This window comes from Actinomadura soli (assembly GCF_005889715.1).
GTDB classification, from domain to species: domain Bacteria; phylum Actinomycetota; class Actinomycetes; order Streptosporangiales; family Streptosporangiaceae; genus Spirillospora; species Spirillospora soli.
In genome coordinates this window covers 1-56,740 of record NZ_VCKW01000015.1, presented here as the reverse complement: position 1 = coordinate 56,740, position 56,740 = coordinate 1, and the positions used below count along the sequence as shown (strand labels likewise).

The 56,740-nt window shown below is 70.8% G+C and carries 53 protein-coding genes and 1 pseudogene (1 of these 54 cut by a window edge); 19 read left to right on the top strand and 35 right to left on the bottom strand.

Going from position 1 to position 56,740, the window contains the following annotated elements:
• The 3 genes from ETD83_RS04880 to ETD83_RS04870 all read right to left on the bottom strand — a co-directional run.
• A protein-coding gene (locus tag ETD83_RS04880) for an adenosine deaminase (protein WP_138643824.1) crosses the window boundary here: on the bottom strand, positions 1-415 show its 5' end (the start). Its footprint begins 677 nt before the window's first position; only the first 415 of its 1,092 coding nucleotides appear in the window; it begins with the start codon at positions 413-415; the stop codon falls past the left edge of the window.
• A 198-nt stretch (positions 416-613) separates the two neighbouring features.
• Positions 614-1,444 (bottom strand): ABC transporter permease, encoded by an 831-nt coding sequence (locus ETD83_RS04875; RefSeq protein ID WP_205717496.1) that lies wholly within the window; start codon positions 1,442-1,444, stop codon positions 614-616.
• Positions 1,441-2,424: an ATP-binding cassette domain-containing protein gene (locus tag ETD83_RS04870; RefSeq protein WP_138643823.1), complete on the bottom strand. Its 984-nt coding sequence runs from the start codon at positions 2,422-2,424 to the stop codon at positions 1,441-1,443. Before ETD83_RS04870 ends, ETD83_RS04875 begins: the two co-directional genes overlap by 4 nt.
• A gap of 133 nt (positions 2,425-2,557) precedes the next feature.
• Here ETD83_RS04870 and ETD83_RS04865 point away from each other — a divergent pair, with 133 nt between their 5' ends.
• Positions 2,558-3,334, top strand: coding sequence for a TetR/AcrR family transcriptional regulator (locus ETD83_RS04865; RefSeq protein ID WP_138643822.1), 777 nt, complete (start codon positions 2,558-2,560; stop codon positions 3,332-3,334).
• Positions 3,335-3,342: 8 nt separating this feature from the next.
• On the opposite strand, the gene ETD83_RS04860 is transcribed toward ETD83_RS04865, so the two are convergent.
• From ETD83_RS04860 to ETD83_RS04850, 3 genes are all read right to left on the bottom strand, one after another.
• Positions 3,343-4,821, bottom strand: a complete 1,479-nt coding sequence (locus tag ETD83_RS04860) for a M28 family metallopeptidase (protein WP_205717495.1) — start codon at positions 4,819-4,821, stop codon at positions 3,343-3,345.
• 85 nt (positions 4,822-4,906) lie between these two features.
• Positions 4,907-9,265: a trypsin-like peptidase domain-containing protein gene (locus ETD83_RS04855; protein WP_138643820.1), complete on the bottom strand. Its 4,359-nt coding sequence runs from the start codon at positions 9,263-9,265 to the stop codon at positions 4,907-4,909.
• Between the two features lie 85 nt (positions 9,266-9,350).
• Complete coding sequence (locus ETD83_RS04850; protein WP_138643819.1) at positions 9,351-9,665, bottom strand: trypco2 family protein; 315 nt, start codon at positions 9,663-9,665, stop codon at positions 9,351-9,353.
• Positions 9,666-9,770: 105 nt separating this feature from the next.
• On the opposite strand from ETD83_RS04850, the gene ETD83_RS04845 reads away from it, so the two are divergent.
• Positions 9,771-10,436 (top strand): maltokinase N-terminal cap-like domain-containing protein, encoded by a 666-nt coding sequence (locus ETD83_RS04845; protein WP_138643818.1) that lies wholly within the window; start codon positions 9,771-9,773, stop codon positions 10,434-10,436.
• 21 nt (positions 10,437-10,457) lie between these two features.
• Here ETD83_RS04845 and ETD83_RS04840 read toward each other — a convergent pair whose 3' ends face one another.
• Positions 10,458-10,820, bottom strand: coding sequence for a cupin domain-containing protein (locus ETD83_RS04840; RefSeq protein WP_138643817.1), 363 nt, complete (start codon positions 10,818-10,820; stop codon positions 10,458-10,460).
• 148 nt (positions 10,821-10,968) lie between these two features.
• Between ETD83_RS04840 and ETD83_RS04835 the strand changes: the two genes are divergently transcribed.
• From ETD83_RS04835 to ETD83_RS04810, 6 genes are all read left to right on the top strand, one after another.
• The gene (locus tag ETD83_RS04835) at positions 10,969-11,202 is read left to right on the top strand and encodes a hypothetical protein (protein WP_138643816.1); all 234 of its coding nucleotides are present in this window, start codon (positions 10,969-10,971) and stop codon (positions 11,200-11,202) included.
• Positions 11,202-11,693, top strand: a complete 492-nt coding sequence (locus ETD83_RS04830; RefSeq protein ID WP_138643815.1) for a Clp protease N-terminal domain-containing protein — start codon at positions 11,202-11,204, stop codon at positions 11,691-11,693. Before ETD83_RS04835 ends, ETD83_RS04830 begins: the two co-directional genes overlap by 1 nt.
• A gap of 32 nt (positions 11,694-11,725) precedes the next feature.
• Entirely contained in the window at positions 11,726-12,607 is an 882-nt protein-coding gene (locus tag ETD83_RS04825) for an ABC transporter ATP-binding protein (protein WP_407921470.1), read from the top strand.
• Entirely contained in the window at positions 12,604-13,449 is an 846-nt protein-coding gene (locus tag ETD83_RS04820; RefSeq protein WP_138643813.1) for an ABC transporter permease, read from the top strand. Before ETD83_RS04825 ends, ETD83_RS04820 begins: the two co-directional genes overlap by 4 nt.
• Positions 13,450-13,534: 85 nt before the next feature.
• On the top strand, positions 13,535-14,149 hold the full coding sequence (locus tag ETD83_RS04815) for a YciI family protein (protein WP_138643812.1): 615 nt from the start codon (positions 13,535-13,537) through the stop codon (positions 14,147-14,149).
• A 61-nt stretch (positions 14,150-14,210) separates the two neighbouring features.
• Positions 14,211-14,852: an MOSC domain-containing protein gene (locus tag ETD83_RS04810; protein ID WP_205717500.1), complete on the top strand. Its 642-nt coding sequence runs from the start codon at positions 14,211-14,213 to the stop codon at positions 14,850-14,852.
• 84 nt (positions 14,853-14,936) lie between these two features.
• On the opposite strand, the gene ETD83_RS04805 is transcribed toward ETD83_RS04810, so the two are convergent.
• On the bottom strand, positions 14,937-15,422 hold the full coding sequence (locus ETD83_RS04805; protein ID WP_138643810.1) for a carboxymuconolactone decarboxylase family protein: 486 nt from the start codon (positions 15,420-15,422) through the stop codon (positions 14,937-14,939).
• A 197-nt stretch (positions 15,423-15,619) separates the two neighbouring features.
• On the opposite strand from ETD83_RS04805, the gene ETD83_RS04800 reads away from it, so the two are divergent.
• A complete protein-coding gene (locus ETD83_RS04800) occupies positions 15,620-16,567 on the top strand; it encodes an RNA polymerase sigma-70 factor (RefSeq protein WP_230420681.1) in 948 nt (315 codons plus the stop codon).
• A gap of 100 nt (positions 16,568-16,667) precedes the next feature.
• Here the strand turns inward: ETD83_RS04800 and ETD83_RS04795 are convergent, their stop codons facing one another.
• Positions 16,668-17,078, bottom strand: a complete 411-nt coding sequence (locus ETD83_RS04795; protein ID WP_138643809.1) for a BP74-related protein — start codon at positions 17,076-17,078, stop codon at positions 16,668-16,670.
• Between the two features lie 424 nt (positions 17,079-17,502).
• On the bottom strand, positions 17,503-17,976 hold the full coding sequence (locus ETD83_RS04790; RefSeq protein ID WP_230420680.1) for a BP74-related protein: 474 nt from the start codon (positions 17,974-17,976) through the stop codon (positions 17,503-17,505).
• A gap of 177 nt (positions 17,977-18,153) precedes the next feature.
• Between ETD83_RS04790 and ETD83_RS04785 the strand changes: the two genes are divergently transcribed.
• From ETD83_RS04785 to ETD83_RS04775, 3 genes are all read left to right on the top strand, one after another.
• Positions 18,154-18,501, top strand: coding sequence for a VOC family protein (locus tag ETD83_RS04785; RefSeq protein WP_138643808.1), 348 nt, complete (start codon positions 18,154-18,156; stop codon positions 18,499-18,501).
• On the top strand, positions 18,498-19,136 hold the full coding sequence (locus tag ETD83_RS04780) for a DUF4360 domain-containing protein (protein ID WP_138643807.1): 639 nt from the start codon (positions 18,498-18,500) through the stop codon (positions 19,134-19,136). The genes ETD83_RS04785 and ETD83_RS04780 overlap by 4 nt, the downstream gene beginning before the upstream one ends.
• 149 nt (positions 19,137-19,285) lie before the next feature.
• On the top strand, positions 19,286-19,927 hold the full coding sequence (locus ETD83_RS04775) for a DUF4360 domain-containing protein (RefSeq protein ID WP_138643806.1): 642 nt from the start codon (positions 19,286-19,288) through the stop codon (positions 19,925-19,927).
• Here ETD83_RS04775 and ETD83_RS44205 read toward each other — a convergent pair.
• A complete protein-coding gene (locus ETD83_RS44205; protein WP_230420679.1) occupies positions 19,891-20,232 on the bottom strand; it encodes a hypothetical protein in 342 nt (113 codons plus the stop codon). The two genes, ETD83_RS04775 and ETD83_RS44205, sit on opposite strands and share 37 nt — an antisense overlap.
• On the opposite strand from ETD83_RS44205, the pseudogene ETD83_RS45850 reads away from it, so the two are divergent.
• Positions 20,114-20,583 (top strand): annotated as a pseudogene (locus ETD83_RS45850) (DUF4360 domain-containing protein). The gene ETD83_RS44205 and the pseudogene ETD83_RS45850 sit on opposite strands and share 119 nt — an antisense overlap.
• Here the strand turns inward: ETD83_RS45850 and ETD83_RS04765 are convergent.
• From ETD83_RS04765 to ETD83_RS04750, 3 genes are all read right to left on the bottom strand, one after another.
• Entirely contained in the window at positions 20,580-21,119 is a 540-nt protein-coding gene (locus ETD83_RS04765) for a DUF1062 domain-containing protein (RefSeq protein WP_171064018.1), read from the bottom strand. The pseudogene ETD83_RS45850 and the gene ETD83_RS04765 overlap by 4 nt on opposite strands.
• Positions 21,120-21,410: 291 nt before the next feature.
• Positions 21,411-23,174, bottom strand: a complete 1,764-nt coding sequence (locus tag ETD83_RS04760; protein WP_171064017.1) for a WD40 repeat domain-containing serine/threonine protein kinase — start codon at positions 23,172-23,174, stop codon at positions 21,411-21,413.
• Positions 23,175-23,612: 438 nt separating this feature from the next.
• Complete coding sequence (locus ETD83_RS04750; RefSeq protein WP_138643801.1) at positions 23,613-23,804, bottom strand: hypothetical protein; 192 nt, start codon at positions 23,802-23,804, stop codon at positions 23,613-23,615.
• 1 nt (position 23,805) lies between these two features.
• Here ETD83_RS04750 and ETD83_RS04745 point away from each other — a divergent pair, with 1 nt between their 5' ends.
• Positions 23,806-24,099 (top strand): hypothetical protein, encoded by a 294-nt coding sequence (locus ETD83_RS04745; protein WP_138643800.1) that lies wholly within the window; start codon positions 23,806-23,808, stop codon positions 24,097-24,099.
• Positions 24,100-24,158: 59 nt separating this feature from the next.
• Here the strand turns inward: ETD83_RS04745 and ETD83_RS04740 are convergent, their stop codons facing one another.
• Together ETD83_RS04740 and ETD83_RS04735 are read right to left on the bottom strand one after the other, a co-directional pair.
• Complete coding sequence (locus ETD83_RS04740; protein ID WP_230420678.1) at positions 24,159-26,015, bottom strand: Xaa-Pro dipeptidyl-peptidase; 1,857 nt, start codon at positions 26,013-26,015, stop codon at positions 24,159-24,161.
• 90 nt (positions 26,016-26,105) lie between these two features.
• A complete protein-coding gene (locus tag ETD83_RS04735) occupies positions 26,106-26,822 on the bottom strand; it encodes a TetR/AcrR family transcriptional regulator (protein WP_138643799.1) in 717 nt (238 codons plus the stop codon).
• Between the two features lie 93 nt (positions 26,823-26,915).
• Between ETD83_RS04735 and ETD83_RS04730 the strand changes: the two genes are divergently transcribed.
• Positions 26,916-27,659, top strand: a complete 744-nt coding sequence (locus tag ETD83_RS04730; protein ID WP_138643798.1) for a siderophore-interacting protein — start codon at positions 26,916-26,918, stop codon at positions 27,657-27,659.
• A gap of 4 nt (positions 27,660-27,663) precedes the next feature.
• Here the strand turns inward: ETD83_RS04730 and ETD83_RS04725 are convergent, their stop codons facing one another.
• The 8 genes from ETD83_RS04725 to ETD83_RS04690 all read right to left on the bottom strand — a co-directional run bounded on the left by ETD83_RS04725 (position 27,664) and on the right by ETD83_RS04690 (position 37,867).
• The gene (locus ETD83_RS04725) at positions 27,664-28,938 is read right to left on the bottom strand and encodes a thymidine phosphorylase (RefSeq protein WP_138643797.1); all 1,275 of its coding nucleotides are present in this window, start codon (positions 28,936-28,938) and stop codon (positions 27,664-27,666) included.
• A gap of 4 nt (positions 28,939-28,942) precedes the next feature.
• Entirely contained in the window at positions 28,943-29,365 is a 423-nt protein-coding gene (locus tag ETD83_RS04720; protein ID WP_138643796.1) for a cytidine deaminase, read from the bottom strand.
• Positions 29,366-29,369: 4 nt separating this feature from the next.
• A complete protein-coding gene (locus tag ETD83_RS04715) occupies positions 29,370-30,725 on the bottom strand; it encodes an ABC transporter permease (protein ID WP_138643795.1) in 1,356 nt (451 codons plus the stop codon).
• Entirely contained in the window at positions 30,722-31,963 is a 1,242-nt protein-coding gene (locus ETD83_RS04710; protein ID WP_205717494.1) for an ABC transporter permease, read from the bottom strand. The genes ETD83_RS04715 and ETD83_RS04710 overlap by 4 nt, the downstream gene beginning before the upstream one ends.
• The gene (locus ETD83_RS04705) at positions 31,960-33,567 is read right to left on the bottom strand and encodes an ABC transporter ATP-binding protein (RefSeq protein ID WP_138643794.1); all 1,608 of its coding nucleotides are present in this window, start codon (positions 33,565-33,567) and stop codon (positions 31,960-31,962) included. The genes ETD83_RS04710 and ETD83_RS04705 overlap by 4 nt, the downstream gene beginning before the upstream one ends.
• 147 nt (positions 33,568-33,714) lie before the next feature.
• Positions 33,715-34,773 carry a BMP family lipoprotein gene (locus tag ETD83_RS04700; RefSeq protein WP_138643793.1) on the bottom strand — a complete coding sequence of 353 codons (1,059 nt, stop codon included), beginning with the start codon at positions 34,771-34,773 and terminating at the stop codon, positions 33,715-33,717.
• A gap of 189 nt (positions 34,774-34,962) precedes the next feature.
• Entirely contained in the window at positions 34,963-36,255 is a 1,293-nt protein-coding gene (locus ETD83_RS04695; protein WP_138643831.1) for a M20 family metallopeptidase, read from the bottom strand.
• Between the two features lie 445 nt (positions 36,256-36,700).
• Positions 36,701-37,867: a glutamate--cysteine ligase gene (locus tag ETD83_RS04690; RefSeq protein WP_138643792.1), complete on the bottom strand. Its 1,167-nt coding sequence runs from the start codon at positions 37,865-37,867 to the stop codon at positions 36,701-36,703.
• Positions 37,868-38,367: 500 nt separating this feature from the next.
• Between ETD83_RS04690 and ETD83_RS04685 the strand changes: the two genes are divergently transcribed.
• Positions 38,368-39,606 (top strand): D-alanyl-D-alanine carboxypeptidase family protein, encoded by a 1,239-nt coding sequence (locus tag ETD83_RS04685; RefSeq protein WP_230420677.1) that lies wholly within the window; start codon positions 38,368-38,370, stop codon positions 39,604-39,606.
• Between the two features lie 48 nt (positions 39,607-39,654).
• Here the strand turns inward: ETD83_RS04685 and ETD83_RS45245 are convergent, their stop codons facing one another.
• Positions 39,655-39,783, bottom strand: coding sequence for a hypothetical protein (locus ETD83_RS45245; protein ID WP_268920413.1), 129 nt, complete (start codon positions 39,781-39,783; stop codon positions 39,655-39,657).
• Here ETD83_RS45245 and ETD83_RS04680 point away from each other — a divergent pair.
• Positions 39,773-40,225, top strand: a complete 453-nt coding sequence (locus tag ETD83_RS04680) for a nuclear transport factor 2 family protein (protein ID WP_138643791.1) — start codon at positions 39,773-39,775, stop codon at positions 40,223-40,225. The genes ETD83_RS45245 and ETD83_RS04680 overlap by 11 nt on opposite strands.
• On the opposite strand, the gene ETD83_RS04675 is transcribed toward ETD83_RS04680, so the two are convergent.
• Genes ETD83_RS04675 through ETD83_RS04660 form a run of 4 tightly spaced genes read right to left on the bottom strand, consistent with a single transcriptional unit; the run spans position 40,195 to position 44,134 of the window.
• Entirely contained in the window at positions 40,195-41,271 is a 1,077-nt protein-coding gene (locus tag ETD83_RS04675) for a YihY/virulence factor BrkB family protein (protein ID WP_230420676.1), read from the bottom strand. The genes ETD83_RS04680 and ETD83_RS04675 overlap by 31 nt on opposite strands.
• Before the next feature lie 42 nt (positions 41,272-41,313).
• Entirely contained in the window at positions 41,314-41,922 is a 609-nt protein-coding gene (locus ETD83_RS04670) for a 2'-5' RNA ligase family protein (RefSeq protein ID WP_230420675.1), read from the bottom strand.
• Positions 41,912-43,033 (bottom strand): tryptophan--tRNA ligase, encoded by a 1,122-nt coding sequence (trpS, locus tag ETD83_RS04665; RefSeq protein WP_138643827.1) that lies wholly within the window; start codon positions 43,031-43,033, stop codon positions 41,912-41,914. The genes ETD83_RS04670 and trpS overlap by 11 nt, the downstream gene beginning before the upstream one ends.
• Positions 43,034-43,051: 18 nt before the next feature.
• The gene (locus ETD83_RS04660; protein WP_205717493.1) at positions 43,052-44,134 is read right to left on the bottom strand and encodes a hemolysin family protein; all 1,083 of its coding nucleotides are present in this window, start codon (positions 44,132-44,134) and stop codon (positions 43,052-43,054) included.
• An 82-nt stretch (positions 44,135-44,216) separates the two neighbouring features.
• Here ETD83_RS04660 and galE point away from each other — a divergent pair, with 82 nt between their 5' ends.
• Together galE and galK are read left to right on the top strand one after the other, a co-directional pair.
• Positions 44,217-45,170 carry a UDP-glucose 4-epimerase GalE gene (galE, locus tag ETD83_RS04655; RefSeq protein WP_138643790.1) on the top strand — a complete coding sequence of 318 codons (954 nt, stop codon included), beginning with the start codon at positions 44,217-44,219 and terminating at the stop codon, positions 45,168-45,170.
• A complete protein-coding gene (gene galK, locus ETD83_RS04650) occupies positions 45,146-46,336 on the top strand; it encodes a galactokinase (RefSeq protein WP_230420674.1) in 1,191 nt (396 codons plus the stop codon). Before galE ends, galK begins: the two co-directional genes overlap by 25 nt.
• Here the strand turns inward: galK and ETD83_RS04645 are convergent.
• The 6 genes from ETD83_RS04645 to ETD83_RS04620 form a co-directional block, all read right to left on the bottom strand.
• Positions 46,323-49,004 carry a hypothetical protein gene (locus ETD83_RS04645; protein ID WP_138643789.1) on the bottom strand — a complete coding sequence of 894 codons (2,682 nt, stop codon included), beginning with the start codon at positions 49,002-49,004 and terminating at the stop codon, positions 46,323-46,325. The two genes, galK and ETD83_RS04645, sit on opposite strands and share 14 nt — an antisense overlap.
• A complete protein-coding gene (locus ETD83_RS04640; RefSeq protein WP_138643788.1) occupies positions 48,991-50,829 on the bottom strand; it encodes an HSP90 family protein in 1,839 nt (612 codons plus the stop codon). The genes ETD83_RS04645 and ETD83_RS04640 overlap by 14 nt, the downstream gene beginning before the upstream one ends.
• Before the next feature lie 119 nt (positions 50,830-50,948).
• Complete coding sequence (locus ETD83_RS04635) at positions 50,949-53,627, bottom strand: tetratricopeptide repeat protein (RefSeq protein WP_138643787.1); 2,679 nt, start codon at positions 53,625-53,627, stop codon at positions 50,949-50,951.
• Positions 53,605-53,907 (bottom strand): trypco2 family protein, encoded by a 303-nt coding sequence (locus tag ETD83_RS04630; RefSeq protein ID WP_138643786.1) that lies wholly within the window; start codon positions 53,905-53,907, stop codon positions 53,605-53,607. The genes ETD83_RS04635 and ETD83_RS04630 overlap by 23 nt, the downstream gene beginning before the upstream one ends.
• Positions 53,908-54,113: 206 nt before the next feature.
• Positions 54,114-55,103, bottom strand: a complete 990-nt coding sequence (locus ETD83_RS04625) for a malate dehydrogenase (protein ID WP_138643785.1) — start codon at positions 55,101-55,103, stop codon at positions 54,114-54,116.
• A gap of 210 nt (positions 55,104-55,313) precedes the next feature.
• Positions 55,314-56,531: an NADP-dependent isocitrate dehydrogenase gene (locus tag ETD83_RS04620; protein WP_138643784.1), complete on the bottom strand. Its 1,218-nt coding sequence runs from the start codon at positions 56,529-56,531 to the stop codon at positions 55,314-55,316.
• Positions 56,532-56,740 lie beyond the last annotated feature (209 nt).

Below are 56,740 nucleotides of genomic sequence, written 5' to 3'. Positions count from 1 at the left end.
TCCCGTGCTCGCGCCCGCCCCGCGCGAACCCGTCCAGGACGGCCTCGACGACCTGCTCCAGCGACAGCCCGTCCCGCAGATGCTGCTCGGGCGCGTACCGGACCTCCGCGTAGACGACGCCGTCCTTCGCCAGATCCTCCGCGCACTCGTACGCGACCCGCGTCAGCGCCTCGACGGACTGCATCACCCCGACGGTGTGCGAGAACGTCTCCAGGTACCGCTCCAGCGACCCCGAGTTCGCCGACTCCTCGAACCACGCGCGCAGGTTGCCGGCGTCCGTGGTCGGCAGGTCCCCGTATCCGGACTCCCGCGCCAGGTCCACGACGGTCCCGGGCCGCACGCCACCGTCCAGATGGTCGTGCAGCAACACCTTCGGCGCCCGCCGAACATCCTCAAGCCCCGGCCGAACATTCATCCCCCGAACTTACCCCCACCGGTCTTCGGACGAGCGCGAGAAACCGCTCCGTCGTCTCCACCGCGGCGGCGACAGCCCCGTGCAATGGACATCCATGGCCGAGCCTGAATCCTCGATGCTGGGCCGAGCGTCCACGCCGGCCCCCTCCCCCGCCCCACTACATCACCGACGAGCAGGGGGCGGGGAAGGTTCACGGGGTCAGCGGCTCAGGCGTTGGTAGCGGCGGACGGCGAGGGGCAGGAAGATCGCCGTGAGGACGACCGGCCAGACGACCGACATCAGCAGGGCGTGCTGCTCGATCCAGGTGTCGCCGACGGCGGCCGGGTTGCCGAACAGCTCGCGGGACGCCGTCACCGTGGCCGAGACCGGGTTCCACATCGCGATCGTGCCCAGCCAGTCCGGCATCAGGGACGGCGCCACGAACGCGCTGGAGATCATCGCGAAGGGGAACGCGACCGCGAACAGGCTTCCGGCCGCCTCCTCGTTGGGGACCAGGAGGCCCAGCAGGACGCCGATCCAGATCAGCGCGAAGCGCAGCAGGAGGAGGAGCCCGAAGGCGGTGAGGGTGTCGAGCACGCCGCCGCTGGAGCGCCAGCCGATCGCGAGCGCCGTCAGCCCCAGGACGACGAGGTCGAGGGACGCGCCGATCAGGTCGCCGACGCCGCGGCCGGTGACGACGGCGGACGGGGACATCGGCATCGACCGGAACCGGTCGGTGACGCCGCGGGAGCTGTCGTACACGACGACGTACGCGGTGTTCATGAAGCCCATCGCCATCGTCATGCCGAACATGCCCGGCATCAGGAACTCGCGGTAGTCGCCGCCGCCGGGGACGGACATCGCGCTGCCGAACACGTACCCGAACAGCAGGACGGACACGAGCGGGAACCCGAGCTGCCAGGCGATGTTGCTCGGCTGCCGGACGTAGTGGGTCAGGCCGCGCAGGACGATCGTCCAGCAGTCGGCCGCCGCCCAGTAGAGCCGCGCGCCGAGCGCGTCGTCATCGGCGGTCTTGGCCTGCACGTTCACGCTTTCACCTTCTCCTTCTCCGGGGCCTCGCCGGCGCTCTCGGCGCGGTGGCCGGTGAGGCGCAGGAACACCTCGTCCAGGGTGGGGCGGCGCAGGGCGATGTCCTCGACGCCGATGCCGTCGTCCTGGAGGGTGCGGGCGACCTCGGTCAGCGCGGCCACCCGCTCGGTGACGGGCGCGTGCACCCGCCCTGCCGTGGTGTCGACCTCCGGTTCGGCGGACGCGACGCGGGCGACGATCGCCGCCGCGGCGGACAGGTTCGCCGGGTCGGTGACGACGACCTCGATCCGGTCGCCGCCGATCAGGCGTTTCAGCGACTCGGGCGGGCCGTCGGCGATGACCTTGCCCCGGTCGAGGACGGCGATCCGCCCGGCGAGCTGGTCGGCCTCGTCCAGGTACTGCGTGGTCAGCAGGACGGTCGTGCCCTGCGCGACGAGCGACCGGACGGAGTCCCAGACCTCGTTGCGGCCGCGCGGATCCAGGCCGGTGGTCGGCTCGTCCAGGAACAGGACGTCCGGCGCGAGGATCATGCTGGCCGCGAGGTCGAGGCGGCGGCGCATCCCGCCGCTGTACTCCTTGAGGCCCTTGTCTGCGGCGTCCAGCAGGTCGAAGCGTTCCAGCAGCTCTTCGGCGCGTTCGGCGGCGCGTTTCTTGCCCAGGTGGAACAGGCGGCCGAACATGCGCAGGTTCTGCCGTCCGGTCAGGACCTCGTCCACGGCCGCGTGCTGCCCCGCCAGGCCGATCCGGCGGCGCACCTGCCGGGGGCGGGTGGCGACGTCCAGCCCGGCGACCTCGGCGCGGCCGCCGTCCAGCCGGACGAGCGTGGTCAGGATGCGGACGGCGGTGGTCTTGCCCGCCCCGTTCGGGCCGAGCAGGCCGTAGACCATGCCGCTCGGCACGGCGAGGTCGAAGCCGTCCAGTGCCCTTTTCTCTCCGTAGTTCTTGCGGATCCCCTCGGCGAGGATCGCGTGCTCCGGCATGCCGCCTCCTATTTCGCGTATGCCCTACGCAAATTAGCGTACACTATACTCGAAGTCGCGGCGGACCTTCGCGATAGCGTCGTGTCCCGGACGCCGGCGGGCGGCGCCGCACAGGGGAAGAGCAGGACGGACGATGGCAACGGAGCACGGCGACGACCGCGACCTCGGACGCAGCCTGAAGCTGCTGTGGGGTGACCGGACCCGGCCGCCGCGCGGCCGTCCGCCCGGGCTCACCCTCGACCGGATCGTCGCGGCGGCCGTCGAGGTCGCCGACGACCTCGCCCTCGCCGAGGGGCTCGAAGCGCTGTCGATGCGCCGCGTCGCGACGCATCTGGGCGTCGGCACGATGTCGCTGTACCGCTACGTCCCGGGCAAGAGCGAGCTGCTCGACCTCATGCTCGACCGCGTCATCGAGGGCCCCGCCGACCAGGAGCCGGAGCGGTGCGCGGACGAGGGGCACGGCTGGCGCCAGATCCTGGCCGCCGACGCCCGCGGCCACTACCGGCTCTGCCTGGACCATCCCTGGTACCCGTTCGTGGACCAGAGCCGCCCGCTCCTCGGCCCGAACTCCCTGCGCGGCCTGGACCGGCTGCTCGGCCGGATGCGCCGCTTCGGGTCCGACGACCGGACGCTGATGATGCTGATCGGCGTCCAGTACGACTACGTGAACGGCGTCGCGCGCAGCCACATCAACGAGCTCCGCGCCGTGGCGCGGACGGGCGTCACCAACGAGGAGTTCTGGGCTGAGCAGGGGCCGACGCTGGAGAGGGCCCTGAGCAGCGGCGACTTCCCGGTCATGGCCAGCCTCGACGAGAAGACCTTCGACTTCTCTCACGAGCAGCTCTTCGAGTTCGGCCTGGACCGCCTCCACGACGGTTTCGCGTCCCTCCTGGACACCCCCGCACGCTGAGGGCCGGGTCAGCCCGGGACGGGGAACGCGACGGGGCTGCGGTGGCCGTCGCGGTCGACGGCGCGGACGCCGAAGAACGCGTTGTCCTTGGACAGGTCGATCCGGACCCCGGTGACGTTCCCGACGGGGATGACGTGCGTCCAGTCGGGGCTGGTCGTCTCCCGCCACACGACCTCGTACCCGGCGAGGTCCGGCTCGGTGCCGCGGTCCCAGACCAGGTCGGTGTCGTTGGTGAGCTCGCTCGTGCGGACGCGGGCGTTCTTCGGCGTCCCGGGCGCCTGGGCGAGCGACCACAGCGCGGCGGCGTTCACCCTGGCGACACGGGCGATGTACGCGAAGTCGCAGAACTCGGGCAGGTCGCCGTACTGCTTGCCGTCCTCCACGCGGACGTCCTGGTGCTGGTGGGCGTAGTCCTCGTGGGGCTCGGTGAAGCGGGCGGCGGGGTAGTCCTGCTCCAGGTAGCCGATGTGGTCGCCGCCGCGCAGGTAGCGGTCGCGGCGGTAGATCGTCCGGACGTGCATGCCGGTCGCGTCGTTGTCGGCGACGGACGAGACGAACCGGGCGAGCTGCCGGGACGGGGAGTCGTTCTCGCCGCCGACCGCGCGCCGCACGTCGCCCTCGCTCGGGGACTCCGCGGTCGGCACGCCCTCGGCGAACAGCCGCAGCGAGCGGGGGTCGCGGGTCCCGTCGTCGGCGGTGCTGCTGCCCACGATGTCGTTGGTGAACATCCCCTGCACGTCCGCGCCGGCCGTCTTGTACTGCTTCGCCTGGTACCTGGCCCCGTACAGGCCCTGCTCCTCACCGGCCACGGCGGTGAAGACGATCGTGGCCTCCGGGCGGCGCTTCGCCATCACCCGGGCCAGCTCCATGACGACCGCGACGCCGGACGCGTCGTCGTCGGCCCCGGGCGCGTCCGACGTGGCGTCCATGACGTCGGTGACCCGCGAGTCGTAGTGGCCGGACACCACGTAGATCCGGTCGGGGCTCGCCGAGCCGCGCAGCGTCGCGACCACGTTGGTGATGCGGGTCGCGGCCGGGATGCGCGGCCCCGGCTCCTGGACGTAGGACTGCGGCTCGGCGGTCATCCGCCCGCCGGACGCGGCGGCGTACCGCTTCATCTCCGCGAGGATCCAGTCGCGGGCGGCGCCGATGCCGCGCGCCGGATCGTCCTGGACCGACAGGGTGTGCCGGGTGCCGAAGCTGACCAGCTTGCGGACGTTCGCCTCGACGCGGTCCTGGTCGATCTCGCGCAGCAGCGCGCGCAGCTCGGCGTCCGGGCGCTGGTCGGTGACGGGCCTGCCGGGGCCGTCCGGCCAGCCCGGCTCCTTCGCCGCCGCGGGGGCGGCGGTCAGCGCGACACCGGCGCCGGTGGTCGCGGTGACGGCGGCGGCCGCCGTCGACAGGGACAGGAACGTCCGGCGGCTGGCCGTGGTGGACGGCGGCCCGGCGGGAGATGAATGGTCGGCGGGGGATGCGTTGGTAGCCACCCATCGATCTTTCTCCGAATCCGGGCGGTGTCCAGGCCCAGACGCGACAGTCATCACCGGGCCCAGGTGTGAACAATTACGACGTTCAGCGAGACCGGCCGAATCGGCGGCGGATCCAGGAAGCCTCTTCGTGGCGTCCGCTCCGCTCCAGCGCTGTGATCAGGAGGTCGGCCGCCGCGCGGAGGCGCGGGACGAATTCGTCCGGCATCCGGTCGGCCAGCGCCTGGTAGTGCTGGACCGCGGATTGCGCACGGGCCAGGCACGCATCCAATTGCCCCGTGTGAAGGTGCAGCTTGGCCAGCTCGTAATCCACTCGGACCATTTCGGAGTGGAATTCGCCTTCGCGGGTCTGGCCGCGGTAGATGTCGGCGGCCTCGCGGAGTGCGGCCAGCGCGTCTTTGGCCTGTCCCGCCGCGACATAGCGATCCGCGGTCTCGGTGAGGGTGAGGGCCAGCGGGAAGTGGTATCCGTCCTCAGCCGATGCCAGTTTCCGATAGTTGGCGATGGCCTCCTCGGACGCCACGACGGCCTCCTCGATCCGGCCGAGGTCCGAATAGCACGCGGAGAGCGTGATGAGCGCCGGAGCCAGCAGCGATTCGCGGGGCGGGGGCTTTTCGGGGAGCGGGTGAGTCGCTTCGATCTCACGGCTCTGCACGCCGACGATATTCACCTCCTCGCGAGGCGATTCGCCGGGTGCACGGCCGGGGACCTGGCGGAACACGTCGACCGACTCCTGGGCGGCGGCCAATGCCTTCGATGGTGAGCCCAGGTGGGTGTGCTGAACGGCGAGTCCGCGCAGCAGGTCACCTAGCAATTTGCCGTGGGCGCCCAGGTCACGGTCGGCGAGAGGGCGGCAGATCGCGATGGATTCCTGGCAGGCCGCCAGCGCCTCCGTATGGCGGCGGAGCCTGCTGCAGAGGGCGGCGAATCTGCCGAGTGCCTCGGCCATTGACGGCGCCCACGTGTCGGCGGGCAGGCGGCGGTAGCAGGTCACGGCCTCGTCCATGGCCGCGAGTGCCGCCTCAAGGTCACCGGCCGCGGCAAAACTCTCCGCGAGATCCTCCAGCCTCTCCATCAGTGGCGGGGCGGGCGGAAGAGCCCGAAGGACCGCAACGGACTCCCTCTGCTGTTGCAGCGAAAGCGCGGCGTCACCTAGCCGGGAGCACGCGGTGGCGGAATTCCATAGCGCATCCGCCAAGAGCGGCCCGGACTCCTCCTCGTTGGATTCCTGGAGAAGACGTCCCAGCGACTCGGCCTCAGCGGCGGCCTCGCGCATCCGGGGCCAGTGGCCCACCTCGCCGTAGCGGCTCGCGAGAACATTCACCGCGGAAACGAGGCGCGGCAATACGGCACCGTCGCCCTGGGATATGCACTCGCGATAGCGGGCGACCGCGCGCTCGGCCTCCGCGACCGCGTCATCGCGCATCCCGATTTCGCCCAGCAGTTCCGCCAGCCGGACGTGCGACTCGGCGAGCTCGGACGGCTCGGCACGATCCCGCTCGGCCTCGATCCGGGCCCTGAGGGCATCGGCCTCGTCACGCCTGCCCTGAAGCCTCTCCATCCAATAGGTCAGGTCGACCGAACCGGCGCTACGTTTCAGTTCGTCACTGACCTGGTCCCTTTCGGACTGGAGCGCGAGGGCCGTCACGCGGTCGCCGGCGAGCGCGGCGCAGAGGAGCAGTGTGTTGAGGCGTGCGACGAGCATGTCGAGATGGGCGGCGCGATTGCGCTCCACGATTTTCCGGTGTTCGCGCAGCGCTTCGCGGGCCGCGCTCAGCGCCTCCTCTCGACGTCCGGCCACCCGGTGGCAGTGCGCGCTGAGGTCCAGCGCGCTTGACAGCAGATTCGTGTAGGAGTCCGGACGAAGGCGGGCCAAGGGACGAATGCCCGCGATCACCTCGTCCGCCAGTTCGGCCGCCTCTTCGGTCCGCCCGAACTGGAAGTAGATGGACGCCAGGTTGAACATCGGCGTGGCGCGCCGGGCGATACGTGACTCAGGGTCGGAGATGGGGAGCCGGCGGTGGATCTCCACCGCCTCCTCGGCGGCGGCGAGCGCGTCGGACGGGTTGCCGTCGTCCTCCATGTTGGCGATGGCGATTTCCGCCACGGCGGAGTACAACATTTCGAGGTGTGACGCCGAATCGTCGGCCCCGCTCCGCAGGAGGTCGCGTGCCTGGACGGCGAGTTCGACCGCCTCCGCCGCACGATTACGCGTCCGGTAGCTGACCGAGAGATTGGTCAGGGCATTCGCGAGCAGCGGCCCGAAAGTGTCCGGATCCTTTCGCGCGAGGTGGCGGTAGAGGGAAACGGACTCCTCCGCGGCGGCCAGGTCGGACAGCTTGCGGCCCGCTTCCCGCAGCGTGATGGCGTGCCTGCCCAGGGTCTCGGCGAGCTTGGGCTCGTACTGATCGGGATAGGTCGCCGCGGCCTCCCGGTAAGCCGCGGTGAGGTCCGTTGTGAGGCGCACCGCCAGCCCGGTCAGGAACTCCGACGGTCTCGGCATCGCCGTGAGCAGGCCCTCCAGGACCGCCGGAGGGTTCTCGATCTCATCGAGCAGCCCCTCGACCCGCCGCAGCACCTCCGCGGCCCTCGCGTCCCGGCCCGCGTTGGCCTCGCCCACCACGGCCCTGGCGAGGACGGTCAGGGCCTGCCCGCGCCGCCCCGGCGAAGCCGCGCCGACGACCTTCGGGACGAATGAGGCATTGCTCGCGGCCACTGCGGCGATGTAGAACTCGGCGACCCGATCGGGCTGGATCGTCCCCCAGTAGAACCCGCGGGCGGGCGGATACAGCTGGCGCAGCCATTCCGCCACGTTGTACCGCTTGTCCGGCGGCGTGCCGGGAATGCGCGCGACGGTCGCCAGAGCCTCGTCCTCGTCCAGCGCGCCGCACAGGACGGCGGCGGCGACGATGCGCTCCATGACGGAACTGGTCAGGTCGTCGAGTCGGAAGGACGATGCCGTGCGCCCCCAGTAGCGTTCCTCATGCCTGAGCAACGTCGCTTCCACCGGTTCGTTCGGAGAGGCCGGTGCGGGGTCGGGGCCCGCTTGGAGCAACGAGACAAGGGCGGCCATCTGCCATTCCAGCGGGGAGCCGGAACGGACCCGAACGTGCGGCGAGGCGGGCACGGATGCCGCGTGTTCCGTCCAGTCGACGTTCTCATGGCCGGGGACCTCCCCCAGCAGGCCGGCGAGCGCGCGAAGGTCCCGGCGGGCGGCGTCGGGATCGTCCGGCGGGCGCGGCGGCCCCAGCTCGATCTCCGGTGCCGAGGCCAGCAGTTCGTGCGTGACCGCGTCCGCCTGCCGTACCTCGGTCCGCCAGGGACCGCTGGTCCGGGCGACGAGCAGCAGCCGGACCTTCCGCCTCCCGCGCCGGACCACGTCGATGATCCGCCGCACCTGCCGGGGGCGCGCCTCCGCGTAGTCGACGACGATGAGCTGATCACCGTCGACGTGCCGGAAGGGGGTGACGTCCGGGTCGGGACGGTTCGGGTCGTCGGTCACATCGGCCCTGAGGTGCCCGGCCACCCAGCCCTCGTGGTGCCGGAGTTCCACCAGCCGCCGCGCGAGCCGTGTCTTCCCCTGCCCGCTGGGCCCGGTGAGCACCCGGATCGAGAGGCGTTCCGGGCTCGCGCACCAGGCCGTGAGGAGCTCGATCTCGTCCGCTCTGCCGTAGAACCCGACCGCCTCCACATCGGCGCGGAGCAGCATGGCGGGCGACCGCAGATCACGTTCCGGTAAGACGCCCGTGACGATCAGGCCGGTCAGCTCGGCGGCCTCCGCCCGCGGTGCCCAGCCCGTGCGGTCGTGGACGCACGCGGCGAACTCCTCGTCCACGACGAGCTCGTCGGTCCGGGTCGCGGTCAGGCGCGTGCCGTTCTCGGCCCGCCGGTCCCGGCGGACGACCCCCACCAGCAGGTCGTCGACGAACACCGCCGCACCCGACATTCCGGCCCAGGAGGACAGGTGCCCGCCTTCCCCGCGCGCCGGGAGGGCGTCCTGGCCGAGGATCTCGTACCGGCGCGCGAGATCCCCGGTGCCCCTGCTGATCGTGCCGGACAGCAGCTCGTCCCACCGGCCCGCGGGCTCCTTCTGCAACCGCGGGAATCCCCGTGCCGTGGCGGGACGTCCGGGAAGGGTGGTGGCGAGCCTGCCCCAGCGCTGCGGCGGCTGGGTCCGGACGTCGGCGAGGGACTCGGGCACCGGCCAGCCGGCGTCCGGGATCTCCAGCAGCGCGGCGTCGACGACCTCGTCGTACCGCTGCCAGCGGACGACGGCGTCCCACCGGACCGGGCCGGCGTCGGGCCTGCACACCGTCGGAGCGCCGCCCCTGATGACGTGCGCCGCCGTGAGGACCAGCCGAGGCCCCACGAGGTAGCCGCTGCCGAACGACGGACGCCCGTCCAGGCCACGGGCCCGGACCTGCACGGCGCGGTCGAATTCCACCCAGCCTCCCGGATTCCGTGCGGTCCCCCAGATTCCGTGCGGTCCCCTGGCTTCCGCCTAGGTTTCCGCGGCTCGGTGGGAGTGCTCAGTCATCGTCGTCGTCGCTGACCTCGACGTCACCGCCGGTGGCCGTGCGCGGCCGCATCCTGACCGTGACCTTGTGCGAGTTCCGGGAGGAGCGCTCGAGCTTCGCGTCCGCCGACACGACGGCGAACCGCAGGCCCCCGCCACCGCTGGTGGTCTTGACCAGCTCCGCCGCCAGTTCCACCGTGACCTCTTCCAGAAGGAACTTGATCCCCGCTGGACTCGCCTGCAACTGCGCCTGGACGACCTGATCTCGGAGCAGCTCGATCGCGTCGGGGAGGTCAAGGATTCCGTCGGGCAGCGGCTCTCGGTCCATCGTCGGCCCCCCGGGGCGGTTCGCGAACAATGACGCCTGACGTGCTCATCCTGACACGGCGACCCGGCGGAAGCGGGTGAATCCGGTGGAGATAGGTTCGGCGCCATGGCCTTCATCCACGAGACCACGATGACGCCGGGCAAGCTGGAGCTGCTCGCGGCGTGGCTGCCCGCGCGGCCGTGGTACGCGGGCTCGGCGGACGGGCCCGAGCTGTCCAGGTCGGGCGGTTTCCGGCTCGACGACCCGGAGGGCGCGGTCGGGATCGAGTTCATGGTGGTCACGGACACGTCCGGAGGCGCGCCCGTCGCCTACCACGTCCCGCTCAGCTACCGCGGCGCGCCTCTCAGCGGCGCCGACGGGACCGACAGCGCTGACGGGGCGCTCATCGGCACGTCCGAGCATGGTGTGCTCGGGCGGCGCTGGGTGTACAACGCCACCCGCGACCCCGTCGCCATCGGCCGGCTTCTCGCCCTGCTCCAGGGCCGGGCCGAGCCGCAGCACCAGAACCGGAGCGACACCCCTGACCCGTCCGTCACCAGCGACTTCACCGGCGACGGGCCTGTGGCCATGGCCGCGCTGACGTCCGTCGAGGACGCCGAGCACGGCACCGACATCACGGTGCGGACCGAGGCCGGCGACGCGCTGACCATCCGGGTCGTGCGCGTCCTCCGCGAGGATCAACCCGCGAACGCCCTGGGCTCCGTCACCGCCGGGTGGCGTTCACCGGACGGCGACCAGAACCGCGGGCCGTTCGCCGTCCTGAACGCCTGACCCTGCGGTCCCCCGCCACGGTCAGTGGGTGTCGGCCTTCGCGTACTCGCCGATGCCGCCGCCGAAGTCGAACGCGACGCACGGTTCGTCGCCGACGACCCACGCGTCATGGCCGGGCGTCACGACGAACACGTCGCCGGGCCCGACCTCCCCTTCGGCTCCGTCCTCCATGCGGATGCGCATTCGCCCCTGGACGACGTAGCCGTTGTGGTGCACCTGGCAGAGGTCCGTGCCCGCGATCTGCTTGACGGACTCCGACCAGCGCCAGCCGGGCTCGAACGTCGCCTTGCCGAACACCAGCCCGGACAGGTTGACGAGTTCCAGGTGCGCCCTGGGCATGTCCCGCCGGTCGTCCGGCTTATCGATGCTCTTGATTTCCAACATGATGAATCCCCCCTTCACCATCATTTCCACGCTTGCACCGGCCCTGACCTGCGTCAAGACGCTCGGCCGCCCGATGTGCCCGGTCGAGGTCAAGGATGGTTGGCAACTCAGGTTGACAGGACCCTTCTTGTCAACCTAGGTTGCTTGCATGTCGGGTATCGAGGTCCCCGCCACCGCGGACTCCGCCGAGGCACTGGCGTCCGTGGTGGCGCTGCGGCGGCTGGCCGACCGGCTGGAGGACGCCGCGGTCGAGCAGGCCATGCGGGCGGGCTGGACGTGGTCGGACGTCGCCGAGGCGCTCGGCATCACGCGCCAGGCGGTCCACAAGAAGCACGCCAAGCGGCTCATCGCCGCGGGCGTCGAGCTGCCGAGGAGGCGGTGATGTCGCAGGAGTTCGGCACGTACGTCAAGGCGGTCATGGAGCGCGCGGCGGACGAGGCGCAGCGGGCCGGGGCGGCGGCGATCGAGGCGGAGCATCTGCTGCTGGCGATGGCCGCCGAGCCGGAGAGCACGACGCGGCGGCTCCTGGATTCGGCCGGGCTCGATCACCGGGCGATCCGCGACGCGCTGGACGAGGAGTTCAGGCGGAGCCTGAGCGCGGCCGGAGTGATCGTGGACGACCGAGAACTTCCGCCGCCGAGCAGGTCTCCCAGGCGCCCGTCCCGAATAGGGGCCTCGGGCAAATTGGTCCTCGAACGGGGCGTCGCGGCGGTCGCCCATAAGAAGGATCTGCGGCCTGCGCATTTGCTGCTCGGTGTGCTGCGGCTCAATGCCGGGACCGTGCCGCGTGCGCTCGCTCTGGCCGGCGTCGACCGGAACGACCTCACCGCGCGAGTACGCCGATCACTGCCAGGCGAGGCCGGTCAACGATGACCACGGAAGCCATCGAAGTCGACGGACTCCGAATGCGATACGGCGCCAATGACGTCCTGCGTGACGTGACGTTCCAGGCGCATCGCGGAGAAGTGCTGGCTTTGCTGGGCCCCAACGGTGCCGGGAAGACCACCACGATCGAGATCCTGGAAGGCTTCCGGACGCGGTCGGCCGGACGGGTCACGGTGCTCGGCGCCGATCCGGCGGACGGCGACGAGCGTTGGCGGGCGCGGGTCGGCGTCGTCCTGCAATCGTGGCGCGACCATTCCAAATGGCGGGTGCGCGAGCTACTCGCCCACCAGGGCGCCTACTACGCCCGCCATTCCACCGCGCGGCGCCGGCGTCCTTGGGACACCGACGAGCTGATCGCGGCGGTGGGCCTGACCGAGCATGCCGGTAAACGGCTCAAGACGCTTTCCGGCGGGCAGCGGCGCCGGCTGGACGTGGCGATCGGCATGGTCGGCCGTCCCGAAATGCTGTTCCTGGACGAGCCCACCGCCGGTTTCGACCCGCAGGCGCGCCACGATTTCCACGACCTGATCCGGGACCTCGCCGCCGCGGGCGACACCACGATCCTGCTCACCACCCACGACCTTCCCGAGGCGGAGAAACTGGCCGGCCGCATCCTCATCCTCACCGAGGGACGGATCGTCGCCGACGGCACCGCCGAGGAGCTGGCCCGGCAGATCGTGGGCGAGGACGAAGTCCGCTGGACCCTCCACGGACAGCGCCACGAACGCACGGCCCGCGACTCGACCAGGTTCGTGTTCGACCTTTTCAAGGAGCACGGCGACGCCGTTTCCCACCTGGAAGTGCGGCCGTCGTCGCTGGAGAACACCTATCTCTCCCTCGTGCACCGCGCCGAATCCGGCGAGAAACGCACCGAATCCGGCGGGAAAGAGGCAGTGGCATGAACCCCGGCACGACAGCGCTCCGCGCGGGCTTCGCCCGCGGCCTGATCGAATTGCGCCAGGCATTCACCGGCTGGGACCTCGTCCCCCAATTCCTCTGGCCCACCGCGACGCTCGTGACCGTCTTCTTCCTCCGCGACGACCAGTTCGGGGACAGCGGATTCGACCTCGGCACCCTCATCCTGCCGAGCACGCTCGGAATGTTCGTCGCGACCGGCATGCTCCTGGTGATCCAGTACCTCACCGCGGAACGCGAGGACGGCACCCTTCTGCGCGCCAAGGCCACCCCGCACGGGATACGCGCCTACTACATCGGCAAACTCGTCACCTGTTCCGCGTCCATTCTGGTTTATCTGGCGATCCTCCTCGTCCCCGGGCTCTTCATCGTCGACGGGCTGCAATTCGGCGACGTCGAATCCTGGCTGACGCTCGCCTGGGTGCTGGCGCTGGGCCTGGTGGCGACCCAGTCCATCGGCGCCGTCCTCGGCTCGCTGATCTCCAGCCCACGCGCGGCCGGGCTGATGTCGCTGCCGGTCATGGCGCTGATCGCGATCTCCGGCATCTTCTACCCGAGCACCGCGCTGCCCGGCTGGCTGCGCTGGACCGCCGAGGTCTTCCCCGTCTACTGGCTCGGCCTCGGCATGCGCTCGGCGCTGCTGCCCGACGCCATGGCGGACGTCGAACCCGGCCATTCCTGGCGGCATCTGGAGACCTTCGGCGTCCTCGGGGCATGGGCGCTGGCCGGCGTCGTCCTCGCGCCGATCCTGCTGCGCCGCATGGCACGGCGCGAATCCGGTTCGCGCCTTGCCGAATACCGCGAAAAGGCGCTCCAGCGCGTCGGCTGACATGGGTCCGCGGGGAGGTCGCGCGGCCGTTGGTACGATTCGTTGCCGCCTCCCGCGGCCATCTGGACCACCCCGAAGAGGCGACGTGGATTATTTCTTCTACTGCCGTGACCGGCCGGAAAGCGCGGCACTGCGTTCGGAGCTGATCGAGGCTCACTGGACGTTCATGGACCGCTATGCCGAGACGATGATCGCGCGCGGTCCCACCCTCACGCCGGACGGCGAGCAGTCGACCGGCAGCCTGCACATCGTCGGCCTGCCCGACTCGGCGGCCGCGCGCGAGTTCGCGTTCGACGAGCCCAACTACCAGGCCGGTGTTTACCGTGAGGTCCTCGTCCGCCGCTGGCGGAACGTCCTGGGCCGCACCATGTGGCAGTTCACCGGAGCGGTGGCCGGATATCAGCGTTTCCTGATTCTCGCGCACGCCAAGCCGGAAACGGCCGCGTCTCGCGAATCCCTGGACGAGGCGCACCACGATTACCTCGAACGCGGCTACCGCGACCGCCTCATCGCCTACGGCCCGCTCTTCTCCGAGGACGGCGCCGAAGAGGACGGCGCCGAATGGGCGGGCACCGCCCTGATGGTCGAACTGCCGGACCGGACCGCCGCCGACGCCCTGATGGCGGACGAACCCTACGCCCGGAACGGCCTGTACGTGACCGTCGAGATCCACCACTGGGAATTCGGCGGCCGCAGGTGATCCCGGTCTCGGCACCACGGCCGATACGGCGGGCCGATCCGCGACGTATCGTCGCATTGTGATGCTGCTCTCGGTCAACATCGGCAAGCCCCGGACCAACCAGTGGAACAAGTCCGCGACGACGGGCATCGACAAGCGGCCGGTCGACGGCCCGATCATGGTCACCGCCCCGGAACCCGCGGCGCCAGGAGCGGTCGGCCTGGCCGGCGACAGGACGTTCAGCTCCGGTCACGGCGGGCCTGACCAGGCCGTCTATGCCTACGCGCGCGAGGATCTCGACGTCTGGCAGAACGAGCTCGGCAGGACCCTGCCCGACGGCGTCTTCGGCGAGAACCTCACCACCACCGGAATCGACGTCAACGGCGCATTGATCGGCGAGAGGTGGCGGCTGGGCTCCGAGGTCGTCCTGGAGGTGAGCCGTCCGCGGATTCCCTGCCGCACCTTCCAGGGCTGGCTGGACGAGGAGGGCTGGATCAAACGGTTCACCCGGACGGCCCGTCCAGGCACCTATCTGCGCGTGATCGAGCCGGGCGCGATCCGTCCCGGCGACCCCATCGAATTGGTGCACCGGCCCCAGCACGACGTGACCGTGGCCATTGCCTTCCGGGCCCTTACGGGTGAATCCGATCTGCTGCCGCGACTGCTGCCGCTCGAAGCCCTCCCAGAGGAACTGAGGGACAAGGCCCGGCGGCGAATCGCCTGAGAACGAGCCCGGCCCGGCCCGGCTCGGATCGGCTGATCCGATCCGGGCCGGGCCGTTCCAGGCCGGACGGGGACTCTCCGTGCGTCAGCTCGCGACGGCGTCGAACATGCCGGGCTCGTACGAGCCGCCCTTCATACGCGTGATCACACCGGTCCGGTTGGCCGCGTTGACCAGGGCGATCAGGGAGACCAGGGCGGCGATCTGGTTGTCGTCGTAGTGCTCGCGCACCTCGGCCCAGGTCTCGTCGGACACGCCGTGGTGGGCGTCCGCCAGCCGGGTGCCCTCCTCGGCGAGCGCCAGCGCGGCCCGTTCCGCATCGGTGAACACCGAGGACTCGCGCCAGGCGGCGACCAGGTTGATCCGGACCGCGGTCTCCCCCACCGCCGCGGCCTCCTTCGTGTGGAGGTCGACGCAGAAGCCGCAGCCGTTGATCTGGCTGGTGCGCAGCGACACCAGTTCCTGCGTGGACCTCGGCAGCGTCGACTGGTGGATCATCAGTCCGGCGGCGGCGAACCGCTTGGAGAACTTGGCGCCGAACTCGTTGGTCATCAGGTTGATACGGGGTTCCATGGCTTCTCCTCGCTCACGAGCTTGAATGCCGCGCCGACCGCCGGCGCGGCGTCCTGACGACATGGAGATGCCGGCCGGCCTGTCCCTGTGACGTCCCAGGTCGTGTGACGTGCGCCACCGGCCGCGGATGTCACAGACCGGCGGGGACCTGCGTCTCTTGGAGGGGACGACCGACAGCGAACGGGGAGGAACCGTCCATGAACAAGCCCGGCGACCGCGGCGAGCGAAGCATGGACGCCACCGGACCGCCCGGCGTCGAGGGCCGTCCGGACCCTGCCACCGAGGCGTTCATCACGCACCGCAACCTGCTCTTCACCGTGGCCTACGAGCTGCTCGGCTCGGCCGCGGACGCGGAGGACGTCCTCCAGGAGACCTGGCTCCGGTGGACGAACGTCGATCTCGCCACGGTGCGGGACCGGCGCGCCTACCTGGTCCGGATCACCACCCGCCAGGCGCTCACCCGGCTCCGGACGCTCGGCCGCCGCAAGGAGACCTACGTCGGCCCCTGGCTGCCCGAGCCGCTGCTGACCACGCCCGATCTGGCGGAGGACGTCGAGCTCGCCGAGAGCGTCTCGATGGCGATGATGCTGGTCATGGAGACGCTCACCCCGCTGGAGCGGGCCGTGTTCGTGCTCCGCGAGGTGTTCGACTTCGGGTACGACGAGATCGCGGGGGCCGTGGAGAAGAACCCGGCCGCCGTCCGGCAGATCGCCCACCGGGCGCGGGCCCATGTCGCCGCGCGCCGTCCGCGCGGAGTCACCTCGCCGGACGAGACCCGGGGCGCCCTCGATGCGTTCCAGCGGGCCGTCGAGACGGGCGACGTGCAGGGCCTGCTGGACATCCTCGCGCCGGACGTCGTCGTGATCGGGGACGGCGGCGGGGTCAAGCAGGCCGTGCTGCAGCCCGTCGTCGGCGCGGACAAGGTGGCCCGCCTGCTCACCGGGGGCCTCGCCAAGGTCGACGCCGTCAAGACGGTCGAACCGGTGCAGATCAACGGCGGTCCGGCCCTGCTCCTCCGGCTCGACGGGGAACTCGACGGCGTGCTCGCCATGCGGTTCGACGACGGCCTGGTCAGCGGCTGCTACTACGTGCGCAATCCCGCGAAGCTGTCGCGCGTGGAGCGGGAGACCGCGGTGACCCGCTAGGCCCGTCCGGTCTCCACCGCCAAAGCGGCCCCGCCGCCAAAGCGGCCCCAACGCCAAAGCCCGGGGGCCTGGCTCGGCCCCCGGGTGCCTGACGAAGGATCTACGCGGGGATCTCTCTGAGCACGCGCGAACCCCAGGGGCACCAGGTCAGGCCGGGCAGGAACGCGCCGCCCGCCTCGTCGAGGTGCTCTTCCACGTAGGCGATGGACGCGTCGCAGACCTCGGTGGCGATCTCGAAGAACTGGATCGTCGCCGGGTCGAGGTGGTAGCTCCAGCCGGGGTTGTACGGCGCCGGCTGCTTGACGATCTTGCCCATGACCTGGGGGTTGTCGGTGGCGGTGCCGTTGATCAGGTCGCGGGCGTGCTGGATCTCGGCGGGGTCGGTGAGTTCGATGACGGCTTCGTCCTGGCCGGCCATGTCCGTGAAGACGAAGTGGGCCGCGGCCGTCGGGGCGGCGTCGGCCGGACGGACGGCTGCCATGACAAGCAGCCCGGCTAAGGCCACGGCCATGGCTCCTGCGATCGCTCGCGGGCCCCTGTTCGTCGTCTGGTGCACGAGATACCTCCGGTCGGTCGTGAAGAGAACACGGGGTGCTACGACTTGATCATCACACGCCCGGACGACGTCCCATCGGGTCCGCCGACCTGACCCTTCGCGTCCAGCCGCTGGCCCTCCGCACCGACCTGCTCACTAACCTCCGACCAAGGGCCGATTCCGGTCATTCAACCCCCTCGCCATCACGGGTGGGCGCCCACTCGCACCAGCACCTATTCCGATGAGCGACGTCATGCAGAAAGGCATCGACATAGGCGCCGGAAAGTAAGAGGAATCGCGCCCTATCCGCGCCTGAGAACAGAACGGCGGGACGCCCAGGGGCCGGACCTGGCATCACCGGCCCCTGGGCGAATGGATGCGACGCCGCACCGCGAAATTGTTACGGCGCGTGGATCTCCCTGATCAGGCGGGACGTCCAGGGGCACCAGACCAGGCCGGGCAGGAACGCGCCGCCCGCCTCGTCGAGGTGGTCTTCGACGTAGGGAATGGTCGCGTCGCAGACCTCGATGGCGACGTCGAAGAAGTCGATCGTGTCCGGGTTGTAGTGGTAGCTCCAGCGCGGGTTGTAGTCCGCCTGGCGCTTGAGGATCCGGCCGACGACGTGGGGCCTGTCGTAGGTCTCACCGTTGACCAGGTCCCGGGCGTGCTGGATCTTGGCGGGGTCGGTGAGCTTGAGGACGGCCTCCTCCCGGGTGATGTCGGTGAAGACGAAGTAGGCCGCCGGGTCGGCGCTGGCGGGCGTGGCGTTGGCGAACGTCAGCGGCACGACGACGGCCAGGGCGACGGCTCCGGCGATCGCCCGGACGCGCATCTTCGCCGTCCGCAGCGCGGACGGTGGGGTGAACTTGTACACGTTCCCTCCGTAGGGTTCCGACGGGCCGCTGTGGCGCGACCCGACCGCTACTTACCCAACGAAGTCGATCAACTACTATCCGTGTCATTTTCCGGCCATGCGCACGGTTGAGACCGTGGCGCCACTGGACATAATCGGGGTCACGTTCGCTCTCACCTGTCAGCAGGAGGGGTCGCCATGTCCGTCCGCCGGGTCATGCCCGATATCCGATCCGAGGCCATCGAGGAGAGCCGCGACTTCTACGGCCTCCTGGGGTTCGAGGAGGTCATGGACCACGGCTGGGTCGTGACGCTCGCCTCCCCGTCCAACCCCACGGCGCAGGTCACCTTCATGACCCACGACAAGACCGCGCCGGTCGTGCCGGACATGAGCGTCGAGGTGGACGACGTGGACGCGGCCTACGCGCTGATTCAGGAGAACGGCGCGGAGATCGTCCACCCCCTGCAGGACGAGGAGTGGGGAGTGCGCCGGTTCTTCGTCCGCGACCCCAACGGCCGCGTGGTCAACGTGCTGAGCCACCGATGAACACCAAGGCCACGCTGGTCACGGGATTAGGCGTCGTCGCCGCCCTGCCCCTCCTGACCTCTCCCCCTGCGTCCGCGACCCCGCCGCACGGCGCTCCCACGATCGAGATCGCGACCGTCAACGGGTCGGGTTGCCGCCCCGAGACCGTGACGGCCACCCCCGAACCCAACGGTTTCACCATCAGGTACAGCGATTACTCGGCGAAGATCGGCGGCGATTCCCTCCCGACGGACTTCCGGAAGAACTGCCAGGTCAACCTGGAGATCATCCCCCCGGAGGGCTTCACGTACGCGGTGATGCGCATCGACTATCGCGGCTCGGCCCAATTGGCACCCGATTCGACGGGCGTCCTCAAGGCGTCGTATTACTACGCGGGCTCCCCGGCGCAAACGCCGACCTTCCGCTCGTTCAAGGGCCCCTTCTCCGGCGCCTGGCCGGTCACCGAGGTGATCGACCCCAGCCGGTTCATCTATGTACCGTGCGGCGAGAAGCGCAATCTGAACGTTTCCACGGAACTGCGTCTCACCGCCCCCGACCGGACCAGGACGAGCACCCTGGACATGCACTCCGACCCCGGCAGCACCTACCACTTCGCATGGCGGACCTGCCCGCGCCCCGGCGGCCCGGCAGGTTGAATGTGAAAAGGAAACAGAATATCAATTAACATTGACGATTTCCTGCCGCCCAATTACTCTGGCGAAGGATTCACGGGCCCACCAGGATCACCGCACCGGTGCCGGACCACCGGCACGGCTCCCGCTCCCGCCCGCCTGGAAGGCTGCCCATGTCGATGAAGAAGACAGGACGCACGGTATTCACCGCGATGTGCGCCACATTCGCCCTCGCCGCCCTGACCACAACCCCCGTGGCCGCCGAGGTCTCTGATCCCCCACCTGGCAGTTTGACCGTCGAGGTGGCGAGCGTCGGCGGCCCGGGCTGCCGGACCGGAACGACGGCGGTCGCCATTTCAGACGACAAAAGCCGCATGACCATCACACGGGAGAACATCCGCGCAGAGGCAGGCGGCACGTCGAACCCGTCGGCCGCTCGGGTGAACTGCATGCTCTCCGTCAGAGTCCACATTCCGGCGGACTACACCTACGCCATCAGGACGTTCGACTACCACGGCTACGCGCACCTGGAGTCCGGCGCATCAGGTGTTCTGAGATCAGTAGCCTCCTTCCAGGGCATGCCGAACCCGTCGCCGAGAACCTTCACCCTCAATGGCCCCTTCTTCGATAACTGGCAGTGGGTCGTTCCCGACAGCGGTCCGGTGTACAAGCCTTGCGGCGAACAGCGCACTCTCAACCTTTCCGCCGACTTGCGGGTCCTGCTCGGCACGTCCGACCCGTCCAAGAAGAGCTACATGGAGACGGACGGACGAGAAGTCTACGAATTCATCTGGAAAAAGTGCCCCATCACCTGAGCACGGCACCGGGCCCGACCTGAAAGGCCGGTCATGACGGAGACAGGGCGGACAGCGCTGGCGACCATCAGCGCCGCGTTCGTGCTGCCCGCCCTGATCTCCACCGCCGCGGCCGCCGATCCCCCACCTGGCGAGATCGCCATCGAGTTGCGGACCATCAGCGGCTCAGGCTGCTCGTACGACACGGTGGATCTCCACTTGGCGGACGACCTCACGAGCTTCAGCCTCGCGCGAAAGGCCATGCGCGCTGAGACCGGCGGCACCGCGGACCCGGCGGACGCCCGCAGAACCTGCCAGATCAGCATGGTCGTTTACACCTTCCAAAGCGGCAGGTACACCTGGGGCATCAGGCCACCCGCCCCTAACGGCTCCGCGCACCTGGAGTCCGGCGCATCAGCCGTTCTGACGTCACGAGCCCATTTTCAGGGCACGCCCGAGCCGCAGCCGAGGACGGACACCCTCAAAGGCCCTTCTCCGGCGACTGGCGATTCGCCGCACCCGACGACGTCCCGCCCTTCGAACCGTGCGGCGCGCAACGCGTCCTCAACCTCTCCACCGAGTTGCGAGTCGACGCCGGCACCTCCGACAAGTCCAAGACCAGCCACGTGGCAATGGGCAAAGAAGAGGTCTACGAATTCTCCTGGAAACGGTGCTAGGCCAGCCTCGGCAGGAGGGTGAAGGCGAACGCACGACACGCCTTGCGCGTGAGCCCGACCTCGCATTTCACGCGGCGCTCGACGGCGCGCCTGCTGAGCCCGAGCCCCTGACCGATCAAGCGATCGGGCCTGAGCGGCACGGGAGCCTCGAATGCGACCTCGACGCACACCGGCCAGTCCGCGTCGAGCGACGGAACCTCCGGCGTATCGAGATACCACGCGCCGTCCCAATCCAGCGTGAACCGGTTGCGACGGGCGACCTGCGGATCCAGGAGCACCCGCTCGACGAGTCGCGGGGCGTTCTTCTCGAACGCGCGCAGCCGGCCGACCGAGCGGACCGGAACGCGCTCATGAACCGCGATCTTCGACGTCGCGCCGCAACGAACGCAGTCGACCAGCAGCCACACGTCGAGAAGCTTCTTGTTGGCGTTGACGCGAAACATCCGCCGTTCGGCCGTGGCCGTCGTCGCACCGCACTCCAGGCACCGCAGAGAAAACAGAGGCAGGCGGACGCACCGCACTGCCCAGGACAGCACGGAACAGTCTTTATGGGCTTGTGAAGACACGATCTCTCTAGACCAGATACAAGGCCGCGCTCAGACGGCCGGAAACGCTAAAAGAGCCGGGGGCACCCCGGCAGAGACCGACAGAACCCAACGGAGTCGGCCTACGAAGCGCTGGTGATACGGGTCAGAGAGAGACAGCGGGCGTGTTCACGCGCGTGTCCTCACGATCTTCGACGACGGACGCACGGCACGCCCGGCCCCACCGTCAGCCCATTTTCGGGGGGTGACCGCTCATCCCGAGCAGGTCATCGCGTGCTGTATTCAGGGCGTCCACAGTTGAACCGTCCCGTTGAGGCCGACGGTGGACAGGGACCTGCCGTCCGGACTGAACGCCACCGACACGACGCGTTTCTTGTGACCGGTGAGCTGGCCGACCTCGGAGCCACTCCCGACATCCCACAACCGCACCGTCCCGTCGTCGCCGCCGGTGGCCAGGCGCCTACCATCGGGACTGAATACCACCGACACGACGCGTTTCTTGTGACCGGTGAGCCGACCGACTTCGTAGCGGCTCCCGACATCCCACAACCGGACCCTTGTGTCGCTGCCGGCGGTGGCCAGGGTCTTACCATCCGGGCTGAATACCACCGCTAAGACCGCGTTGCCCCGGCCTTTGTGAAGGAGGGGCTGGCCGATCTGACGGCGGTTTTCGACATCCCACAACCGGACTCTTGTGTCGCTGCCGGCGGTGGCCAGGGTCCTGCCGTCCGGGCTGAACGCCACCGCTAAGACCCACGCTTCTTCCCTAATGAGGAACATGCCGGAGGATTGGCCGACCTGGGAGCGGTTCTCAACGTCCCACAACCGGACCGTCTTATCGCTGCCGCCGGTGGCCAGGGTCCTACCATCCGGACTGAACGCCACCGCGTCGACCGATCCGGACTTGCCTCTATGCCCGAGGGATTGGCCGATCTGGGAGCGATTCTGAACGTCCCACAACCGCGCCTTATTGCCGAGATCACCGGTAGCTAGAGTCTTACCGTCCGGACTGAACGCCACCGCATGGATCGGGTAGCCGTGGGTGAGGGGCCGGCCGATTTCAGAACGGCTCCCGACATCCCACAACCGAACCGCATTATCGCCGCTGCCGGTGGCGAGGGTGCTGCCGTCCGGGCTGAACGCCCCAGCGGTGACAGGAGTTGCATTGCCGGAGAGTTGGCCGGTCCGGATCGGGTGATCCCACATGAGGGCGGACAGAGGACCGTTGGTGCTGTCGGTCGGTTCTGGTCTGGTAGCGGGTGCGGGTTCCTGTCGTAAGGACTTGGCGGCTTGCGCGGCGGTGGGGCGGCGGGACGGAATCTCACACAACAGGTCGTTGATGACGTACCGCAGCCAACCAGCGTGGGTCATGGGTGCCGATCTATCCCGCCTGAACCCGACGAACGCCTGGCGGCCTTCGACGGCGAAGTACAGGGTGGCGCCCAGCGACCAGACGTCCCATTCCGGGGCGGCCCGTCGCCCTTCCAGTTGCTCGGGGGGCATGTAGGCGGGGGTGCCCATGAGAATGCCGCTGTGGGTGATGCGGGCGGCTCCCTCGACGGCGGCGATCCCGAAATCGGTGACCAGTGCCCGATCCGCCTCTAACAGGATGTTGGCGGGTTTGATGTCCCGATGCACGATCCCGGCGGCATGCGCGGTCGCCAGCGCGTCGGCCACCTGGGCACCGATACGCGCTGCTCGCTTCACGCTCAGCCGACCTTCATTCTTGACAGCCTGATCCAGGGAGCAGCCGGAGACCAGGTCCATGACGATCCACGGCAGACCATCCTCATCGTCCACCAGGTCATGCACCGTGACGATCCCGTGATGCCGCAGCGCCGCCGCGGCACGAGCCTCTCGCTGCATCCGGCTGACCATCCGAGCCACAGACTCGGCACCGACGTCGGGCGGCACCTTGAGCTGTTTGGCCGCCACCTCCCGGCTCAACCGCTCATCCCGGGCGCGCCACGCCGCACCCATCCCGCCCTCACCCAGCAACCCCAGCAGCCGATACCGCCCGGCCACAAGACTCCCCGGCGCCGTCATACCGGCAGATAACCACACCAAACCAGCCCCGCGCATCAAATCAGAAAGGCCTCGAGTAAAAGTCCCCGCCCCGTGTCAGCAAAGTGATCAGGCAAGCCAGGGTCGCGCTGGCGCCGGAGCTGAACTACGGCGAAACACCTATCACCAGGTCGAATTCGTTCGCCTTCAAACGGTACGCGAACACCCACCAGGCGGCACAACCGAACATGAGTTTGGGCCTGTCCGGATCCATGGAGTCGCGCACCCCACCCCGGCTTCAGCGCCAGCGAGCGAGCAGTTCCTTGCGGCCTAGGAGATATGCGCGGATGGGGACGATTTCCGGGGCCATTTCCGTGAGCGGGGGCGTCCCCCCTCCGACGAGTTCGACTGACACGGTCGCGTGATACCCGAGGAGTCGGCCCGGTAATTGGAATGGACCGACGTGCCAGGTCGTCGGAGTCATACCAAAGATTGTTTCGCCGGACCAAGCGTCTCCGATGTAAGCGGAATGCGATGTTCAGGAATGCCGTCCGGGTGGTCGACATCAGCGTCACCTGTCGAAAGCGTGGTGATGACCTCCCGCAGGCCCGGCTCTCGCAGCCAATGGTTGGCGATCTCGGTGAGCGGCCCGTCGGCAAGGATGAACCGCACGGTGAGCGCTGGGAAGCATGCCGCGGGCAACGTCCTGCCCAACGAGCGGCTCGTGCATCTGGAGGCGCTGCGGGCCGCGGTGGACGCGCGGCGGGAGCTGGCCTGCAGGCTGATCGAGCGGCGCGGGATGACGTGGGTGAGCGTCGTCCGGATCGGCGGGTCGGGGCGGCTGGTGGAGGTGGGGTGCGACTACGTCCGGGCGGCGTGGTGGTTCACCTGGAGTGACGGGCGGCCGATCGCGCCGGTGCGGAACGTCGAGGGCGTTGTCGCGGCGCTCGTCCGGGAGCTGGGATGAGCGTGGGGAGCCGGTGAGAGGAGACGGCCCCGCTGTGTGCTGCGGGGCCGTCCCTCGGATCAGCGGGTGAGGGGGAGCGTGAGGGTGCTTCCGCGCAGGTCGACGTCGACCTTGGTGCCCGCCGGGTAGCGGAGCGTGTAGGCGTGGTCGGTCGCGAGGATCACCAGGCCGATGCGGTGGCCCTTCTTGAAGACGTAGTCATAGGGCTGCATCGGCCAGGAGAACGTGTATTCCTGGCCGGGCTTGACCGGGGTGCTTCGCCAGATGGATTCGCGGTTGCGGATGTCCGTCCAGCCGCGCGTCACGATCTTGAAGGGGCTGACCTCGGTGGTGTACTTGCGGACGGCCCGGCAGCCCTGGTCGGTGGGGATCGAGTCGCCGTAGCACCAGGTGTCGGACGTCCGGACGTAGCCGGAGACGCGCTCGTCGGTGCCGTAGTCGACCAGAATGGCCGACAGGTAGGGCGACTTTCCATTGATGGCGGCCCGAAGCTTCACCTGGGCGGTGCCGCTGAGCTTCACCGATTCCTTCAGCTCGGGCGTGAGGTAGATCAGGCGGTTGGGGTCGGACTCGTCCGGCTTGGCGGCCAGTTCTTCGGCCTTGCGGGACGGGTCGTCCACGAGGTGCTGAATGCCGTTGCCGGGCTTGCCCAAGCCGTCCTGGTTGAGGCCCAGGCGGACGGGGCGGGCGGTCGGCGCGGGCCAATCCCGGTATGTTTCCCAGTTGCCCGGGGTGCGTTCGAGGTCGACCTTCGGCTGGCGCATGATGTCGTTGCGGACGCCATAGAGCTCGTGCCCGAACCAGAGGTTCAGCGCGTCGAGCCAGGCGCTCTGGCGGACGTCGAGAGGCTCGTCATGGGCGGCCTGGTGAATCCAGAGTTTCCGGTTCACGCTTGCCTTCTTCAGGCCGTCCCAGAGAAGGGACATCTGGAGCGGCTTGACGTTCCAGTCGGCGAGTCCGCTCGTCATGAAGACGCTGGCGCGGAAATGCGGGGCGCTCTTGGCGAAGTTCCGGTCGTCCCAGGTGCGGTTGTAGTCGCCGGTGACGCGGTCCATCTTCGTTGCAAGGTCGTTCATGGCGGGCGCGCAGATCGCGGGGTTCTTGCGGGACAGGACGACCTTGGCGTGCAGGTCCAGGTCCTCGCCCGCCCAGCCGTCGGGGGCGACCACGCCGCCGTTGGCGCGGTATTCGTCGTACCAGTTGGAGACGCCGGAAATGGAGACGACGGTCTTGAGGCCCTTGACGCGGGTCCCGGCGGCGGCGAGGGGCAGGGTGCCGTCGTAGGACTTGCCCGCCATGGCGGCGTTCCCGGTCGACCAGTTCGCGCCGACCTTGTTGCCGTTCGCGTCGTAGGCGACGGCGTCGCCGGTGAGCCATTCGACGACGGATTTCATGCCCTGGGCCTCGTTCGGGCCGACGGCGGTGGGGCAGCCGTCGGAATCGCCCGTGCCGAGGGTGTCGGCGGCGAGGAAGGCGTAGCCGCGGGAAACGAAATAGTTGTCGTAATAGGGGAACGCGTAGTTCGGCGCGCCGGGCGGGCCGGACGGGGGCGTCCACGGTGCGAGGCGCGGGTAGTCGGTGACGTCCGCCGGGTGGTACGGCGTGTCGTGGAGGCCGCCGTAATAAGGGCTGCCCTCGATGATGGACGCCACCTTCAGCCCGTCGTTCGTCTCCTTCGGACGGGTGAGGTACACGGACACGCGGTCGCGCTTTCCGTCCCCGTCGCTGTCCACCTTGGTCTCGACGAAAATCTTTTCGCGAATGGCGTCCTTGTAGGAGAACACGGGCTGCGTCTTGCCGTCCTTCACGACGATGTGAGGACGTGCCGTCTCGGCGTGGGCGGGCAGCGACAAGGCGCCGGCCGCCAACGTCGTCATGCCCACGAGTGCCGTGACGGACAGGAGTGAGGGTCTCAACTTGCGCTCCCTGATCACTGAAAGAAACCTGATCAGCTTTCCAGAGCGGCGCGGACCTGCGTCAACGGTGATTGTTAACAAACCTGCCAGTCAGGCCGGTGGCGGCTCGTAGTCGAGTCCGAGCACTCCGGCCATGTCTTTGAGGCATTCCTCGAAAATGGGTTCCACGTCGGTGTAGATGTAGTCGAGCTGGTTCAGGACCTCCATGCAGAGAAGCCCATAGAGCCTGATCCAGCAGGACGTCGTCACATAGACGGCCTCGACGGGCAGTTTGACGCCCAGCCGGTCGATGTAGGCGCGCAATTGTTCGCGGATCGCGGGCGGCAGGGCGTCCGGGACGGGGAACGGGCTCGTCTCCCAGAGCGTCGCGATCTCTTCCTGGAAGACGCGCTCGAACTCGCGTCCTGCCAGGTTGCGGGCGGAGTCGGGGCTGCGGGTGACCGTGGACGGGACGTGGCTGGTGAAGATCCAGCCGAACTCGGCGGGGTGCGTGATCGCCCAGCCCCGCATGGCGCGGCAGGCCGCCAGGAGGCGGGCTGAGACGGTGCCGCCGGCGGCGCGCCGGGCATCGCGGGCGGCCCGCATCTGCGCGCCCAGTTCCGCGAAGAAGTCGGCGGTGACGGCCTGGACGAGCTCGTCGTGCCCCGAGAAGTAGTGGTACAGGGCGGGGCCGCTCATCCCGACCTCCCGCGCGATGGCGTTGATCGTCACCGCGGCGGTGCCCCGCGTGGTCAGCAGCGTGCGCGCCGCCTCGCGGATCTCCGCCAGGGTCTCCTGCCGGAGGCGGTCGCGGCGGCTGGGGCTCATGGGCGTCCTTCCGGGTCGTCGACGGGCGTTGACAGTCTAGGGCTTCTATGTTTCCTTAATACCTCTAAATCAATCTAGAGGGAGTAAGGAGCCATGGCCCGTAACCCACTGAACCGGCTGGTCGGCAAGTACGCGATGGACGCGGCGGTCACCGGCGTCGGGGAGGTCACGCCAACGATGAAGCGCATCCGGCTAGCTACCGAGGCGCCGATCGAGTTCCGCTACTCGCCGGGGCAGCACGTCCGGATCCAGATCAACGACCCGCTCTCGATTCACGGGCTGCTGCACCCCGTGGAGACCCTCCGCAGCTACACGATCTGGGACTTCGACCGGGACGCGCGGGAGCTGGAGCTCCGCGCGCACCTCTACGACGGCGACGGCATCGGGCTCCGGTGGGCGCGGGACGTGAAGCCCGGCGACACGGTGACGTTCTGGTGGCCGCAGGGGGACTTCTCCGTCCGAGACGCCGGTTACCACGTGTTCGTCGGAGAGGAGACGGCGTCGGTCGCGTTCGGGCCGATGCTGCGGGAGCTGGACGCGTCCGCGCGGGTCTACGGGGTGCTGGAGAGCGAGACGCCCGAGCTCGCCCCGCCGCTGCCCGGCCCGCATCGGCTGGATCGGGCGCATCGGGAGGGCGCGTCCGCTGCGTCGTCGAAGGTCATGCTCGACGCCGTGTCACGGCTCGACCTTCCTGAGGAACCGGGTGCCGCCTATGTGGCCGGGGAGGCGCGGACATGCCAGCTGGTCCGTGATCACCTGGTGCGTGATCGCGGGTGGCCGCGCACGTCCGTCAAGGTCAAGCCGTTCTGGACGCCCGGCAAGCGGGGCCTGCATTGAGCGGTCAGGTGATCCGGTCGATGACCAAGGGGTGGAGGGAGGGGGTGCCATCCGCGGTGATCTCGTACGCGCCGTCCAGGGATTCGAGGGCGCGGGGCAGGCGGGACTCGTCGTCGGTGTGGAGGGTGAGGAGGGGCTGGCCTTCCTTGACCGTGTCGCCCGGCTTGGCATGGCAGGTGATGCCCGCGGCGAACGAGACCGGGTCCTCCTTGCGGGCCCGTCCGGCGCCGAGACGCCAGGCGGCCACGCCGACGCCGTAGGCGTCCAGGCTGGTCAGGACGCCGGAGGACGGCGCCGTGACGGTGTGGGTCTCGCGGGCGGACGGGAGCGGGGCGTCCGGGTCACCGCCCTGGGCGGTGATCATGCGGCGCCAGACGTCCATGGCGGCGCCGTCCTTGAGCGCGTCGGCCGGGTCCTTCGAGGTGAGCCCGGCGGCGGCGAGCATCTCCCGGGCGAGGGTCAGGGTCAGCTCGACGACATCCGCCGGGCCTCCCCCGGCGAGCACCTCGACCGACTCCGCGACCTCGACGGCGTTCCCGACCGCGTTGCCCAGCGGACGGTCCATGGCGGTGAGGAGGGCGGTGGTGCGCAGGCCGTTGTCGGTGCCGATCGCGACCATGGTCTCGGCCAGCTCGCGGGCGTTCTCCACCGTCTTCATGAACGCGCCGGAGCCGACCTTGACGTCCAGGACGAGCGCGCCCGTCCCCTCCGCGATCTTCTTCGACATGATCGAGGACGCGATCAGCGGGATCGACTCCACGGTGCCGGTCACGTCGCGGAGCGCGTACAGCTTGCGGTCGGCGGGGGCGAGGCCGCCGCCCGCCGCGCAGACAACGGCGCCGGCGGAGCGCAGCACGTCCAGCATCTCCTCGTTCGACAGCGACGCCCGCCAGCCGGGGATCGACTCCAGCTTGTCGAGCGTCCCGCCGGTGTGGCCGAGGCCGCGGCCGGACAGCTGCGGGACGGCCGCCCCGCACGCCGCCACCACGGGCGCCAGCGGCAGGGTGATCTTGTCGCCGACGCCGCCGGTGGAGTGCTTGTCGGTGGTCGGACGGTCCAGCGCCGACCAGTCCATGCGCTCGCCGGAGCGGATCATCGCGTCCGTCCAGCGGGCGACCTCGGCGCGGGTCATGCCGTTCAGCAGGATCGCCATCGCCAGCGCCGCCATCTGCTCCTCGGCGATCGCGCCGCGCGTGTAGGCGTCGACGGCCCAGTCGATCTGCTCGGGGGTCAGCGCGCCGCCGTCGCGCTTGGCGCGGATGACGTCGATGGCGTCCAACGGATCACACCCTCTTGATCAGGTCGTCGGGGCCGAACGCGTCCGGCAGGACGTCCGACATGGGGAGGATGCCCTGCGTCGTCTCGATCTGGATCGACGCGCCGCCGTGCTCCCAGAGGAGCTGGCGGCAGCGGCCGCACGGCATCAGCGTGTTGCCGTGCCGGTCGACGACCACCACCGCGACCAGGCGCGGGTTCTCCGATTTGCCGGGGCCGTGCAGCGCCGACACGACGCCGCATTCCGCGCACAGGGCGACCCCGTACGCGGCGTTCTCGACGTTGCAGCCGCTGATGATGCGGCCGTCGTCCACCAGCGCGGCCGCGCCGACCGGGAAGCCGGAGTACGGGCAGTAGGCGCGCTTCATCGCCTCCCGCGCGGCGTCGCGCAGGGCAGGCCAGTCGATCTCGATTGCCTTAGCGTGCTCCATGGCCTTATCGTGCCTCACCGCGCCGATACCGGAGCCCGTTCGCGGCGGGCATGCGGAGGCGCTGGCTCGCCAGGGACAGGACGAGCAGCGTCACCAGATGCGGCGTGAACGAGACCAGTTCGCCGGGGACGAGGTCGCTCATCAGGAACCACGCCAGCAGCCCGGCCGCCGCGACCAGCGCCAGCACGGAACCGAAGTAGGCGTTGCGCACCTCGCGGTGGCCGAGATCGGTGACCGCCTCCGGCCGCAGCCGCGTCCCGCGCACCGCCTGCCAGACCGCCACGCCGACCAGCAGGATCGTCACGAACAGCAGCAGCGCGTGGACGGACTCGCCGCCGCCCCGGACGTTCATCGCGTCGGTGTAGCCGAACAGCAGCGAGCCCGCCATGAGGCCCCCGGGACGCCAGTTACCGAAGATCATCGCGGACAGGCCGATGAAGCCGCGGCCGTTGGTCTGGCCGTCCTGGAAGAGGTTGCCCGCGACGGTGACGAGGAACGCGCCCGCGAGGCCGGAGAACCCGCCGGAGATGATCACGGCCGCGTACTTCATCCGGTAGACCCGCACGCCGAGGGACTCCGCGGCGTACGGGTCCTCGCCGCACGAGCGGATCCGCAGGCCGAACGACGTCCGCCACAGGATCAGGAAGCTGAGCGGCACCAGCAGCAGCGCCACGAACGTCAGCAGCGACATCTCGCTGGTCAGCCCGCGCAGGATGCCCGCCAGGTCGGACAGCAGGAACCAGTGCCGGTCCTCCAGCGAGCCGAGCCAGTCGGGGCTCTGCCAGCCGCCGATCTTCCCGCCGGACAGCACCGGCAGGGTGAGCGTGTCTATCGAGTCGACGGGCGGCGACTGCCGGGGCCCGCCGCCGAGCGCCTTCGCCTCGCCCTTGTCGAAGATCAGCCCGGCGAGGAACTGCGTCAGGCCGATCCCGAGGATGTTGATCGCGACGCCGGACACGATGTGGTCGACACCGAACGACACGGTCGCGATCGCGTGCAGCAGCCCGCCGAGCGCGCCGCCGAGGATCCCCGCGAGGACGCCGATCCACGGGCCCCACTGGTAGCCGGCCCAGGCGCCCGTCCAGGTCCCGAGGATCATCATGCCCTCGAGCCCGATGTTGATCACGCCGGAGCGCTCCGACCAGAGCCCGCCGAGCCCCGCGAGGAAGATCGGCACGGCGAGGCGGAGGGAGGCGCTGACCGTCCCGCTGGACGTCACCGGGTTCGCGTCGTCGATCACGCGGACGAGGGAGAGGAGGACGAGCAGCCCGGACGCGATCAGCAGGTAGTGCGGCCAGCGCAGCGTGCGCTTGCCGTTCGCGGCCTTCTTCAGTGCCGCCATCCCGGTCGCGGTGCTCATGAGGCGCTCCCCGTGCTCCCCCTGGCCTCGCGGGCCAGGTCGTGGCCGGTGGCCAGCTCCGCCGCGACGGTGCGCTGCTGCAGCCGGATCTCCCAGCGCCGGACCAGCTCGTACACGATGACGACGGTCAGCACGACGACGCCCTGCATCACCCCGACGATCTCCTTCGGCACGTCGACCTCCTGGAGCACGTCCGAGGTCTGGTCGAGGAACGCGAACAGCAGCGCGGCGAGCGCGATCCCGGCCGGATGGTTGCGGCCGAGCAGCGCGACCGTGATGCCGGTGAAGCCGAGGCCCGCCGGGAAGTTCAGCGAGTACTCGTGGGACGCGCCGAGCAGCTCCGGCATCCCGATCAGCCCGGCCACCACCCCGGACGCGACCATCGTGTAGACGATCATGCGGCGGGCGTTGACGCCGCTGGCCTGCGCGGCGGACGGGGACATCCCCGACACCTTCAGATCGAACCCGAACCTGGTGTGGTTGATCACCACCCAGAACACGATCCCGACGACGATCGCGAGCGGCAGCAGCCCGTACACCGCGCCGGGCAGGTCGATCCCGATGGACGACAGGAAGCCGTTGAGCGAGCCGACCCGTCCGTCCTCGGGGATCTTCGGGGTCGCGACGTTGTTGCTGCCCGGCCGGAGCTCGGCGAGCCGCTGGTCGTTCAGCAGGTAGGCGATCAGGCCGGTCGCGATCGCGTTCAGCATGATCGTGGACAGCACCTCGCTGACCCCGCGGGTCACCTTCAGCACGCCCGCGATCGCCGCCCACACCCCGCCGACCACCATCGCCGCGGCGATCACCAGCAGCTGGCCGAGCGGCGCGGGCAGGGTGATCGCGCCGCCGAGCGCGGCGGCCAGGAACGCGGCGAGCCGGTACTGGCCGTCCACGCCGATGTTCAGCAGCGCCATCCGGAACCCGATCGCCACCGCGACCGCCGACAGGTAGTAGCGGGTCGCGCGGTTGACGATGTCGACGATCGAGTTCTCGGTGGTGCCGTAGTCGATCATGCTCTGCACGGAGCTGAACGGGTCGGCGCCGGTCGCCCGCAGCAGGATCATCGTGATGACGAGCGAGATCAGCAGCGCCAGCAGCGGCGAGCCGATCCGCAGCGCCAGCCCGGTCGGGCCCAGCCCCTGCATGATCGCCTTCCACGCCGGCACCGGCTCCGGCACGTCCGAAGGCGGCTCCGCCTTGGACAGGTCGGGTTTTCCCGGGTCCTTCGGCTCGCTCATGAGCCGGCTCCGGAACCGTCTCCGGAACTGTCCCCGGAATCGTCTCCGGCGCCGGTCATCGCGGAGCCGAGATCCTCCGGGGTGACGGTCCGCGGATCGACCTCCGCGACCAGCCGTCCCCCGTAGATCACGTGCAGGGTGTCGGACATACCGATGAGTTCCTCAAGATCGGCGCTGATCAGCAGCACGGCCAGCCCGTCCGCGCGGGCCTGGCGCAGGTGGTCCCAGATGGCGGCCTGGGCGCCGACGTCGATCCCGCGCGTCGGATGCGCGGCGATCAGCAGGTGCGGCTCGCCGGACATCTCCCGCCCGACGATCAGCTTCTGCTGGTTGCCGCCCGACAGGGCCGCGGCGGGCACGTCGATCCCGGGCGTCCGGACGTCGTAGGCTTGGACGATCCGGGTCGTGTCGCGGCGGGCGCCGCGCCGGTCGATCCACGGGCCGCGGACGTTCGGCGGCTGCGTCTGGTGGCCCAGCATCCGGTTCTCCCAGAGCGTCCCCTCCAGGACGAGCCCGTGCCGGTGCCGGTCCTCCGGGATGTAGGCGATCCCCGCCTCGCGGCGCTTCCGGGTCGCCCAGTGGGTGATGTCGTCGCCGCCGCGTGTCATTGTGGGGGAACGACCCCCCACACCCCCCGGCAAGAACCGGATGGTCCCGGCGTCCGCGTGCCGGATCCCCATGATCGCCTCGATGAGCTCGGTCTGCCCGTTGCCCTCGACGCCCGCCAGCCCGACGATCTCGCCGCGGCGGATGCGCAGCGAAACGTCGTCCACGACGGGACGGCCCTCCGGGGTGAGGACCGTCAGGCCCGAGATGTCGAGCTGGACGTCCTCGGTGACCGTGGAGTCGCGCAGCTCCGGGGTCGGCAGCTCCGATCCGACCATCAGCTCCGCCAGCCGCCGCGACGTGACCTCGCGCGGGTCGAGCCGGGTCGCGACGGTCGTGCCGCGGCGGATCACCGAGATCGTGTCGGCGACGGCGAGCACCTCGTCCAGCTTGTGCGAGATGAACAGCACGGTCAGGCCCTCGGCGCGCAGCTCCCGCAGGTTGCCGAACAGCTCGTCGACCTCCTGCGGGACGAGGACGGCGGTCGGCTCGTCCAGGATCAGCACGCGGGCGCCCCGGTACAGCACCTTGAGGATCTCCACGCGCTGCCGCTTGCCGACGCCGAGCGTCTCGACCAGCACGTCCGGGTCGACGCTGAGCCCGTACGCCCGCGACATCTCCTCGATCCTCGCGCGGGCGGCGGCGAAGTCGATGCCGCCGAACCAGGTGCGGGGCTCGGCGCCGAGGATCACGTTCTCCAGGACGGTCAGGTTGTCGGCCAGCTTGAAGTGCTGGTGGACCATGCCGATGCCGCGGCCGATCGCGTCGGCCGGGGTCCGGAGGGTGACCTGCTCGCCCTCGATCTCGATGGCGCCCTCGTCCGGCCGCTGCATCCCGTAGAGGATCTTCATCAGGGTGGACTTGCCGGCGCCGTTCTCACCGCACAGCGCGTGCACCTCGCCGCGCTCGATGGTGAGGTTGACGTCGCGGTTGGCCACCACCCCGGGGAACCGCTTGGTGATCGATGTCAGCCGCACGGCCGGCACCTGCTCAGGCACGAGTCGCCCCTCCTCTTGACCTGGGACCGCACCGGGCGTCACCCGATCGGTGACGCCCGGTGCGCGATTACGGCCGTACGGGACGGGCCGGGTCGCGCCATCCCGCGCGGACGCGGGCACCGGGGCGCTTCCCGCACCCGGCACGGGTCACGCCTTGGTCGGGACCTGGATCGTGCCGCTGACGATGCCGGCCTTCAGCTCGTCCAGCTTGGCCCTGATGTCGTCGACGTGCCCGCCGGACGGGGAGTAGCCGACGCCATCGTTCTTCAGGTCGTACTGCTTGGTGCCCGCCTGGAAGGTGTTCTTCGCGACGCTCTCCACGAACTCGTACACGGCGAGGTCCACGTGCTTGATCATCGACGTGAGGATCTGCTCCTTCACGCCGGCGACGGCGGGCTGGTTGTACTGGTCGGAGTCGACGCCGATCGCCCACTTGCCGGCCGCGCCGACGGTCTTGATGACGCCGATGCCGGCGCCGCCCGCGGCGTGGTAGATGACGTCCGCCTTCTGGTCGAGCTGGCCCTTGGCGGCCTCGTTGCCGAGCCCGGTGTCCTTGAAGCCGTTGAAGTTCGGCGGCTGCGTCAGGTACTTCGGCGGCAGGACCTTGATGTCCGGCTTGGCCTTCTTCGCCCCGGCCTGGTACCCGGCGTAGAACTTCACGATCAGCGGCACGTTGACGCCGCCGATGAACCCGATCGTGCCGGACTTGGACTTCAGCGCCGCGGCGGCGCCGACGAGGTAGGACCCCTGCTCCTCGGAGAAGCAGGCGCCGCTGACGTTCGCGCCCTCGACCTTGCACTGGTCGGCGTCCACGACGAGGAACTTGGTCTTCGGGAACTCCTTGGCGACCTTGATGATCGAGGTCGTATAGGCGAAACCGACCCCGATGACCGGGTTGTAGCCCTTGTTGGCCAGCAGCCGGAGGCGCGACTCCTTGTCGGCGTCCGGCTCGTCCGGCTTGGCGGAGATCTCCTCGGTCTGGACGCTCAGGTCCTTCTTGGCGCGGTCGAGCCCGGCGGCGGCCGAGTCGTTGAACGACTGGTCGCCGCGGCCGCCGATGTCGAAGGCGAGGCCGATCTTGAGGGTCTTCTTGCCGTCGTCCCCTCCCCCGCCGGTGTCGGCCTTCTTGCCGCCGCAGGCGGAAGCGCTGAGCAGCAGCGCAGCACCCGTCACGGTGACGAGCGAAATCTTCAGTCCACGGCGCAAGGTAGCGCTCCTTCCGTTCCCCACCAACGGGACGGCGACCGCTCCGGTCACCGAAATCGATCGGACGCTACCTCGCGAATCAGTGCAAACTTCCCGCTTGCACTGATTCGCAACAGGTCCGTTACCAAGGCGTAGGCATCTCGCCCCAGGTCGGTGCGGCAGGTCAGCGCCGCAGGTCAGCGGGGAAGATCAGGCCAGGGCGGCACCCTCGATCGGTTCGGCGTCGCCGGGGCGCCCGCCCTCCCACAGCGCGGTCAGCGCGGTCGCGCTCAGCACCCGGACGCCCACGGCCATGCACCGCTCGTCGACGTCGAAGTCGCCGCGGTGCAGGTCGTACTCGCCGGGCGAGCCGGGGGTGCGCACGCCGAGCCTGGCCAGCGCGCCGGGGATCGACTCCAGGTACCAGCCGAAGTCCTCGCCGCCGAGGCTCTGCGGGGTGGGCACGACGCCCTCCTCGCTCATGACCTGCGCGGCGGCGTCCCGGAACATCTGCACGCTGGTCGCCTCGTTCACGGTCGGGGGGACGCCCCGGACGTATTCGAGGGACGCCTCCACGTCGTAGGCGGCGGCGACCGACTGCAGCAGCGCCTTCATCATCTCGGGCGCCCGGTGCCACGCGTCGTCGTCCAGGCAGCGGACGGTGCCCTCCGCGATCCCGTCGTCGGGGATGGCGTTGGCGACGGACCCGGCCGACACCCGTCCCCACACCAGCGACAGGCTGGAGCGCGGGTCGACGCGGCGCGACAGCGCGGACGGCAGCTCGGTGACGATCTTGGCGAGGGCGTAGACGAGGTCGGCGGTCAGATGCGGCCGCGCGGTGTGCCCGCCGGGCCCGGTGACCTTCACGTACACCTTGTCGCAGGCCGCGGTGATCGGGCCGGTGCGCAGCCCGAGCTGCCCGACCTCGATGCGGGGGTCGCAGTGCAGCGCGAACGCCCGGTCGACGCCCGCGATGCCGCCGGCGGCCATCACGTCCAGCGCGCCGCCCGGGGTCTCCTCGGCGGGCTGGAACAGCAGCCGGACCCGTCCGGGCAGCAGCCCCGCCTCCGCCTGCTGCGCGAGGAACAGGCCCGCGCCCAGCACCATCGCGGTGTGGACGTCGTGGCCGCACGCGTGCGCGACGCCGGGGACCGTCGACCGGTACGGGACGTCGGCCTTCTCGTCCTGGAGGGGGAGCGCGTCGATGTCGGCGCGCAGCGCGACCGTGCTGCCGTCGGTGGGGCCGACGTCGCAGAACAGCCCGGTGCCCTTGGGGAGGATGACCGGCTTCAGGCCCGCCGCGCGCAGCCGCTCGGCGAGCCTCCTGGTCGTGCGGTGCTCGGCGTAGCCCAGCTCGGGGTGCATGTGCAGGTCGCGGCGGAACGCGATCAGCTCGTCCTCGTGCGCGGCGAGGAAGGCGTCGAGCTGCGGCTGCAGCACCGCCCCGCCGAGCACCGCCGATCCCGCGGACGCCGCGGCCGGAGCCGGGGGCCCCGGGACGATCTCGCCCGCCACGGACTCCTGCCCTAGAGTTTCGTCCGGGACCGTTCCTTCCTGGGCGGTTTCGCCTGGGATGTCCTGGGGGACGTCCTCGCCGCCGGGCGGGTTCCCCGCCGCCGACACCGTGTCACGCGCCACCGTCCCCGACGGCGGAACCGCCTCGTCGCGGCGCCCGGAGCCCGCGGGCCCCGAGGCGGTGGGTGGTTCAAGGCCGGGCATCACCCCGGGCCTCGGTTGTGTCATGTGCGCCCCCTGTGCGACGGCGGAGCCGGAGGGCCTCCGCCCTGTTGTCACCGTGCTGTCTTCCTTGACATCGGCCTTGCGTTCGGCCTGCCGTCCGCCCTCGCGTCCGGAGACGGGCTCGCGAGGCGCGGGCGCCTCATGGGCTGGGGCCGCCTCGTGGGCGGGGACGGCGGCACCGGGCGGGTTCCCCGGGACGGCCGGTTCCTCAGGTGCCGGCATGTGCGACCTCCCCCAGTGTGACGAACCTGTCCTCCGCGAGTTCGACGATCGCCGCGTCGACGATGTTCTCCAGTGTCCCGCCGTCGGCGCGGATGGCGCGCTGGCGCTCGTACGGGGCCCCGTGCTCCAGGACCTCGCCGGCCACCTTGAGCTCCTCGGCGCAGCCGAGCCGGTCGGCCACCGGCTCCAGCTCCCTGATCAGCTCGTACAGGTCGTCGCGGAGCGGCGCGGTGTTCCCGCTGTCGTCGGTGATCACGATCGCGTCGAGCCCGTAGCGGGTCGCGCGCCACTTGTTGTCGCGGACCACCCAGGCGGCCGGGCGGGGCAGCGTGTAGCCGCGGTCGAGCTGCTGCTCGAACAGCGTGACCAGGCTCTGGCAGAGGGCCGCGGCCATGCCGACCTCGCGCATGGTCGGGATGCCGTCGAACATCCTGATCTCGACGGTGCCGAAGTCGGGATGCGGACGGATGTCCCACCAGACTTCCTTGATGCTCCGGATAGTTCCAGAACGCAGCAGCGTGTCCATGTAATCCTCGAACGCCGCCCAGTCGTCCAGCAGATGGGGAGGTCCGGCCGTCGGCAGCTGACCGAAGACGACCGCCCTGCACGACGCCAGCCCGGTGTCGCTGCCGCTCCAGAACGGGCTGGACGCGGTGAGCGCCAGGAAATGCGGAAGGTAGGAGGTCAGCGCGTTGACGATCGGGATCGCCCGGTCACCGTCGGAGACCCCGACGTGGACGTGAACGCCGAACGTCTGGATGCGCCGCGCCAGCCACTGCATCTCCTCGACGAGCTTGGCGTAGCGCCCCATCGGCGCCATGACCGCGTCCCGCCAGTCGCTGATCGGATGGGTGCCGGTGCACCCGAGCGCGATGCCGCGCTCGGCGGCGGCGGCGCGGAGGGCGGCGAGCGTCCCGGCCAGGTCGGCCTTGGCCTCGCCCACGGTATGGCAGATGCCGGTCACGACCTCGACCGTCGACTCCATCAGCTCGTGGCGGACCGGCGGGTTCTCACCGTCCTCGCTGAGCGACGGCAGGGCGGCGAGCACCTCGCGTGCGTTCTGCCGCAGGTGCCTCGTCTCCGCATCGACGAGCTGGATCTCCCACTCGACGCCGAGCGTCGCCCCGTTCGATGCGTTGAAGTCAATGGCCACGGCCAACCTCCGTCCACAATCCTTGCAGGTCGTTGCGTGGCACGTGGCGCAATTCAGCCAGCGGGTCCCTAAGCCTGGACAAACGCCGGTCCAGGTCACGCGTTCACGTGTTCGCTCCATGATGGCGTCCGCGGTTCCCGCCCAGCAGGTGTCCATGCCCTTTGCGGATCAATTGACTCATGCGGACGGTCGGCGCGCACGCGTAGGCCCTACCTTTCGGTCATTGATCTTGTCTGCGACACCATCCGATCGAACTAGTCAGTCCGTCCCAAAATACCGTCGATGACAGTGTGTCACCGATAGCGGTCGTCCCTTACATACCGTGGCGTCCCCCGGTGCTCCCGGTGCGCCCTGCGTCGCGTACGTACCGTGCTTGCCGTGTTCGCGTTCGGGTACCCCTTCGCCGGATAGGTCGCCTAGTCTTCGGGGGAGTCATGGGCGTCACGCGTATGCGCGTCGGGAGCGATCGGGCTTCCACGGGATCGAGGAGCGTCGGAAGCTTGCGAGCAGAGCGGCGAGAGCGGACCAGCGTCCGCCGCGCCCTGACGATGATCACAGTACCGCTGACCTCGGCGTCCCTCGCCGCGGCACCCGCCTTCACGGCCGCCCCGGCGGCGGCCGCGGCCCCGCCCGCGCGGCTCGCCGGGCCGCCCGGGGCGGCGCCGGACGACACGGTCGGCGGGCCGCAGCTCGCCGGGCGCGGGGTCGTCCTCAACAGGGCGCCAGGCGTGCCCGCGCTGCCGAAGGTCACAGCGGGCTCGTATTTGATCGCGGACGCCGACACCGGCGACGTCCTCGCCGCCAAGGACCCGCACGGCCAGTACCTGCCGGCGAGCACGATCAAGACGCTGACCGCGCTGACCCTCGTCCCCAAGCTGGACCCGAACCGGCTCGTCCAGCCGTCGCAGGCGGCCTGCAACGTCGAGGGCACCAAGGTCGGGCTCACGCCGAAGATGCGCTACAAGGTCTCCGACCTGTTCCACGCGATGCTGATGATGTCGGCCAACGACGCCTCGGTGACGCTGGCGGAGGCGCACGGCGGCATGCGGAAGACGCTCGCCGACATGAACGCCGAGGCCAGGCGGATCAACGCCCGCGACACCCTGGCCGGGTCGCCGAACGGGCTGGACAAGGACCTCGGGCTGAGCGTCCGCACCCAGCACACGTCCGCCTACGACCTGGCGCTGATCCTGCGCGAGGGGATGAAGCACCCCGCCTACCGCCAGTACATGCAGGCGATCGACTACAAGTTCCCCGCGCCGCCGACGAAGCAGGAGCGCAAGAAGGGCAAGAAGGTCGGCGGGTACCCGATCCACACCCACAACCGCATGCTGCCGGGCGAGCGGCACTCCTACACCGGCATGCTCGGCGGCAAGAACGGCTACACGATCGCGGCGCAGCAGACCTTCGTCGCGCAGGCGCGGCGCGGCGGGCACACCATCGTGATCTCGCTGATGAAGGCCGACCAGCCGCCGTCGGAGTACGCGACCGACCTGCTCAACTGGGGCTTCGCCGCCCGCGGCAAGGTCGAGCCGGTGGGCGCCCTCGTCGCCCCCGGCAGCACCGGGCAGAAGGGGAGGGACGCCGCGGCCGACGGCGTGCTGCCCGACGCCCCGCTCGCGTCCGACGACGCGTCCCGCAAGTGGCTGCTCGTCGGCGGCGGCGCGACGGGCGCGCTGCTGGCCATCGCGGTCCTCTTCGTCGTCCTGCGCCGCCGTCGCCGCCTGGAATCCCGCTGAGCCGCCCCGGCGCCAGGGGCACGCCCTGGGCGGGTGGTAAAGGTTCGCTCAGGGCCCTCCGGGACGCTGGTCTGGCGGCGCGAGCGGGCTTACGCTCGCGGTGGCGCCGGTGACCTCGTCGCTGCCGCAGGAGACGGCGGACCGGTGCCGCAGGAGGAAGCGCGCCATGTCCGACATGCATGTCTCCATGGCCGGTGCGTCCATGTTCAGCGACCGCACACTTGAACACCCGAACGTGACCCTGCTGAAGGACGGCTACACGGCCTTCGCGAAGGGCGACATGGCGTCCATCCGCGGGCTGCTCGCCGAGAGCGTCGTGCACCGCGTCCCGGGGCGCGGGCCGCTGTGCGGCGAGTACCGGACGGCGGAGGAGGTCCTCGACTTCTACGTCCGGCTGTTCGAGCTGTCGGGCGGGACGTTCCGCGCCGAGCCGTACGCGGTGATGGCGAACGAGGAGTACGGCGCGGCGCTCGTCCAGACGTACGCCGAACGCCCGGGGCTGCCGGGACGCGTCCTGGACGGCCGCGCGGTGGACCTGTTCCGCATCGAGGACGGGAAGATCACCGAGATCCGCACCCTGGCGGAGGATCAGTACGCCGACGACGCCTTCTGGTCCTGACCCGCCTTCTGGTCCTGACCCGCCTTCTGGTCCTGACCCGCCTTCTTGTCCGGAGTGGACGGCTGCACGGGGTCGTCGGCCGCGGGTGGTTCCGCCTTCTCCGGGTTGTCGGCGTCGGCGGTGAGGACGACGCGGCGGGTGGCCGTCCACGCGGCGACGAACAGCGTGAAGCGGGACACGATGTTGATCCACACCATCAGCCCGACCAGGACGGCGAACGCGCCGTAGACCGGGTTCGACGTCGTCCGCGCGATGAACAGCGTCGCGAGCAGCTTGAGCAGCTCGAAGCCCACGGCCCCGAACAGCGCGCCGCGGATGATCCGCCGCCACTGCGCGCGGGTGCCCGAGAGCCGGGTGAACAGCACCAGGAAGACCACGGTGTTGAACGCGGTCGCGCACGCGAGGGACAGCAGCCGGAGCCCGGTTCCGGCGCCGGTGACGTCCTGCAGCCCGAACCAGCCGAGGACGGAGTGCGTAGCCGACGTCGTGACCGTCGAGACCGCCATCCCGCAGATCAGGACCGCGCCGAGGAACGCCAGGACGGCCACGTCCCACAGCCGTTTGACGGCGTAGTTCCCGCCGCCGCCCGGCTCGTTGCCCCACATGTCGCGGAGCCCCTCGCGCAGGACCTGCACCCAGCCCTGCCCGGTGACCAGCAGCGCGATCAGGCCGATGACCCCGACGGTCGTCTTGGACTGCGCGATCTCCTCGACCCGGAGCTGGTCGGACAGGCCGGGCAGCAGCGAGTTCACGGCCCGGACGAAGTAGTCGCGCGCCTCCGCGCTGACGCCGACCACGTACCCGAGCAGCGAGTACGCGAGCGCCAGCAGCGGGAAGAAGGACAGGAAGCCGTAGCAGGTCAGCGCGGCGGCGAGCCGGTCGCCGCGCCGCTCCCGGTACCGGTTGAACGCGCGGGCGTGGTGGTCGAGCCAGCTCCAGCGTCCGCGGGCGTCGCGGAGCATGGCCTTGCCGCGGCCGAACAGGTCCTCGCTCCCCCGCTGGACCCTGTTGATCACCTGCCGCATGTACGGGGCGTACCCACTCACGGTCAGTCGATGCGGCAGACGGTAATCGGGTGTTAAAGGCCGCTAAATACCGCGTCCGGTGAAGACGAAGTCGCGTTGGGGGCGCCACACGCCGTCGAGGCCGTGCTCGTAGAGGGAGAAGCCCCACGCGTCGAAGTCGGCGCTGTAGCCGGCGAGCTCCTTGAACGCCTTGTCCATGACGTCGTCGGACAGGTGGTGGGCGATGGTGACGTGCGGGTGGTAGGGGAACGGCAGCGGCCGGGCGAGCGGGCCCGACAGTACCCTCGCCTGGACGCGTTCGCAGCCGCCGATTCCTTCGGCGAGCGCGACGAACACGACCGGGGACACGGGTCGGAACGTTCCGCTTCCGCGCAGCCTGATCTGGAACGGCTCCTCGGTTCGGGCGATCTCCCGCAGGTGGGCCTCGATGTCGTCCAGCGCGGACTCGTGGACGTCGGTCGGCGGGAGCAGCGTGATGTGCGTCGGGATGGCGGTGGCCAGCGGATCGCCGAACGAGGCGCGCTTGGCCTGCAGCAGCGCGCCGTGCGGGTCGGGGATCGGGATGGCGACGCCGATCGCGCGGACGCCGGGGGCCGGTCCGCCCGCGCCCGCGGAGGGCGCCTCCCCGGGGCCCTCCGCGGCGGCGTCGTGGAGTGGGCGGTCAGCGACCACGTCCCACGAATCCCACCCGGTCGCGGACGGTCTCCATCGTCCGCGCGGCGACCCCGGACGCGCGTTCGGCGCCCAGCGCGAGGACACGGTCGAGCTGCTTCTCGTCGTCCAGCAGCGCCAGCGTGCGTTCCCTGATCGGCGCGAACGTGTCGACGACGAGCTGCGCGAGGTCCTTCTTGAACTGGCCGTAGCCGGAGCCCGCGTAGCGGCGCTCCAGATCCGGGATGGACGTGCCGTCCAGCGCCGCGTAGATCCGCAGGAGGTTGGTGATCCCGGCCTTCTTCTCCTCGTCGTGGACGACCTCGGAGCCGGTGTCGGTGACCGCGCGCATGATCTTCTTGCGCATCGGGCCCGGCTCCTCCAGCACGTCGATGATCCCCTGCGGGGAGGAGGCCGACTTGCTCATCTTGGCCTCGGGCTCCTGCAGGTCGGTGATCTTCGCGGCGCCCTGCAGGATGTGCGCCTCGGGCGGGACGAACGTCTCGCCGAACCGGTGGTTGAACCGCTGCGCGAGGACGCGGGTCAGCTCCAGGTGCTGCCGCTGGTCCTCCCCGACGGGCACACGCAGCGCCCTCTCTCCTGTGGGGGGACGACCCCCCACACCCCCCGGAACGGCCCGGGCTCCCTCGCCCGGCTCGGGCGAGTAGAGAAGGATGTCGGCGGCCTGCAGGATCGGGTAGGTGAACAGCCCGACGGTGGTACCGGCCGTCCCCTGCTTGGACGACTTGTCCTTGAACTGGGTCATGCGCCCGGCCTCGCCGAAGCCGGTGAGGCAGCCCAGCACCCACGCCAGCTCGGCGTGCTCGGGGACGTGGCTCTGCACGAACACGGTGGCGCGCTCGGGATCCAGGCCCATCGCGAGGAGCTGCGCGACGGCGACCTTCGTCCGGCGGCGCAGCACCGCCGGGTCGTGCTCGACGGTGATGGCGTGCAGGTCGACCACGCAGTAGAAAGCGTCATGCGTGTCTTGCATCGCGACCCACTGCCGCAATGCGCCCAGGTAATTGCCGAGGTGGAACGAGTCGGCGGTGGGCTGGATGCCGGACAGCACGCGGGGCCTGACGGCGCCGCTCGTCTCGGGAGCTGCTGCTGGGCTGGACGCTTCGGGCATGTGCACGGACCGATTCTCTCAGGTGTCGCCAGGGGCTCCGCCGCGGGTGGCGCCGCTGGTCGCGGGGCCGGGCGCCCCGCTGGCGGCGGGGCCCGCGGGACCGCTGGTCGCGGCGCCCGCGGCGGTGTCGCCGGTGCCCGCCCGCGGGGTCGCGGACGGGATGGCGAGCGTCGCCGTGACGGCCTGCGGCGTCGCCCGCGGGGTGACGCGCACGCGGGCCACCCGCCGGCCGTCCATCCGGGCCACCGCGAGGCGGTGACCGCCGGCCTCCACCGAGTCGCCCTCGGAGGGCACGCGGCGCAGCACCGCCATGATGTGCCCGGCGACCGTCTCGTAGGGCCCGGCCGGGAGCCGGATGCCGGTCTCGGCGGCGAAGTCGTCCAGGTTGAGCAGGCCGTCGACCTCGACCACGCCGCCGTGCAGGCGCCGTGCCTGCGCGTCCTGGACATCATATTCGTCGCGGATGTCCCCGATGAGCTCCTCCAGAAGGTCCTCCATCGTGACGATCCCGGCGACGCCGCCGTACTCGTCCATGACGATCGCCAGGTGGCAGCCCTCGCGGCGCATCTCCGACAGCGCCGGGAGGACCCGTTTGGAGGACGGCAGGAACTTCACCGGGCGCACGAGATCGCCCACAGGGCGGTCCCGGGGTGCGTGGGGGGTCGTCCCCCCGCATGGGACCGGCCCGTCCTTTTCCGGGGGGCCGGGGGCCAGCAGGTCGCGGATGTGGACGAAGCCGATCACCTCGTCGTGGGACTCGCGGCAGACCGGGAACCTGGAGTGCGGGCTGCCCGCGGCCATGCGCGCGGCGGCGGTCAGCGGGAGCGCCGCGTCCAGGAACACCACCTCGGTGCGCGGGACGAGGACCTCGCGCAGCGGCCGCTCCCCCGCCGCGAACACCTCCCCGATCAGCGCCCGCTCGTCCGCGGTGAGCTGCGTGTTCTCGGCCACGAGCGCCCGCATCCGCTCCGCCGTCAGCTCCTCGCGGAGCGCGCCCGGGTCGCCGCCGGACAGCCGCACGACGAGGTTGGTCGAGCTCGACAGCAGCCACACCAGGGGGCGTGCGAGCCCCCAGGGCGGCCGGGACGGCGTCCGGTCCATGCGTTGAGCCTTCCCCGTTCGGCGTTCCGGATAGCCTGGGCTAACCCCGCCGTCACAGTGTCGCCCTTTTGGAGGTCCGTCCGTGAAGATGCTCGTCACCGGAGGCGCAGGCTACGTCGGCAGCGTCGTCTCCGCTCTGCTCCTGGAGGCGGGGCACGAGGTCGTCGTGCTGGACGACCTGTCCACCGGGCACGAGGACGCGGTGCCGGAGGGCGCCCGCCTCGTGCGTGGGACGCTGCGGGACACGGCGGCGGACGTCCTGGCCGGCGCGGGGTTCGAGGCCGTTCTGCACTTCGCCGCGAAGTCCCTGGTGGGCGAGTCGGTGGAGAAGCCGGGCCTGTACTGGGACAAGAACCTCGGCGAGTCGCTGGCGCTGCTGGACGCGATGCGGCGGGCGGGCGTCCCGCGGATCGTGTTCTCCTCGACGGCGGCGACCTACGGGGAGCCGGAGTCGACGCCGATCCTGGAGACCGACCCGACCCGTCCGACGAACCCGTACGGCGCGTCCAAGCTGGCGATCGACACGGCGCTGGGCGAGTACGCGCGGCTGCACGGCATCGGCGGGGTGTCGCTGCGGTACTTCAACGTGGCGGGCGCGTACGGGCGGCTCGGCGAGCGGCACACCGTGGAGACGCACCTGATCCCGAACGTGCTGAAGATCGCGCAGGGGGACGGCGAGGCGGTGAAGCTGTTCGGCGACGACTACCCGACGCCGGACGGCACCTGCATCCGCGACTACATCCACGTGACCGACCTCGGCCGCGCCCACCTGCTCGCGCTGGACGCCTGCGCGCCCGGCACCCACCAGATCTTCAACCTGGGCAGCGGCACGGGGAACTCCGTCAAGGAGGTCGTGGACGTGTGCCGCGAGGTCACCGGGCGCGAGATCCCCGCGGAGACGGCACCACGCCGCCCCGGGGACCCGGCCGTCCTGGTCGCCTCGTCCGACAAGATCCAGGCGGCGCTGGGCTGGAAGCCGGAGCGCGACCTGCGCACCATGATCGACGACGCGTGGACCTTCCTGCGGTCGCGGTGAACCCCCGGCTCGGCGCCGACCGGCTGCGGGCCGATTTCGCCGCGGCGTACGGGCGGGAGCCGGACGGCGTCTGGCACGCGCCCGGACGGGTCAACCTGATCGGCGAGCACACCGACTACAACGACGGTCTCGTGCTGCCGTTCGCGCTGCCGTTCGGCGTCTCGGTGGCCGCGGCGCGGCGGGACGACGGCGTGATCGAAGTCCGCTCGCACCAGGCCCGCGGGGCCGTGACCGCGCCCGTCGACGGCGGGCCCGTCGTGTCCGAGGGCCGTCCGCCCGATGAGGCGTGGGCGGCGTACCCGGTCGGTGTCGCGCGGGTGCTGCGCGAGCACGGCGCGGGCGGCGCGTCGCTGCTGATCGACTCCGACCTGCCGCAGGGGGCGGGCCTGTCGTCGTCCGCGGCGCTGGAGTGCGCGACCGCGCTGGCGCTCTGCGACCTGCACGGGGTGGAGATCGACCGTCCGGACCTGGCGCGGCTGGCGCGGCGCGCCGAGAACGAGCACGTCGGCGTGCCGTGCGGGCCGATGGACCAGTCGGCGTCCCTGCTGTGCACGGCCGGGCACGCGCTGATGCTCGACTGCCGCAGCGGCCTGTCGGCGCAGGTCCCGTTCGACCCGGCGGCGTCCGGGCTGGCGCTGCTGGTGGTCGACACGCGGGCCGCGCACGCGCTGACCGGCGGCGAGTACGGCAGGCGGCACGCCGAGTGCGAGGAGGCGGCGGCGCTGCTCGGCGTCGACGCGCTCCGCGACGTCAAGGACCTCGCGGGCGCGCTCCGAACGCTCCGCGACCCCCTGCTGCGGCGCCGCGTCCAGCACGTCGTCACCGAGAACCACCGGGTCGAGGCCACGGTCGGGCTGCTGCGCGCCGGGGCCGTCGCGGAGCTGGGGGCGATGCTGAACGCGTCGCACCTGTCCCTGCGCGACCAGTTCGAGGTCTCCTGGCCCGAGGCGGACGCGGCCGTCGACGCGGCGGTGCGGGCGGGCGCGCGGGGCGGGCGGATGGTCGGCGGCGGCTTCGGCGGCTCCGTGATCGTCCTGGCCCCCGCCGGGCGGGCCGATCGGATCCGGGACGCGATCGCCGCCGCCTACGCCAAGCGCGGCTGGACGGCCCCGGATTTCCTCGACGCCGTCCCGTCCGGCGGGGCCGCGCGCGTCACTGCCCCATAGCCGAGGTGATGTCGTCGCGGAGCCTGGCGGCCTCCTCGGCGGGTTCGGTCTCGTCCAGGGCCGTGAAGCCGTCCACGGCGGCGGACGCGGCCGACGCCGCCTCGGGCAGGCGTCCCGCCTGGGCGAGGATGCGGGCCTGGTCGTAGGAGACGAGCGCGGTCTCCCAGACGCGGGCCGGCTCGTTGTCCGGCGGCAGGCCGGCGAGCGCGGCGCGGGCCGTGTCCGCGACGGTGGCGGCCTGGTCGGCGTCGCCGGTCCACAGCAGGCACATCGCGCGGCGGCGGCGGGTGCGGACGACGCCGTACGGGTCGCCCGCCTTCTTGTACGCCTCGGCGGCCTCGGCGTACCGTTCGGCGGCCTGGGCGTCCTGGTCCTGGCTCGTCAGGACGTCGGCGGCCTCGTTCAGGAAGTGCGCGACGGCGTCGTGGCGCCCCTCGCCGGCGGCGTCCTGCGCGAGGGACGTGAACGTCGCGGCGGCGCCCCCCTCGCCCAGCCCCTTCTGCGCGTGCGCGAGGATCAGCCGGCAGCGCCGCTCCGCGTCGCCGTTCTGCGGGCCGGTGAGCGCCGCGATCGCCTCCTCGGCGGTCTCGGCGGCCTCCAGGTGGCGGTCCGTCGACAGGTAGGCGGCGGCGAGGTCGACGCGCAGGTGGACCGCCTGCTCGTGCAGGCCCTCGGCCGTCCAGCCCGCGATGCCCTCGGCGAGGTCGGCGGCGGCGTCGGCCGGACGGTCGAGCGCGAGGAGCGCGAGCCCTCGTTCGGAATGCGCCGCCGCCCGCATCGGCGACGGGCCGGACAGCGCGGCGAGGCCCTCGTCGATCAGGGCGATGACCTCGTCGTCCGGGCCGCTGTCCAGCCGGGCGAGCGTCCGGGCGAGGAGCAGCACGGGCGGGGCGGCGTCCTCCGGGTCGTCGGACCCGCGCGCGGCCTCGGCGGAGCGGCGCAGCGCCGCGACGGCCCCGTCGGGGTCGGCGGACATCAGCAGCGCCTGCCCGCGCACGAACCACATCTCGGCGGCGCTGGCGGGGTCGTCGTCCGGGTCGACCCGGTCGAGGGCGGCCAGCGCGCCGGCCGGACGGTCGAGCTCCACGTACGCGGTGGCGAGGCGCAGCAGCGAACCGGTGGCGTCGCCCTCGCCGGTGGGGTTGCTCGCGAAGTACTCGGCGGCGGCCGCCATCTCGTCGAGGCCGCGCGGGTCGTCCATGCGGGCGTGCATCGCGCCGAGGCGGCCGAGCACCCGGTGCCGGCGCGTCTCGTCGCCCAGCTCGCCGAACAGCTCATGCGCCGCCTCCCAGAGCGCGGCGGCGGGCGCCCGCTCGTCCGCGACGGCGTGCTCGACGCCCTTGCCGTCCAGGCGGCGGGCCTTCTGCAGCGGCGTCGGCTCGGTCGTCTCGGCGAGGACGTCGAACCGCCGCCAAGCCGCCAGCGTGCGGGGCATGTCGCGGCGGGTGCGGCGCCGGTCGGCGATGTCGAGGAGCGTGTCGAGGTCGGTCTCGGCGGACAGGTCGTCGTGGTCCTCGACGGGCCGGGCCGCCGGGGCCTTCGGCGCGGCCGGGGCCGGACGGCGGTGGTGCGCGGCGAGCGGCACGAACTCCGCGACCGGCTCCGCCGCCAGGACGGCGCGCACCCGGTCGCCCTGGTGGGACGTCCCGTTGCGGGCGTCGAACCGGCCCGCCAGCTCCGTCGCGCGCTCCACCAGCTCGGTGCGCAGGCCGGACAGCGGCACGTCCGCCGCCGGGCGGCCGTCCGCCGCGGGCCGCCGGACGGTCGCGTCGCCGTGCCCGGCCGCCTCGACCCGCCCGAGGACGAGCGCCGCCGCCGCGCAGAAGTCCATCTCCGCGTGCGCGCTCGGCACCCGGTCCAGCCACCCGAGATGCCGCTGGACGATCTCCAGCCCGCGCGCCTCGTTGCCCGTGATCGCGCAGAACTCCAGATGCTCGGCGACGTCGCTCAGATCGGCAAGCCGGGTCCGGTGCACCCGGTACGCGCGGCGATGCGCGTCCGCGGCCTGCTCGGCGCGGCCCGTCCGCAGGTACACCGGCAGCATCGCGGTCTGGATCGACTGCGGCTGCTCGTTGCACCGCAGGGTCGCGTCCAGCACCGGCGCGGCGATCTCGAACGCCTCCTCGTGCCGTCCCGCCTCCACGAGATGGCGGGCCATGCCGGTCGGGTCGCAGCCCTCGCAGTCGGACAGTTCGTCCCGCTCGGCCGCGCGCCATTTCGCGTACCACTCGTCCGCCGAGCCGTCGCCGACGTGCCGCGCCACGACGTTGCGGTAGTGGTACACCGCCTGGAGGCTGTGGCCGCCCGCCTTGTAGCGGCGCTCCATGTCGTCCAGCACCGAGTAGGCCCGGTCGAGCGGGATCTCCGGGAACAGCGTGAGCGAGCTGACGATCGCCTTCATCTGCCACAGCAGGCCGTGCGTCTCGTCGAACCGGCCGGGGTCGCGGTCGTGGTCGGCGAGCGACCGGCTGAACGTCGCGAACGCCTTCACGGGCTCGCCGCCGTACCGGTACGCGTCCGTCAGCCGGACCCGGACGTGGAACGCGAGCACCTCGTCGTCCGCCGCCTCCGCGCGGCGCAGCGCGTCCTCGATCAGGACGGTCCTGGCCTCGCCGTACGGCAGCTCCTGCGACCGCGCCATCAACGCATAGACGTCATCCGTGCTCATGGGGAGCCTCCGGGGAGTGGACGGCCCATTCCAGCAGGCCGATGAAGGAACGGTTCAGCACCGCCGTGTCGGCGGGCCGCAGCGGGTGGTGGCCGAGCAGCAGCGCTTGGCCGTAGAGGGCTTGGACAGCCAGTTCTATAAGGTCGTCGCGGGGGGCGTGGGGGGTCGTCTCCCCACCTGAGACAGGGCCGTCATCGCCGAGCGAGGTGACGCGGCGGGCCAGTGGGTTGCGGTGGTTGAGCACCAGTTGCGGACGGTCGACGCCCGTCGTGGCGTTGACCGCGCCGAGGACGTCGGCCCACAGCTCGTCCGCCTCCTCCCGCGCCCGCGCCAGCTCATCCCGGAACTGCGCGTCGCGGCTGGTCAGGTACAGCGCGGGCAGCGACGCCGGATCGAACTCGCGGACCACGACCTCGCAGCCGAGCCGCTCCACCGCCCGCTGCGCCGCCGCGAGGAACGGCCGCAGCCGCAGCTCCGCCGCCGGGTCCAGGACGCCGAACGTGGTGGTCAGCTGCGCCGCGTCCAGCCTGGCCAGGCGGATGTCGGGGTCCAGCGCGGGCAGCCGCTCGATGATCTCGGTGTCGTGGACGTAGCCGCCGTTGACGAGGCCGACGCCCTGCGCGCCCGCCACCGCCGACAGCCGCCGGAACTCGTCCACGCTCGGGGTGAACCGGCCGTCCGGATGGCGGCGGCGGAACTCGTGCAGCGTCATCGGCCCGGCGGACGTCTCGTACTCCAGCCACCGGTCCACGATCCGCAGCATCTCGTCGTCGTGCAGCGCCATCGCCTTCACGCCGAGCTGGTGCAGCCGCAGGAACGCGCGGAGCCGCCCCGGGTCGGTCTCCGACAGCCGCACCAGCCACTGCCGCAGGACGTCGCCGAGACCCTGCCGCGCCGAGTCGAGCAGCTCGTCCTCGTAGAGCGCCTCGCGGCTCGCGGTCGGGCGCAGCTCGCCCGCGTCCACGACGCAGCGGGCGAAGAACGCCCACTCGGGCAGGAGGCCCTCGACGCTCTCGGCCAGCAGCATCCGCTTCAGGTAGACGCGGTGCGCGGCACGCGCGGCCGGTGAGACCGGCTGCGGCAGGACGAACGCGACGCCCGTCAGCCCGGCCTCCGGCACGTCCAGGTCGACGACGTCGAACGGCGTGAAGCCGTAGAGGTCCTCGCAGTACCGCTCAAGCGCCCGCCTCCGGGACGCCGGATCGGGATGGGCGACCTGCCAGGGCGGGCCGCCGCCGGTGACCGGCACGCCGTCCACGGTCAGGTCGACCGGGAGCAGCGACCCGTACGTCCGGGCGAGGTCGGCGACGACAGCCGGGCTGAGCAGCTCCGCCGCCCCCGGACGCGCTCGCAGCGTGACCGTCGTGCCGGGCTCGTCGCGCTCGGCGGGCTCGACCCGGTAGCTGCCGCCGGACAGGCCCGTCCAGCGGACCGCCCCGTGCCCGTCGCCAGGGCCGCCCTTCGCGGAGCGGGTCACGACCTCGATCTCGTCCGCGACGAGGAACGCCGACAGCAGCCCGATGCCGAACTGGCCGAGGAAGTCGTGGCGGGCGAAGCCCAGCTCGTCCCGCTTGGACGACCTGCCGATCGTCGCGAGCAGCGTGTGGACCTCGTCGGCGGTGAGCCCGATCCCGTCGTCGTGGACGCGCAGCGTCCCGCCGGTGGTCTCGATCTCGACCCGCCCGCCGCCCTCGCCGCGCGCGGTGATCGCGTCCACCGCGTTCTGCAGCAGCTCGCGCAGATAGACGCGCGGGCTCGCGTAGAGATGCCGGCTCAGCAGATCCACCACGCCGCGCAGGTCGACCTGAAATGCCTGTTCTGCCACCGGCACGCCTCCCCGATCACCTTTACGAGCGATCACACCTTAGCGACCGATACCGACGCCCACAGATCATTTGCGCGCTCGGGCGGCGGCCGGAGACCGCCACGTGGGCCGGGATTCGCCTACGGCCGGTGCCCGCTGTCCCGGGGGAGATTCGCGAGGAGTTCCCGCACTTCGCGGACCCTGCTGGGAGCGTCGATCTCGATGAGCAGATCGAGCGCTTCGGAGTAGGCGGGCCGGGCCTCGAAAGGGCGTCCGGCATGACGGTGGACGTCGCCCAGAATGCACAGCATGGTGGCCAGCCCGGCCTTGTTCTCGATCTCGCGATGGAACTCAATGGCCGGCCCGAGCACTTCCTCGGCATCGGCGAAACGGCCAAGGCCGTCGTAGGCCAGCGCCAGATGCCAGGCGCACCAGACGACCTCGTCGCGGTCGTCGCGCCGCTCGGCCATCGCCATCGCGTGCTCCAGGACGCGGGCGGCGTCCGCGTGCCGGCCGCGCTGGCGGTGCGCGTCGGCGATGTGCGCGGCGAGCCAGATCTCGCCCGCGGCGTCGCCGCGGGCCCGGTAGATGGCCTGCGCCTCGGCATAGCGGTCGAGGGCCTGCTCCGGCCGGCCGAGGTCGCACTGGAAGTCGCCGAAGTGGGTCAGCACCCACGCCTCCTTGCCCGGATCGTCCATCGAGCGGACGACCTCCAGCGCGCGCTCATAGAGCGGCAGCACCTCGGCCGCGCGCCCGAGGATCCGGCGCGCCTCGGCGAGGTGGATCAGCGATCCGAGTTCCGCCGGGGCGTCCCCGGCGCGCTCAGCCGCCCCCACGGCGAGGTCCTTGACCGCCTCCATCTCCTCCCAATGGGCGCGGTAGAACAGCAGGCCGTAGAGCGACTCCGCGATTCTGACGACGAGCCCGTGCTCCTCCGCGTTCGCGGCGGCCCGGAGGCTCGCCTGAACGTTGAGGGACTCGTGCGCGAACCAGGCGATCGCCTCGGCCGGAGGCTGCTCGTGGGCGCCCGGCCGCGACATCCAGCCGTGCAGGAGGTCGCCGTACCAGGTCAGCGAGCGCCGGAACGCGTCGCGCCGGTCGGACGGCGGCTCCTCGTCCGCCAGGCGCTCCTTCGCGTACAGCCGGAGAAGGTCGTGGAGGCGGTAGCGGTCCTCGCCCGCGACCTCGATCAGATGACGGTCCGTCAGCTCGCCGAGCATCCGCTCGGCGTCCTCCTCGTCGACGCCGCCGGTGCGCGCGACCACGCCGGCGGTGAAGTCCCGGCCCGCCAGGACGCCCAGATGGCGGAACAGCCTCGCCGTCTCGGGCCGCAGGGACCGGTAGCTGAGCTCGAAGCTGCCGCGCACTCCCCTGTCCTCACCTTCGAGGCGGGACATCCGCCGGGTCTCGTCCATGAGGTCGGACAGATAGCGTGCCAGCGATCCGCGCCTCATGACGAGCTGGGCGGCGGCAATGCGTATCGCCAGCGGAAGCCCGGCCAGGAGCTGGACGATCCGCCCCGCGGACGACCGGTCGCCGTCCACCGCGTCGGTGCCCACGATCCGCTCGAACAGCCGGAGCCCGTCGGGGTCCGGGAGGGGGTCGAGGCGGAGCCGGTCGGCGCCGTCCACCGAGGCCAGCGTGGTCCGGCTGGTCACGATCACGGCCGTGCCGGGCGACCCGGGCAGGAGCGGGGCCGCCTGCCGCGCCTCGGACACGTTGTCGAGCAGCAGCAGGCTGGGGCCCTGCCTCAGCCGCGACTGGTACTCGCGCCGCCGCTGCCCTGGGTCGCGGGGCAGCTCGTCGCCGGACAGGCCGAACGCGGCCAGAACCTCCACCATGGCGGCGTCCGCGGTGGCGGCCGCGGCGACGTCCACCCGGATCCGCGCGTGCGTGAACGTGGCGCCGAGCCGGTGCGCCAGCTCGTTGGCCAGCTCGGTCTTCCCGACCCCGGCCATGCCGTGGAGGACGACGAGCGGACAGGTCTCGGTCAGCCGGTCGGTGAGCAGGGCCTTCGCCTTCTCGATGGTCTCGTCCCGGTCGGTGAAGTCCGGCAGCGACCTGCGCAGGTTCATATGGCCGGACGGGAACGCGGCGGCGGTGGCGGCCGGGCGCGGGAGATCGATCAGGACGTCCAGGCCGAGTTCCCGCCCCCAGGGCGTGGCCTGCACGGCGTCGGCCCAGCGGTCCAGCGGGGCGACGGTGAGCACGGAGCTGCCCTGGGCCGCGTGGTGCTCCGTCACCACGCCGACGGCGAACGCGTCGCCCGCCGGACTTCCGGCGAACACGACGGCCCCGGACATCCCCTGCCATTCACTCAGACCCCGCCCGCTGGACGAACGGGGCATCGACCTGCTGCGCAGCTCCAGCAGGTTCGTGCGCAGGTTGGAACCCGTCGGAATCTCGCCGTCCACCTGGGCGCTCTCGCGCAGCGGGACCGTGCGCGGCTGCCGCTCGCGCTCCTTCCACCTGGGGAAGCCGACCGTCCAGCACCGGTCGATGACGGTGATCCGGGACCGGTCGACACGGGCGAAACGGATCGGGCGCAGGCCGTCCAGGGAGGGGTCCCCGGGCACCGCGAGCAGGGCGATGTCCGCGGCTTCGTCCACCATGACCGTCTCGGCCGGGTGCTCCGACTCGTCCACCCGCCGGACGAGCAGGGTCGCGGCGTCCAGGACGTTGTGCGCCGCCGAAAGCACCCACCGCCCTCCGACCAGGAAGCCGGAGCCGACATGCCACCCGCCGCCGGGGCCGCGGCGCAGAACCTCGACGGCACGGTTCGTGAGCTCGGACTCCTCAGGGCTTGTCCGCGAGACCACGGGTCACCTTGATCGGACGGCCGTCATCGTCGAGCGGCGGCTCCAGCGTCACCGTGACGCGGTGGATCTCCTCGCGCCGATAGGAACCGTCGCCGCCGAGTTCCAGGACCCAGAACTTCGCCTTGCCCGACCCGCCGGCCTGCCGTGTGACGCCGACATGGAATTCGAGCTGGATCTGGCCGACGCCGAAACCGAACTCCGCGTCCTTCCCCGCGTCCAAAGCCTCCATTAACTCGGCCCGGAGCGCGGCGATGCTCTCGGCAAGTCCGAGCTCACCCATGAATTCCCCCTGTATTCGCAATTCGCTGAGGGTTCGATGGCGTTCCCGCGAACGGACGCCCGCATCGCGATCCTCTACGACCTCCGTCACCCAGAGGAACGGCTCGGAGACATACGGCCAGAGAAGGCCAATTCGCGATGGCGCGCCGGACGCGAACGAGCCCCGGACCGGTGACCGGGTCCGGGGCTCGTCGTTCGGGCGGCAGATCAGATGAGGCCGAGCTTGCGGACCGCCTCGCGCTCCTCCGCCAGCTCCGCGACGGACGCGTCGATCCGGCCGCGCGAGAAGTCGTCGATCTCCAGGCCCTGGACGATCTCCCACGCGCCGTCCTTCGTGGTGACCGGGAAGGACGAGATCAGGCCCTCGGGCACGCCGTAGGAGCCGTCCGACACGACCGCCATCGACGTCCAGTCGCCGTCGGCGGTGCCGTTCACCCAGGTGTGGACGTGGTCGACCGCCGCGGACGCGGCCGACGCCGCCGAGGACGCGCCCCGCGCCTCGATGATCGCCGCGCCGCGCTTGGCGACGGTCGGGATGAAGTCGTTCTCCAGCCAGGACTGGTCGTTGACCGTCTCGGCCGCGTTCTTGCCCGCGATCTCGGCGTGGAAGACGTCCGGGTACTGCGTCGCGGAGTGGTTGCCCCAGATCGTCAGCCTGCGGATGTCGGCGACCGAAACGCCCGCCTTCGTCGCCAGCTGCGCGAGCGCGCGGTTGTGGTCGAGGCGCGTCATCGCGGTGAACCGCTCGGCCGGGACGTCCGGCGCGTGCCGCTGCGCGATGAGGGCGTTGGTGTTGGCCGGGTTGCCGACCACCAGGACCTTGACGTCGTCCGCCGCGCCCGCGTTGATCGCCTCGCCCTGCGGCTTGAAGATGCCGCCGTTGGCCTCCAGCAGATCGCCGCGCTCCATGCCCTTCGTCCGGGGCCGGGCGCCGACGAGCAGCGCGAGGTTCGCGCCCGCGAACGCCCTGATCGGGTCGTCGAAGATGTCGGTGCCGGACAGCAGCGGGAACGCGCAGTCGTCCAGCTCCATCGCGGTGCCCTCGGCGGCCTTCACCGCCTGTGGAATCTCGAGCAGCCGCAGGCGTACGGGTACGTCCGGGCCGAGGAGCTGCCCGGACGCGATGCGGAACAGCAGCGCGTAGCCGATCTGGCCCGCGGCGCCGGTGACGGTAACGGTGACTGGGGTGCGCGTCATTGCCTTCTTCTTCTCTCCTGCTGTGTCCTGAGCCCGCCAGCCCGCCGCCGCGCGGGTTCTCTCGCCATCGAGATATTTCGGGGTTCAGGCTATCGCGCACCCCCTACCCTCCACCCGCCAGGTGCACCACCCGGCATGCCCCCGACTCCCCGAACACGCCAAAGGCCGCCCCGGACGAATCCGGGACGGCCTCCGAAACCGGCGAAGGCGTCAGCCGTTGACCTTCTTCTGGAGGTTGGTGTCGAGCGCCTCCAGGAATTCCTGCGTGGTCAGGTAGGGGGTCGACGACCCGACGAGCAGGGCCAGGTCCTTGGTCATCTGGCCGTTCTCGACCGTCTCGACGCAGACCTGCTCCAGGGAGCGGGCGAAGTTCGCGACCTCGGGCTGGGAGTCGAGCTTGCCGCGGTGTTCGAGGCCGCGGGTCCAGGCGAAGATGGACGCGATCGGGTTGGTCGACGTCGGCTTGCCCTGCTGGTGCTGCCGGAAGTGCCGGGTCACCGTGCCGTGCGCGGCCTCCGCCTCGACGGTCCTGCCGTCCGGGGTCATCAGGACGGACGTCATCAGCCCGAGGGAGCCGAAGCCCTGCGCGAGGGTGTCGGACTGGACGTCGCCGTCGTAGTTCTTGGCGGCCCAGACGAACCCGCCCTCCCACTTCAGCGCCGCCGCGACCATGTCGTCGATGAGCCGGTGCTCGTAGGTGAGGCCCTTGGACTCGAAGTCGGACTTGAACTCCGCCTCGTAGATCTCCTGGAAGATGTCCTTGAAGCGGCCGTCGTAGGCCTTCAGGATCGTGTTCTTCGTGGACATGTACAGCGGCATCCCGCGCTCCAGCGCGTACCGCATCGTCGCCCGCGCGAAGTCGCGGATCGAGTCGTCGTAGTTGTACATGCCCATCGCGACGCCGCCGCCGGGGAACGACGCGACCTCGAACTCCATCGGCTGGGAGCCGTCATCGGGGGTGTACGTGAGGGTCACCGTGCCGGGGCCGGGGACGACGAAGTCGGTGGCGCGGTACTGGTCGCCGTGCGCGTGGCGGCCGATGATGATGGGCTTCGTCCAGCCGGGGACGAGCCGGGGGATGTTGGAGCAGATGATCGGCTCGCGGAACACCACGCCGCCAAGGATGTTGCGGATCGTCCCGTTCGGGGACCGCCACATCTTCTTCAGGCCGAACTCCTCGACGCGCGCCTCGTCGGGGGTGATGGTCGCGCACTTCACACCGACGCCATGCTCTTGGATGGCCTTCGCGGCGTCCACGGTGACCTGGTCGTCCGTGGCGTCACGGTGCTCGATTCCCAGGTCGTAGTACCTCAGGTCCACGTCGAGGTAGGGCAGGATCAGCTGGTCCTTGATGAATTTCCAGATGATCCGCGTCATTTCGTCGCCGTCGAGTTCGACGACCGGGCCCGCTACTTTGATCTTGGGCATACTGTTGCTGTCCCTTTCCTACACCTGGCCAGCTGTAAAGACTCAGACCTTGTAAGGCTCAACTGGCAAGGCTAGCCGAGCCGCTCATGAGGTCTAGACCTGGCCTCGGCCGGGCGGGCCCGGCCGCGCGCCGGGCGGGCCCGATGGGCCGGACGGGCCTGAAGCACCAGGTGGGCCGGGCGGGATCGACGCGCCGGGAGGGCCGGATG

Bases quoted from the DNA above. Each gene is read 5' to 3' on its own strand.
- ETD83_RS04795 (WP_138643809.1), bottom strand. From the start codon at position 17,078: ATGGCCGTGGCCTTAGCCGGGCTGCTTGTCATGGCAGCCGTCCGTCCG.
- trpS (WP_138643827.1), bottom strand. From the start codon at position 43,033: ATGCCCGAAGCGTCCAGCCCAGCAGCAGCTCCCGAGACGAGCGGCGCC.
- ETD83_RS04645 (WP_138643789.1), bottom strand. From the start codon at position 49,004: ATGAGCACGGATGACGTCTATGCGTTGATGGCGCGGTCGCAGGAGCTG.
- ETD83_RS04845 (WP_138643818.1), top strand. From the start codon at position 9,771: ATGGCCTTCATCCACGAGACCACGATGACGCCGGGCAAGCTGGAGCTG.
- ETD83_RS04720 (WP_138643796.1), bottom strand. From the start codon at position 29,365: ATGGAGCACGCTAAGGCAATCGAGATCGACTGGCCTGCCCTGCGCGAC.
- ETD83_RS44205 (WP_230420679.1), bottom strand. From the start codon at position 20,232: ATGCTGATCTGGCAGGTTCTGCGGGCGTCCGCCGGGTCCGCGGTGCCG.
- ETD83_RS04835 (WP_138643816.1), top strand. From the start codon at position 10,969: ATGTCGGGTATCGAGGTCCCCGCCACCGCGGACTCCGCCGAGGCACTG.
- ETD83_RS04715 (WP_138643795.1), bottom strand. From the start codon at position 30,725: ATGAGCACCGCGACCGGGATGGCGGCACTGAAGAAGGCCGCGAACGGC.
- ETD83_RS04660 (WP_205717493.1), bottom strand. From the start codon at position 44,134: ATGGACCGGACGCCGTCCCGGCCGCCCTGGGGGCTCGCACGCCCCCTG.
- ETD83_RS04625 (WP_138643785.1), bottom strand. From the start codon at position 55,103: ATGACGCGCACCCCAGTCACCGTTACCGTCACCGGCGCCGCGGGCCAG.
- ETD83_RS04680 (WP_138643791.1), top strand. From the start codon at position 39,773: ATGTCCGACATGCATGTCTCCATGGCCGGTGCGTCCATGTTCAGCGAC.
- ETD83_RS04760 (WP_171064017.1), bottom strand. From the start codon at position 23,174: ATGACGGCGCCGGGGAGTCTTGTGGCCGGGCGGTATCGGCTGCTGGGG.
- ETD83_RS04825 (WP_407921470.1), top strand. From the start codon at position 11,726: ATGCGATACGGCGCCAATGACGTCCTGCGTGACGTGACGTTCCAGGCG.
- ETD83_RS04850 (WP_138643819.1), bottom strand. From the start codon at position 9,665: ATGGACCGAGAGCCGCTGCCCGACGGAATCCTTGACCTCCCCGACGCG.
- ETD83_RS04630 (WP_138643786.1), bottom strand. From the start codon at position 53,907: ATGGGTGAGCTCGGACTTGCCGAGAGCATCGCCGCGCTCCGGGCCGAG.
- ETD83_RS04620 (WP_138643784.1), bottom strand. From the start codon at position 56,531: ATGCCCAAGATCAAAGTAGCGGGCCCGGTCGTCGAACTCGACGGCGAC.
- ETD83_RS04830 (WP_138643815.1), top strand. From the start codon at position 11,202: ATGTCGCAGGAGTTCGGCACGTACGTCAAGGCGGTCATGGAGCGCGCG.
- ETD83_RS04735 (WP_138643799.1), bottom strand. From the start codon at position 26,822: ATGAGCCCCAGCCGCCGCGACCGCCTCCGGCAGGAGACCCTGGCGGAG.
- ETD83_RS04865 (WP_138643822.1), top strand. From the start codon at position 2,558: ATGGCAACGGAGCACGGCGACGACCGCGACCTCGGACGCAGCCTGAAG.
- ETD83_RS04780 (WP_138643807.1), top strand. From the start codon at position 18,498: ATGAACACCAAGGCCACGCTGGTCACGGGATTAGGCGTCGTCGCCGCC.
- ETD83_RS04820 (WP_138643813.1), top strand. From the start codon at position 12,604: ATGAACCCCGGCACGACAGCGCTCCGCGCGGGCTTCGCCCGCGGCCTG.
- ETD83_RS04810 (WP_205717500.1), top strand. From the start codon at position 14,211: ATGCTGCTCTCGGTCAACATCGGCAAGCCCCGGACCAACCAGTGGAAC.
- ETD83_RS04785 (WP_138643808.1), top strand. From the start codon at position 18,154: ATGTCCGTCCGCCGGGTCATGCCCGATATCCGATCCGAGGCCATCGAG.
- ETD83_RS04710 (WP_205717494.1), bottom strand. From the start codon at position 31,963: ATGAGCGAGCCGAAGGACCCGGGAAAACCCGACCTGTCCAAGGCGGAG.
- ETD83_RS45245 (WP_268920413.1), bottom strand. From the start codon at position 39,783: ATGTCGGACATGGCGCGCTTCCTCCTGCGGCACCGGTCCGCCGTCTCC.
- ETD83_RS04840 (WP_138643817.1), bottom strand. From the start codon at position 10,820: ATGTTGGAAATCAAGAGCATCGATAAGCCGGACGACCGGCGGGACATG.
- ETD83_RS04805 (WP_138643810.1), bottom strand. From the start codon at position 15,422: ATGGAACCCCGTATCAACCTGATGACCAACGAGTTCGGCGCCAAGTTC.
- ETD83_RS04800 (WP_230420681.1), top strand. From the start codon at position 15,620: ATGAACAAGCCCGGCGACCGCGGCGAGCGAAGCATGGACGCCACCGGA.
- ETD83_RS04870 (WP_138643823.1), bottom strand. From the start codon at position 2,424: ATGCCGGAGCACGCGATCCTCGCCGAGGGGATCCGCAAGAACTACGGA.
- ETD83_RS04775 (WP_138643806.1), top strand. From the start codon at position 19,286: ATGTCGATGAAGAAGACAGGACGCACGGTATTCACCGCGATGTGCGCC.
- ETD83_RS04730 (WP_138643798.1), top strand. From the start codon at position 26,916: ATGGCCCGTAACCCACTGAACCGGCTGGTCGGCAAGTACGCGATGGAC.